Below are 56686 nucleotides of genomic sequence, written 5' to 3'. Positions count from 1 at the left end.
GTTGCCGGCCCCCAGCGCGTAACCGCCAACGCGGCGGCCGCATTGGCGCGGCGTGCCGCGTCAGCCGGTTCCAAGCCCTGGGCCAACCCCGCAAGAAACACCCCGGCATGGGCATCGCCCGCGCCGTTACTGTCCACGGCGGTCACCTTGAAGCCGGGCACATGCCTGGCCTCGCCTTGAAGACTGACCCAGCACCCGTTCGGCCCATCGCGCACCACCAGCAACGCGTCGGCAGGCAAGTGCCGTTCGAGTTCGAGCAGTGCCTTGGCCAGAGTGTCGGCGCCGGTAAACGCCAGGGCTTCCGGGCCGTTGCTGGTCCAGATGTCGATGCGCGGCAACAAGGCGACCATCAGCGCCGAGTCCGGCGCCTTGACCAGCGGCCCCGGGTCGAACACCACGGTGATGTCACGCGGCAGCGCCAGCAGCCATTCGAGCAATGCCTGGGCCTTGCCTTCGAGCAACAGGCTGTAGCCGCTGACGTACACGTAATCGTCCGCGCGCGGCACGACGTTCGCCAAGTTCTCGGCGCTCAAATCCCCTTCTGCGCCGATATGCGAAATGAAGGTGCGTTCGGTGGTGGCTTCGGTCAGCGACACGCATAAACCGGTGTCCTTGTCGTCGCTGGTCGACTGGGCCATCTCTACGCCCTCGGCTTGCATGGCCGCGCGCGCCAGGTCGCCGAAGCGGCCCTTGCCATGGCGGCCGAGGTAAACCACCGGCAGACCATTGCGCCGGGCGGCGGCCATCACGTTGAAACCGCCGCCGGCTTCAAAGCTGGCAGACCGCGCCAGCACGTCGCCGCCGGTTGCAGGCAAGGTGTCGAGGGCCATGACCAGGTCGACGATGACCTGGCCGGTGTGCAGCAATCTAGACATTGGGGCTCTCTACTAAAGCCGGACGACGGTCAGCCGCGCCGCCCAGTACTGCGTAAATTCCGCCGGCCACCAGGAAGGTGACGATCCAGCCCAGCCCGTTGTGACCCAGCCACGAGTCGGACAGCGGGCCGGCGAACCAGATGTTTTCGGCTGTGGTGCCGATGGTGGTGAAGCTGAAGCCCAGCACGATGGCCACGGCCCAGGCGCCGAATGCACGCCACTCCACGCCGCCGCGATACCAGTAGGCACTGCTTGGGCTTATGTCCAGCAAGTCTTTGGGGCTGTAGTAGTGGCGATGAAGCAAGTCGACCACGAAGATCCCGACCCACGCCGTAATCGGCACCGCCAGCAGCGAGATGAACGTGATGAACGGGCCGTAGAAACTGTCGGCAATCAGCATGAAGTAGATCGAACCGGCGAAGATCGCGACGATGTCGACGATCACCGCGTGCACGCGCTTGACCTTCAAGCCCAGGGTCAAGGTGGTCAGGCCCGCCGAGTACACCGACAGGTTGTTGGACAGCAGCAGCCCGCCAAACGCGGTGATCAGGTACGGCACGGCCATCCAGGTGGGCAGCATGTCGCGGATCGCGATGATCGGGTCAGTGGCCGAGGCCAGATCATTGTTGCCCACCGACAGCAAGCCACCGAGGGTGATCAGCAACACCAGCGGAATCCCCGCACCAAACGCGGCGGAGGCCACCAGGCGCACGGCCTTGACGCTGCGGTGCTGGTAGCGCGACATGTCGGCGCCGGCGTTGGCCCAGCCGATACCGGTGCCGGCGGCCATGGTGCCGACGCCGATGATCATCGCGCTCAGCGGCGCCGGCGTGGCGTTGAACACCGCACTCCAGTCGATGGTGGCGCAGAGGAAGCCGCCCACCAGGATGTTCAAGGCGCCAAATACATAGGTGGCCCACTTCTGGATCACCAGTAAGGTCGCGTGGCCGAGGCCGGAGACGGACAGGGTCAGCAGCACGAAAATGGCGATGAAGATCAGTGTCAGCACGGGCGCGCTTTTCGCTTCGACCGGCGAGTGAAACAGGATCGAACACAACGACAGCAACACGAATGCCGCGGTGGTGGTGTTGACGGTTTCCCAGCCCAGTCGCGACATCAGCGACACAAGGGTCGGGCCGATATTGCCGCGCACGCCAAAGATCGCCCGGGACAGCGTCAGGCTCGGCGCACGCCCGCGGCGGCCGGCAATCGAGATGATGCCCACCACGGCGAAAGAGCCGGCGGCGCCGAGGATTGCAACGATGATCGCCTGCCAGATCGCCAGGCCACGGAACGCCACGAGGGTCGCGCCCAGCGGCAAACCGAGAATGCTGATGTTGGCCGCGAACCACACCCAGAACAGTTGCAGCGGATGACCGTTGCACTCGCCTTCAGGGACCGGTTCGATACCGCGTGTTTCCAATTGCCCGGCACTTTGGCCGGTAGAAGGGGTGCTCATGAGGGGTGCTCCTGGTGCCTGTATTGTTGTGGTTGTGACAGATACTCAAGGTGAATCGACTCTCGGTCTTCCTGACTCTGCGAGTTCAATGGGGGAGCGGGCTTGCTCGCGAAAGCAGTGGGCCAGTCAACTGATGTGCCACCTGATACACCGCTTTCGCGAGCAAGCCCGCTGCCACCTGTTTGCCTGCGGCGCTTATCGAATTTGCAGCAGCCCCTGCACCAGCGGCTGCAAGTCCAGGCCATTGACCTGCTTGACCTGTTCAATCATCACCGGCGGCCAGCACTGCATGCCCAGACACGCGCCCAACATCGCGCCGAGCATCGCGGCGATGGTGTCGGTGTCGCCGCCAAGGCTGGCGGCCAGGCACACGGCTTCCAAAGCACTCATCGCGCCCACCGCCACTTGCTGCGCGAGGGCAAACGACACCACCACCGACTCCTGGGAGGCCACGGAGGTACCAATCAGTTCGTAAAGCAGGTCGGCAAACAGGGCTTTGTCGCCGCTGCCGACGCTCAAGGTGCGCGCCCAGCTGATGCGCGTGGAAATACGCCCACCGGCAACCCAGTGACCATGGTTTTCCGCCTGCTGGGCGATCTGCGTGCCGATGTTGAGCGCTTCGCCCAGGTCCACGCCGTTGATGCCGGCCGAGACCACCGCTGCAACAGCAGCCGCGCTGGAGATGCCCAACGTGGTGTTGTGGGTGACCTGGCAGGCCTGGATCACCGCCTGGATGAACGGCGCCGGGTCGCTGACATCGGCGGCGATCCCCACCGGCGTGATCCGCATGGCGGCGCCGTTGGTGGTGCCAAAGCGCCCGGACTCTTCCGGGGTGTGGCCGGCGAGGATCATGTCGATGGCGCGCTTGGTCGATGGCCCGAGCAAATCCTGGGAGCCCTTGGCGCGCATCGCCGCCTCCCAGTCGATCAAGCGCTGGGCGAGCACGGTCGGTTCGATCTTGCCGTTTCCTTCAACCAGCAACTCGCCGACCAGGATCGCCTGTTCAGTGTCATCGGTAATCGAACCGGCCGGCATGTTTGGCGCAATCGGTTGGTCGGCATCGGCGTCTTCCAAACCCGTGATGGCACCGAAGCGCTGTTGCACCTGTTCGCGGCTCAAGGACTGGGTGGGCATGCCCAATGCGTCGCCCAATGCCAGGCCGTAGAAGGCACCGAGGGCGCGGTTTTGCGGGGTCATTTTGACGCTCCAAACTGCAGGTGCAGGCGAAAGTGCAGAGGGTCGAGCAAACTTTCGACGTACTCCATGAAGCGCTCGCGGCGGTCGTAGGTGGTGCGCGAGGCCTTGAGAAACACCGTGCCGGCGGGGCGGCCAAGCAACTCGGCGTCTTCGTCGCTGAGGGGCTCGGCGCCGATCCATTGGTCACCTTCGGCGCCAACATAGCCGTAGGCAGCCAGGGTGATGGTCAGGGAATTGTCGATCAGGCCGACGCGGGGCAAGCCTTCCAGGCCACCGGAGGCGGGCATCAGCGAGCGCTCCAGCGACACCGCCGTACCATCGGTGGTACGCCGGCGACGGTCGAGGGCGATGAATTGGTCGCTGCCGAAACGGCTGAGCAGGTCGGGGCGGGTCACGGCTTCCAGGCGCAGGATGTCGGTGGTAACCAGCGCCCCCGTGTCCGCCAGGGCCTGGGCCCAGCCGCTGCGTTGGTCGAGCACCATGCCGTCAAAGGTGACGATGGAGCCGACGCCGCTCTGGGTGGCGATGTAGTTGCGGCGTTTGAGCTCAGCCAGGGCTTCGCGCAATGTGCCACGGCTGACCGCAAACTCTTCGGCCAACTGGTGCTCGCCTGGCAGCAGGAAACCGTCGGCCATGACGCCCGCCTCGATACGGCGGATAAGCTCGTCGACGACGCGTTTTTTCTTATCAAATCGGACATGTCTAATCATGTACAAATTGATAACCGATAGCGCCCGATTACAGCAAGCGAATTATTTCAGGCAGATGAAAAAGCTGGCCTCAGGGCTCCAGGCCAATGCGGAAAAACTCCCCGGCGCTCCACACGCCAAGCCAGTTCTGACCGTTGATCGGACGGCTCACCGCCAACTCGACCAGTTGGTAAAAAACATTGCGATGCACGAGGGCTTCGAGGTTGGTGCGCACACGCAAATAAGGCGCGGGCTCTTGGGTGACGGGGTCGATTTCGACGCGCAGCGGGTGTTCGAGGCTGGCCTCGATTTGCTCGTCGACGTTGGTGGTGAAGTGCAGCACCTGGCTTTCGCCCTGCCCTTGCACCTCAAGGGTTACCGCCACAAACGGTGCGTCATCGACAGTGATGCCGACCTTCTCCACCGGTGTCACCAGAAAATAATCATCACCGTCGCGGCGAATGATGTTGGAGAACAACTTGACCATCGGCTTGCGTCCGATCGGCGTGCCCTGGTAGAACCAGGTGCCATCGCGGGCGATGCGCATGTCGATGTTGCCGCACAAATCCGGATTCCACAGGTGCACCGGTGCCGGCCCCTTGCCTTTGGGCAGTTGAGCCAACAGGTCATTGGCCTTGGCGGAATCGGACATGCAGTTCTCCTTGAGTTTTTACTGATCCCCCATGCCCAGCAGGCCGCGGGCGTACTGCGCCAGGGGGCGGGCAATCAGATCTTCTGGCTTGTTGTCGTGGAACGTCAGTAAACCGCCACGACTGCGAATACGTGCAGTATCAATCAAATACTGGGTGCTGGTCTCGATCAACATGATCTGGATGACGCCGCTGTCCAGCCCGACGCGGTCCAGCGCCTGTTGATCCGTCCATTCATCGGCATTGCCGATGCGGTCATCGGCTGCAGCGAAGCGGCAATACAACAGGTAATGCGCACCCGCCCCACGGGCTTCGGCCATCGCCTGTTCCAGGCCTTCTGGCTTGCGCGCACGGCGCACCATCGGGAAGTATTCGACAAAGCCGTTGAAGGCCTCTTCGGCCACCACGTTAGGTCGCGGATAAGCGCTGCCCGGCGGCACGAACGCACCTTGGGCGATAAAGACAAAAGAGTCCGGCTGTATGCGAATCGACGCAGTGCGGCGGGTATCACTGTGGTCCAGCAAGCCGGCGTCGCTCATCTGATAGCGGGTGCCTTCGGCCATATCGCTGACGGTCATGCAACCACTCAGCGTCAACGACGCCAGCAACAAAACCAGACTACGCATCCTAATCCTCCAAAAGCCGGTGACGGAAAACCGGCGAATGGGCGTGAGATGCAGAATCCGCGCCATTCAGCAGCGGCGCAAATGAAATGTGGGAAGAGCGTGTGTGGGCTAGCCGCCGATGATCTTCATGATGGTGGCACCGCCGGAGAAGGCCACTTCCTGTTTGTCGCCCAGGGCTTTCATCAGCAGGCCTTGCAAGGCTGGCAGCGCCTGATGGCGCGGCAGGTCGAGCAGGTCGCCGACGTAATGACGGTTGCTCGACGACAGGCAGCCATGCAGCCACCCGGTAGACGACAAACGCAGACGCGAACACGTACGGCAAAACGGCACGCTTTCATTGGCGATAACACCAAAGAAGCCTTGGCCCGGCACCTCGTAGCGCACCGCGGTAGCGTCTACTGGCGCGTTGGCTTGCAGGTATTCGTGGTGTTCACCGATCAGGCTGAGCAGTTGCTGCAGGCTGACGAATTGCTGCAGGAACGCGTTGGAATCCTTGGCCAGATGGCCCATGCGCATCAGTTCGATAAAGCGCAGCTCGTAGCCACGCTCAAGGCAGTAGTCGAGCAGCGGCATGACCTGGTCCAGGTTCTGCCCGCGCAATGGCACCATGTTCACTTTGATCTTGATCCCCGCGGCGCGGGCCTGGTCCATGCCATCAAGCACCGTGGCCAAGTCGCCGCCACGGGCGATGCTGCGGAAGGCGTCGGCGTCCAGAGTGTCGAGGGAGACGTTGATCCGGCGAATGCCGGCCTCCACCAGCAGCGGCAGTTTGCGCGCCAGCAATTGGCCGTTAGTGGTCAGGCTGATATCACTGAGGCCCATTGCGCCGACCGCGCTCATGAAGGCTTCCAGCTTGGGGCTCACCAGCGGTTCGCCGCCCGTGATGCGCAGGCGGTCGATACCCGCCGCTTCAATCAGGTACGCCACCCCACGGGCCATCGCCTCGGCCGAGAGTTCGTCCTGGGCAGCCACCAGCCGCTTGCCATTAGGCACGCAGTAGGTACACGCGTAGTTGCAGGCTGAGGTCAGGCTGATTCGCAAGTTGCGAAATCGCCTGCCTTGACGATCAACGATCATGGATCACTCCGGCAGAGGATGATTCGGGCGCGCTAAAAGCTGACTTATAAATCAACTTTTAGCAAGATCCTTGCCTGAGTATATTCCTGGGGTACTGCAACTGGCAGTAAATCATTGCGCCATCACTGTCGGGAATAGCTCAAGCAGCGGGGGTTTCACCGCTCTTGGGCTCAGCGCCCGGCAGTTCAGCGCTGTGCTTGCGTTTGTTGCCCATGCGCACGCCGATGTCCATCAGGAACTGGAAGAAACCTTCCTGATCTTCCAGCACGTTGCTCCAGAACGGCGAGTGGTACAGCGCCACGGCGCCGTGCACCAACGCCCAGGCGGCGCAGTAGTGGAAATAAGGCGGCACATCTTCAAGCTTGCCTTCGCTGATACGACCTTTGATCAGCAGGGTCAGGCGCTCAAAGTTCGAGGCGCGAATCTTGTGCAGCTCCTCGACCATTTCCGGGACCTGATTGCCCTTGACCACTTTCTCTTCGAGCCGATCGAACAGACGGTAGCGCTGCGGATCACGCATGCGGAACTCGAAATAGGCGCGGGACAAGGCTTCCTTGTCTTTGTCGACATCGGCCGAGTGCAGCAACTCGTTCAAGTCGCGCTCGTAGTCGAGCATCAGGCGCAGGTAGATCTCGGCCTTTGACTTGAAGTGCTTGTAGATCGTGCCTTTGCCGATACCCACGGCATCCGCAATCATCTCGACGGTGACGCTGTCTTCACCTTGTTCGAGGAACAGCTTGAGTGCAGTGTCGAGAATTTCCTGCTCACGGCGGCGAAACTCACGGACCTTACGGGGTTCTTTTTGCATGAGGGAGAAGTCTGCAGAGGTCAAAGTGGGAGGGTTGCGCAGGGCCAGTGATACGTGGCGATACGATTTACCCAGTGCGAGGGATTATCCCGACTGAACAGTCGTTGGGCAACGCCTATGTGAACCCGTTATGCACTTAACTTTCAGCGCGCCAACGTTTTCGCCGTTATCAGTCAGAAACAATACGCAATATTGACACCCGTGCACCTGCGCAATGAGAACTCAAGCGAAGCGCGCGTATTCCAAATCTGTTTAAAAAACGATCAGATGCGACTGGACTGAATGGGATCCTGATCAATACTTGAACTGTCGGCGTGGCATCTCCCCCAAGTGACGCGTCGACCTGGGTACCGACGGACTGTGTACCCTTGTTTACTCCTAATGGTCTTAGCCCGGATTCACCCCCCAGAACCCGGGTTTTTTTTGCCTGCAATTTGGCCCCATCAGCCGGCGACGTGGGCCAGCGGGAACAGGCGCTTGAAGTTTTCGGTGGTCTGCTCGGCGAAGCGTTCGTACGACTCACCCCGCAGCATTGCCAGATAATCCGCCACATCGCGCACGTATTCCGGCAGGTTCGGCTTGCCACGATGGGGGATGGGCGCCAGGTATGGCGAATCGGTTTCCACCAGCAGGCGATCGGCCGGCACCTGGCGCGCCACATCGCGCAGGGCGTCGGCATTGCGGAAGGTGACGATGCCCGACAGGGAAATATAAAAACCCAGGTCCAGTGCGGCCTTGGCCATGTCCCAGTCTTCGGTGAAGCAATGCAGCACGCCGGCCTGGGGCAATGCAGCCTCGCGCAGCAGCGTTAGGGTGTCTGCGCGGGCGCCACGGGTGTGAACGATCACCGGCTTGCCGGTTTGCCGGGCGGCCTGCAGGTGCAGGTGGAACGACGCCTGCTGCAACTCAGCGGCCTCGGGCTCGTAGTGGTAATCCAGGCCGGTTTCGCCAATCGCCACCACGCGTGGGTGATTGAGTTCGCCCAGCAGCCAATCGAGGGCGGGGGCTTCGCCGGGCTTGAGGTCCAGCGGGTGGATGCCCACCGAACAATCGACATCGGCATAACGATCAGCCAGCGCTTTGACGTCGGCGGCGTTTTCAGCGCTGACACCAATGCACAGGAAGTGCCCTACTCCACGCTGGCGCGCAGCTTCAAGGGCAGCGTCGAGGGAGCCACCATGTTGGGCAAGGTCGAGGCGATCAAGGTGGCAATGGGAATCTACGAGCATAGGAATTTACAACTTGAGTCACGGAAAGTGTCTGGCCGACGATACACCCGTCGGCCGCGGAAATTAACGCCGGCCGAGCAAGCCGACCCACTGCACCAGCAGCGCTTCGAGCAACAGCACGCGGTTGAGGTTGGCTTTGCCGAGCACCTTCTGGCGCTGGGCCAGAATCCAGTCCTGGATATTCAGCACCTTGTCCTGCGCGCTTTTCTGCGCCAGGTACTGCACCACTTTGCGCATGTCCGGCAGGCCCAGGCCGGTTTCATCCTGGGTCAACTGGTAGCGCAGGATGAGGCTCGACCAGTCACAGAACCAGTCGAACAGCAGCAATAACGGAATATCCTTCCAGGCGCTTTCGGCCAGTTGCGTCGCGGACAGCTCTTGCTTGAGCAGCTTCTTCACGCCATCGACCACCAGCGCACGTTGCTCACGCACGCCCTGGGCGTGCAGCTTGACGGCCGCCAAGGGAGAACCCGCGGCCAGGGTCAGCAACTCGACGCGTTCGTCTTCACCGCACTCGGGCAGCGCCTGCGCCAGCCACTGCAGGCTCATCGCTTCACTCGGCAGTGGACAGGCCTGCTGCACACAACGACTGCGAATGGTCGGCAACAGGCGGCTGGACTGGTGACTCACCAGCAACAGCACCGTATCGCCCGACGGCTCTTCCAGGCTCTTGAGCAAGGCGTTGGCGGCGTTGATGTTCATCGCCTCCACCGGCTCGATCAGCACCACTTTGCGCCCGCCCATCTGCGCGGTCTGCACCACGAAGCTGACGAGGTCACGCACCTGGTCGACCTTGATCGCCTTGTCGGCTTCCTCAGGCTCCAGCAGGTAATTGTCGGGGTGGCTGCCAGCCTTGAGCAGCAGGCAGGATTTGCACTCACCGCAGGCCTCCAGATTAACCGGGCGCTGGCATAACAGACTGGCCATCAAGCGCTCGGCCAACGCACGCTTGCCGATGCCCGCTGGCCCATGCAGCAAATAGGCGTGCGCATGCTGGGCACGCCCGGCCAGTTGCTGCCAGAGGCTGTCCTGCCACGGATAGGCCTCAGCCACGGGCGCGCTCCAGCAGCGTCGGCATCAAGGCGTCGATGGCTTGCTGTACCTGCGTCAGCGGCTGAGCCGCGTCCAGCAGGTGGTAGCGCGCGGGCTCCGCCTTGGCGCGTAGCAGGAATGCACTGCGCACCGCATCGAAAAACACGTGGCCTTCGAGCTCGAAGCGGTCCAGACGACCCCGGGCACTGGCGCGGGCCATTCCCACCTCCACCGGCAGATCGAACAGCAGGGTCAGGTCCGGACGCAAATCGCCCTGAACGAAAGTTTCCAACGTAGCGATACGCGCCAGGCACAAGCCGCGCCCGCCGCCCTGGTAGGCGTAGGTCGAATCGGTAAAACGGTCGCAAATCACCACCGCGCCACGCGCGAGGGCTGGGCGAATCACCTCGGCCAGATGCTGAGCGCGTGCAGCAAACACCAGCAGCAGCTCGGTGTCCGCGTTCATCGGTTCTTCACCCGGGGCCAGCAATACTTCCCGGATGCGCTCGGCGAGTGGCGTGCCGCCGGGCTCGCGGGTCAATACCACCTCGATGCCCTCCGAGCGCAGGCGTTCGGCCAGGTAATCGCGGTTGGTGCTTTTGCCGGCGCCTTCCGGGCCTTCCAGGGTAATAAACAAGCCAGTCACAGGCAGTCCTTAGTCAGAGTCATTGCGGGCTTTGCGGCGCGGCGGTATCCGGCGCAGCCTCGACAGGCTTTTCAACCGGCGCTTCAATCGGCGTATCGGCAGGTGGCGCCGCGTCTTCCAGCGGTTTCACCGCTGGCGCAGGGCTGGAACGGTAATCGGCACGGCGCTTGAGCTGAAACTCGCGCACGGCGGCATTATGCGCATCCAGGTCATCGGAGAAAATATGGCTGCCATCGCCACGGGCGACGAAATACAGGCTGCTGCCCGGCACCGGGTTCAACGCAGCATGAATCGCCTCGCGGCCGACCATCGCAATCGGTGTCGGCGGCAGGCCGGCAATCAGGTAGGTGTTGTAAGGGTTGGCTTCCTTGAGATGCGCACGGGTCAACTTGCCGTTGTAGCGCTCGCCCAGGCCGTAAATCACTGTCGGGTCGGTTTGCAGCAGCATGCCGATCTTCATGCGCCGCACGAACACGCCGGCGATTTGCCCGCGCTCTTCCGGCACGCCGGTCTCCTTCTCGACCAGCGAAGCCATGATCAGCGCTTGGTAAGGGTCGGTGTAGGGCGCATCGGCAGCGCGTTTGCTCCACTCCTGGGCAAGTACATCATCCAGGCGGTTATAGGCTTTTTTGAGGAACTCGACGTCGGTCATGCCACGCACGAAGCGGTAAGTGTCAGGAAAGAACCGCCCTTCGGGGAACACGCCGGGGTGACCCAGCTTGTCCATCACTTCACTGTCACTCAGGCCCGACAGGGTCTGCACGATCTTTTCATGCTTGGCCAGGGCCGAACGCACCTGACGGAAGTTCCAGCCTTCGACCAGTGTCAGGCTGTATTGCACCACTTCGCCGCGCTGCCACAGGCCGATCAAACCTTCGGCGGTGAGGCCTGGAGTCATGCGGTATTCGCCGCTGTGCAATGGCTGGCCGTCGAGGTTGAAGCGCCAGTACAGGCGCAACCAGAAAGCATCATCCAGCACGCCCTCGGCTTCGAGGCGATTGAAGGTGCCCGTCGGGGTCGACCCGGCAGGCACATCGAGCAATTGTTCCTGGGTCAGATTCAGGGGCTGCTTCAAGGCAGAATCGAGCTTCCAGGCCGAGAAGCCCAGCAGCAAGCCTGCCGAGACCAGGCCGATCTGCAGCAGTAAAACCAGTTTTCGTATCAACTCAAATATCCAATAGCGCGCGAACAATGCCCTGCAGTTTACGGGTGAGCGGCCCAACCGACCAGCTCATCGCAGCGCAACTGCGCACCGGCCAAATGCCATAAACGCTGTTGCACACGAAGACTTCATCGGCCTGCTGTAACTGCTCAAGGCTGATGTCGGCCACGGCCAGCGGGATACCCAGTGCGTGCGCCTGGGCCAGAATCTCGGCGCGCATGACCCCGGCAACGCCACAACGATTCAGATCAGCGGTCAGTAACACGCCATTGCGCACCACGAACAGGTTGCTGAACACGCCCTCGATAACGCGGCCAGACATATCCAGCATTAAACCTTCGGCATGCTCGGCATCCTGCCACTCGGCGCGGGCGATCACTTGCTCCAGACGATTAAGGTGCTTGAGCCCGGCAAGCAACGGCTGCTCGGCCAAACGGGTAGCGCACGCAAACAGGCGGATGCCGTCGGTTGCGTGAGCGTGGGGATAGGTAGCGGGCGGATTGCCCTGCAAGATACGGCGCACCGGGGCGCCGGGGTTGATGCCATAACCGCGCTGGCTGTCGCCGCGGGTGAGGATCAACTTGAGGACTGCGTCGCCAAGAGCGGCGGCGTAAGCCAAGACTTCATTGCGGATCAGTGCGTGATCCGTGATCAACGCAAGGCGCCGGCAACCCTCCTCAAGGCGTTGCAGGTGGCGGTCGAGCAGCACGGGCTGCCCGGCCTTGACGGCGATGGTTTCAAACAGCCCATCACCGTACGCCAGGCCGCGATCTTTCAGGGGCACGCTGTCCGCTGGCTGACCGTCGACCCAGCTGTGCATCACTCGGCGAACCGGCGGAACACCAGGGAGCCGTTGGTGCCACCAAACCCGAAGGAGTTGGAGATCACCACGTCAATTGGCATCGGCTGGGCTTCGTGAGGCACGAAGTTCAGGTCGCAGCCTTCGTCCGGCTCATCAAGGTTGATGGTCGGCGGAGCGACCTGATCCTTGATGGCCATCACGCTGAAGATCGCCTCGACCGCGCCCGCCGCACCCAACAGGTGGCCGGTCATGGACTTGGTGGAGCTGACCGCCAGCTTGTAGGCGTGCTCGCCAAACACCGACTTGATGGCTTCGGCTTCCGCCAGGTCGCCGGCCGGGGTCGAGGTGCCGTGGGCATTGATGTACTGCACCTGGTCGGGATTCACCTTCGCGTCGCGCAACGCGTTGGTGATGCAACGCGCAGCGCCGGCACCGTCAGACGGTGGCGACGTCATGTGATACGCATCGCCGCTCATGCCAAAGCCGATCAGCTCGGCGTAGATGGTGGCGCCACGCGCTTTGGCGTGCTCCAACTCTTCCAGTACCAGGGCACCGGCGCCGTCAGACAGTACAAAACCGTCACGGCCCTTGTCCCACGGACGGCTGGCACGGGTCGGTTCGTCATTGCGCGTGGAGAGCGCACGGGACGCGCCGAAGCCGCCCATGCCCAGCCCGCAGGCGGCCATCTCGGCGCCACCGGCGATCATCACGTCCGCCTCGTCATAGGCGATGTTGCGCGCCGCCATGCCGATGCAGTGAGTGCCCGTGGTGCACGCCGTAGCAATGGCGTAATTAGGCCCCTGCGCACCCAAGTGGATGGACAGGAAACCGGAAATCATATTGATGATCGAGCCCGGTACGAAGAATGGTGAAATTCGACGGGGGCCGGAATCGTGCAGCGTGCGGCTGGTTTCTTCGATATTGGTCAAACCGCCAATACCCGAACCCATGGCCACGCCGATGCGGTCACGGTTGGCGTCGGTGACTTCCAGGCCGGCATTACGCACCGCCTGAAAACCGGCTGCCAGGCCGTACTGAATGAACAGGTCGAGTTTGCGGGACTCTTTGATCGAGAGATATTCCTCGACATTGAAGCCCTTTACCGAGCCGCCAAAACGGGTGGAATAGGCAGAAAGGTCCGTGTGCTCGATCAGACCGATACCACTGTGGCCAGCCAGAATGCCCTGCCAACTGCTTGGCACATCCGTACCCAGTGGCGACAACATACCCATACCGGTGACTACGACGCGTCTACGCGACACAGCACTCTCCTTTTTTCTTGATGGCGACACTTCGCTTCAGCAGCATTTTATCAGCGCTGAAGTTTCATCAGAGCTAAAGAAAAAACCGCACGCCGTTACAGCAGTGCGGTTTTTCCCTAACAGCAAGCGACGACTACAAACTATTACGCCTGGTGGGCAGTAACGTAGTCGATAGCAGCTTGAACAGTAGTGATTTTTTCAGCTTCTTCGTCCGGGATTTCGGTCTCGAATTCCTCTTCCAGAGCCATCACCAGCTCAACGGTGTCAAGGGAGTCGGCACCCAGGTCTTCAACGAAGGAAGCGGAGTTGGTCACTTCTTCTTCTTTAACGCCCAGTTGCTCGGCAACGATTTTCTTGACGCGCTCTTCGATGGTGCTCATACCTTGTTTTCACTCCTAATGGACAAATTCAGGCAGCTGGCCAGTGGGTAAGTGTATAGAAAGCCATTTCAGCTTTTCAACTGAAAGCTTCACCCTGTACCCGGTCGGCCACCAGCCTATAAATTAAGTTGCAGCTTTATAACGGATTTTAGACAGCTCGTATGACATTTTTTTGAAGCGATCCGTCACAATTTAACTCATGTACATCCCGCCGTTCACCGGGATTGTAGCCCCAGTCACGTATGCCGCACCGTCGGATGCCAGGAAAGTGACCACATTTGCGATCTCTTGAGCCTGGCCCAGACGGCCCAGCGGAATCTGCGTCAGCAACGCTTCACGCTGTGCTTCCGGCAGTTCGCGGGTCATATCGGTGTCGATGAACCCTGGGGCCACCGAGTTGACCGTAATCGACCGCGAACCGACTTCACGCGCCAATGCACGGCTGAAACCTTCCAGACCGGCTTTGGCCGCCGCGTAGTTTACTTGGCCTGCGTTGCCCATGGCACCCACTACGGAGCCAATATTGATAATTCGGCCCCAACGCGCCTTGGTCATACCACGCAAAACACCCTTGGACAGGCGAAACAGACTGTTCAAGTTGGTATCGACCACGTCGTACCACTCGTCGTCTTTCATGCGCATCATCAGGTTGTCGCGGGTGATACCGGCGTTGTTCACCAGAATAGCCGGTGCGCCAAATTGTGCAGTGATTTGAGCAAGCACAGCGGCAACCGACTCATCGTTGGTCACGTTCAGCTCAAGGCCAGTGCCCTGAACGCCGTTTTCCTTCAAGGTGGCGGCGATACGCTCGGCACCCGAGGCGGATGTCGCGGTGCCGATGACTACGGCGCCCTGACGGCCCAGTTCCAGGGCGATCGCCTGGCCAATGCCACGGCTCGCGCCGGTAACCAGTGCAACTTTACCTTGCAGACTCATGCAAGCTTCTCCTAAGTTCGGGGATCAGGGATTCAGGCCAGTGCCGCGCGGGCGGCAGCGAAGGCATCCGGGGTATTGAGGTTGGCAGTCGAGACGCCCTCGGCGCAGCGCTTGTTCAGGCCAGCCAGGACTTTGCCCGGGCCGCACTCGACAAGCTCGGTGGCACCTTTGGCCGCCAGGGTCTGAACCGACTCAACCCAGCGCACAGGCTTGTAGAGTTGCTCCAGCAGGTCGCGCTTGAGGGTCTCGAGGTCGGCGGCAACGGCCGCACTGACGTTCTGCACCAGCGGAATCTGCGGCGCCTGCCAATTGATGGCGGCGATGGACTCGGCAAACCGCTCGGCAGCCGGGCGCATCAGCTCACAGTGGGACGGCACGCTGACCGGCAATGGCAAGGCGCGCTTGGCGCCTCGGGCCTTGCAACCCTCGATGGCACGTTCAACGGCAGCCTTGGCACCGGCGATCACCACCTGGCCAGGGGAATTGAAGTTCACTGCGCTGACGACCTCGCCCTCGGCCGCTTCGGCACAGGCTTGGATCACCACGGCGTCGTCCAGACCCAGGATAGCGGCCATGCCGCCCTGTCCGGCCGGAACGGCTTCTTGCATCAGTTGACCACGACGCTCGACCAACTTGACCGCTTCGCCCAGGGTCAGGCTGCCCGCCGCCACCAGGGCGCTGTATTCGCCCAGGCTGTGACCGGCCACGTAAGCCGGGCGCGCGCCGCCTTCAGCCAGCCACAGGCGCCACAGCGCGATCGACGCGGTGAGGATGGCCGGCTGGGTTTTATCGGTTTGATTGAGTTGTTCTTCCGGCCCTTGCTGGGTCAGCGCCCACAGGTCGTAACCCAGGGCATCGGAAGCTTCCTTGAAGGTGTCCAGGATCAACGGATGTTGCGCGCCCAGCTCGGCCAACATGCCGAGGGACTGCGAACCCTGCCCTGGAAAGACGAATGCGAGGGATGTAGACATGTAACAAGCCCCTAATGATCTGGTCGTCAAAAATGAACGCTCCCGATTTTGAGATGAATCCCCAGGTGGGAGCGCACGAAACTGACAGATTGGATGGTCAATTGAACTGGCCGGTCACATTTAAGCATTCCCGGGCCGATTCGCCTAAGGCAACAAGTCCTCAAGACGGCCGTGCAAGCGTTGCGGCAGGTTTTCCTGGATCTCGATCAGCGCCCGCGCAATCGCACTTTGAAAACCTTGTACCCCCGCCGAGCCATGGCTTTTCACCACAATGCCCTGCAACCCCAGAAAGCTCGCACCGTTGTGCCGCGCCGGTGCCAGATCGGCCTGCAAGCGGCGCATCAACGGCAGCGCCAGGGCGCCGACCATGCGCGAGGCCAGGTTCTGCTTGAACAAGGCCTCGATACGCGTAGCGATCATGGTTGCCAGGCCTTCGCTGGACTTGAGCAGGATATTGCCGACAAACCCGTCGCATACCACCACGTCGGCTTCGCCACGGTACACACCGTCACCTTCGACGAAGCCGATGTAGTTCACCCCTCGCGCATTTTGCAGCAAGGTGGCGGCGAGCTTGACCTGCTGATTGCCTTTGATGTCTTCAGTGCCGATATTCAGCAACGCCACCCGCGGCCGGGTCACGCCCAACGCCTCAGCGGCCACCGAGCCCATCACCGCGAACTGGTACAGGTGCTCGGCACTGCAATCGACGTTCGCGCCCAGGTCCAGCAACTGGCAGTAGCCTTCTTGCGTAGGGATGGCCGCGACCATCGCCGGGCGATCGATCCCGGGCAGTGTCTTGAGCACATGCCGCGACAACGCCATCAAGGCTCCGGTATTGCCGGCACTGACACAGGCTTGCACCCTGGCATCACGCAACAGCTCAAGGGCCACCCGCATCGAAGAGTCGGGCTTGCCACGCAGGGCTGCCGCCGGCTTGTCATCCATGCCGATGGTTTCGCTGGCTGGCGTAATCGTCAGGCGCGCGCGATCCACTGCCGGATGGCTGGCAATCAATTCTTCAAGAAGGGAGGGTTGACCGACGAGGGTCAGGTGCAGCGAGGGCGTAGCAGACAGGCTGGCAATGCAAGCCTGAACAATGCTGCGGGGACCGAAGTCCCCGCCCATTGCGTCAATCGCGATGACTTGAGCAGACAAGTGATTACTCGTCAGCGCCCTTGTCGATCACTTTACGACCACGGTATACGCCTTCTGGCGATACGTGGTGACGCAGGTGAATTTCACCGGTGGTTTTTTCTACAGACAGAGTGCTTGCCGTCAGGGCATCGTGCGAACGACGCATGTCACGGGCAGAGCGGGATTTTTTGTTCTGCTGAACAGCCATAATTGATTAACTCCTAAACGTTTGGGTCACGCTTTAACTGCGCCAATACACTGAACGGGTTGGACCGCGTTACCTCGTCCTCGCTCGGCTCGGCCTCGTCATCGAGACCCTCCGGCTGCTGGCATTCTTCCGGATGATGAGCAGGCACAATGGGCAAGGCGAGCAAAAGCTCCTCCTCGATCAGTGCATGCAGATCCAAAGGATCTTCGCCCAGTTCCAGCACGTCATAACCTTTCGGCAACGACTGGGTATTCGCACCCTCCTTCACCACAGCGTAACTGCATTCGCTGTGAATCGGCAGGGTGACCAGCTCAAGACAACGCTGGCAAACCATTTTGACTTCGGTGTCGATAAAACTGTGGATTACCACAGACTTACGTTCATCTCGTTCAAAAACAAATTTGGCCTGCACCGTACCGACAGTGTCGGAAAGCGGGTCGCAGAGTCTCTCCAAATCGGCCAGCAGCAATTCACCTTGAAGGGAAGTGCCACGATCTGCCAATTTGCGCGGGTCAACGTGAGGTGGAATCGGGTCATTCAACATAGGCGCAGTATTATAGGGATGCACCCAGCCATGTCAAAGGAAATTCAGCCCTGTGCGTCAGCCGGTCACCCCGCTAGAATCCCCGGCTGCTCTGAGGAGACGCCTATGCTGCCTTTATTACTTGCATCCAGCTCGGTTTATCGCCGGGAATTGCTGAGCCGCCTGCACCTGCCGTTCATCTGCAGCTCGCCTGATATCGACGAAAGCCACCGTGAAAATGAATCCGCCATCGAGCTGGTCAAGCGCCTGGCCGAACAGAAAGCTCGCGCCCTCGCCGGCAGCCATCCGGGGCATTTGATCATTGGCTCCGATCAGGTCGCTGCTCTGGAAGGCCGCATCATCGGCAAGCCCCATACCTTCGAGAACGCGCGCGCACAACTGCTGGCAGCGAGCGGCAAGCGAGTCAGCTTCCTTACCGGGCTGGCGCTGCTGAACAGCCAGACCGGGCACTGCCAGGTCGACTGCGTACCGTTTACGGTGCACATGCGCGAACTGAGCGCTGAACGCATCGAGCGCTACCTTCGGATCGAGCAACCTTATGACTGCGCCGGCAGCTTCAAGGCCGAAGGGCTGGGCGTGAGCTTGTTCCAAAGCACCGAAGGGCCGGATGCGACCAGCCTGATCGGCCTGCCACTGATTCGCCTGGTGGATATGCTGCTGGCTGAAGGCGTGCACATCCCCTAAGCCCAGCACAAAACCAATGTGGGAGCGGGCTTGCCTGCGATGCAGACACCTCGGAACATCAGTCGCACCGAGGTGACGCTATCGCGGGCCAGCCAGCTCCCACATATTGAACCTGTCGCTTTCGAGGTATCAGCGCAGCGTCGGGCCCTGGAACCCCATGTACATCGCCAGCTTCTCGGCCACGCTGGCACCCAGTTTCTTGGAGAAGCGATCAAACGGCGATTCCTCAACGGTGAAATCCACCAATTCCTTCTCGCCAATCACATCCCGCGCCACCGAACTGGCACTGCCCAGCCCATCGATCAAGCCCAGCGGCAACGCCTGCTCACCCGACCACACCAGCCCGGAGAACAGCTCCGGATGGTCTTTGTCCTTCAGACGATCGCCACGCCCCTGCTTCACGCTGGCAATGAACTGACGGTGAGTGGTATCGAGCACACCCTGCCAGAACTGAGTCTCATCGGCTTTTTGCGGCTGGAACGGGTCGAGGAACGCTTTGTGCTCACCCGAAGTGTAAGTGCGACGCTCAACCCCCAGCTTCTCCATGGTGCCGACGAAGCCGTAACCGGCGGCCGTCACGCCAATGGAGCCGACCAGGCTGGCCTTGTCGGCGTAGATCTGGTCAGCGGCGCTGGCGATGTAATAGGCGCCCGAGGCGCCCAGGTCGGAAATCACCGCATACAACTTGATATCCGGGTGCAGGCCGCGCAGACGGCGAATTTCGTCATACACATAACCCGACTGCACCGGGCTGCCACCTGGGCTGTTGATGCGCAGGATCACGCCCTTGACCTTCGGGTCTTCAAACGCCGCGCGCAGGCTGCTGACAATGTTGTCGGCGCTGGCGGACTCTTTGTCGGCGATCACGCCACGCACTTCGATCAAGGCGGTGTAATTGCTGCCGCGGGTGGCGCTTTTTTCCATGTCCATCAGTGGACTGAACAGCACCAGCATCGCGAGCAGCCAGATAAAGGTCAGCAGCTTGAAGAAAATCCCCCAACGCCGCGCACGGCGCTGCTCCTGAACGCTGGCCAGGAGAGTCTTCTCCAGCAGCTTCCAGCTTTTATCATCACTGCTATCCGCCTTTTCCGGCGCCTTCCACTCGTCACTCATGCCATTAACCCCAGCAAAGACTTATTGGGCCCGGCTGAGCCAGGCCTGCAGTTCGGAAAAATGATCAATCGTCAGCCTCGGCTCGTACTGCTGCAAGGCCTCGGCAGCCTGAGCGCCGTAGCTGACCGCCACACTGTCCATGCCCGCATTGCGCGCCATCATCAGGTCGAAGGAGGCGTCGCCCACCATCAACGACTGGCGCGGCGACACGCCGCAATGGGCAAGGATCTGCTCAAGCATCAGAGGATGAGGCTTGCTGGCGGTTTCATCCGCCGCCCGGGTGATGTCGAAATAATTTTCGAAATTGTGCGCCTTAAGGACCCGATCCAACCCGCGACGGGCTTTGCCGGTGGCGACTGCCAAGTGATAACCCTGGGAACGAAAGGCCTCAAGCGATTGCACCACACCGTCGAACAGCGGCGAAGGCGTGGCCTCCAGCGCGATGTAGTGGTCGGCGTAGTGGTCGCGAAACGTCACCAGCTCAGCGTCACTGATCTGCGGGTACAAGGTACGGATGGCTTCAGGCAAGCCCAGGCCGATGATGCCTTTGACCGCGAGATCGGTGCACAACGCAAAGCCCGAGCGGGTTGAAGCTGCGTGCATTGATTCCACGATCCGCCCAATGGAATCGCACAGGGTGCCGTCCCAGTCAAAGATCAGCAGCTTGTAATCAAGGTGCGACACTCAAACGCTCCACGGTCTTGGCCCACATTTCGTCGACCGGCGCCTGCAGCTTCAGCTCACCGCCGTCAGGCAGCGGAACTGTCAGCATGTAGGCGTGAAGAAACAGGCGCTTGCCGCCCAGGTCGCGAATTTCCTTGGAGAAATCCTCGTCGCCGTACTTGGTGTCGCCGGCGATACAGTGGCCTGCGTGCAGGGTATGCACACGAATCTGGTGAGTACGCCCGGTCACCGGCTTGGCCTCGACCATGGTGGCGAAGTCACCGAAACGGCGCAGCACTTTGAACAGCGTCAGGGCTTCTTTGCCCTCCTCGTCCACTTCGACCATACGCTCGCCGGAGCGCAGGTTGCTCTTCTGCAGCGGCGCACGAACGCTTTTGATCGAGCTCGCCCAGTTGCCACGCACCAGCGCCATATAGCGCTTGTCGACACCATCGCCACGCAGAGCGGCGTGCAGGTGGCGCAACATGCTGCGTTTTTTGGCGATCATCAGCAGACCAGAGGTGTCGCGGTCCAGGCGGTGGACCAACTCCAGTTCCTTGGCATCCGGGCGCAACTGACGGAACGCTTCGATCACGCCGAAATTCAGGCCGCTGCCGCCGTGCACCGCAATGCCGCACGGTTTGTTGATCACGATCAGCTTGCTGTCTTCGAAGACAATTGAAGCCTCAAGGCGCTGCAGCAGGCCCTGGGCCAGCGGCACGGGCTCGTCACGCTCAGGCACGCGAACCGGCGGCACACGGACGATGTCGCCCGCCTGCAGCTTGTACTCGGGCTTGATGCGGCCCTTGTTCACGCGCACTTCGCCTTTACGCAAGATGCGGTAAATCAAGGTCTTGGGCACGCCTTTGAGCCTGGCCAGGAGAAAATTGTCGATGCGTTGGCCGGCATATTCCGGCGAGACCTCGAGCAGCTGGACGCTGGGGGTCTGGGGGGCGGTAGTCGTCATGGCGGCGATGATAACAATTTTTTATGGAATTGAAGCACTTAATCATTGCTGCTATAGTCGCGAACGCCGCCAAAAGCGGCCTGGACAGAGGACTTGCGGCAAACTGCCGGCCCTGACCATCGCAATTCATCAGGACGCGAGGCCGTCCTACGGGGCTTTTGCCACCTTGGAAGGCTCGAGATTGTAACAAGCGCAGGTGACATGAGGCCTGAAGCGAGTGCAGAAAGCAGAGTGAATACTCGCGTTCTGCGCCGATATTTACGGCCAGTTCACAAAGTGCAGTCAGTCTTGAGCCAGACCATGGCGAAAGCTTCGGAAACAACGCCTGTTAAGAGCTGAGTGAGAGCGCAGTCGCCCACACCTAGTCTTGTTTAGCCATGAGCGTGGACTCCCCATTGGAGAACACGGTAAATGCCAACCCGCTGCGGATTCTGCGCGCGGCAGCACCCGAATTATCAGGGATACGTGTAGGGTGGAGATGCACAACCGTCGGACCGTGTAGCACTAGGCTTATATTTAGACGCTTCATCTCGTCCACAGTCGCCGGTTGATTCCTCCTCCTGACCTTAGCTTTTGTTGAAGTGGTGCCTTTGTCACCACCGCTAACAAGCAGGACGCGTCCGTCGCGATACCGGCCCAATTGGCTCGTTATTGCTGGACACTGGAGTGGCCAACCACTCTTGACGCACCTGACACCGACCGTGAGAAGTCGTGTGTGCCGAACGCCGTTTCCGGCAGCCCGGAAACCGACGGTACAACATGAAAAGAATGCTGATTAACGCAACTCAACCCGAAGAGTTGCGTGTTGCACTGGTAGATGGCCAACGCCTCTACGACCTGGACATCGAATCCGGTGCACGCGAGCAAAAGAAGGCCAACATCTATAAAGGCCGTATTACTCGCATCGAACCAAGCCTTGAGGCTGCCTTTGTCGATTTCGGCTCCGAGCGCCACGGCTTCCTGCCCCTCAAAGAAATCTCCCGCGAATACTTCAAGAAAGCCCCAGAAGGCCGCGTGAACATCAAGGACGTCCTGAGCGAAGGCCAGGAAGTCATCGTTCAGGTCGAAAAAGAAGAACGTGGCAACAAGGGCGCCGCCCTGACCACTTTCATCAGCCTGGCCGGCCGTTACCTGGTGCTGATGCCAAACAACCCACGTGCCGGCGGTATTTCCCGTCGCATCGAAGGCGAAGAGCGCAACGAACTGCGTGAAGCGCTGAACGGCTTGATTGCACCAGCCGACATGGGCCTGATCGTGCGCACTGCCGGCCTTGGCCGCAGCAGCGAAGAAATGCAGTGGGACCTCGACTACCTGCTGCAACTGTGGACCGCTATTAAAGAAGCGTCTCTGGATCGTTCCGCGCCGTTCCTGATCTACCAGGAAAGCAACGTGATCATCCGCGCCATCCGCGATTACCTGCGCCAGGACATCGGCGAAGTGCTGATCGACAGCGTTGAAGCCCAGGACGAAGCCCTGACCTTCATCCGCCAGGTAATGCCGCAGTACGCCAGCAAGATCAAGCTGTACGAAGACAGCGTTCCGCTGTTCAACCGTTTCCAGATCGAAAGCCAGATCGAGACCGCCTTCCAGCGCGTAGTCGAACTGCCTTCCGGTGGCTCCATTGTGATCGACCCGACCGAAGCCCTGGTGTCCATCGACATCAACTCGGCGCGTGCGACCAAAGGCAGCGACATCGAAGAAACCGCCCTGCAGACCAACCTGGAAGCGGCTGAAGAAATCGCCCGCCAACTGCGCCTGCGTGACATCGGCGGCCTGATCGTGATCGACTTCATCGACATGACCCCGGCCAAGAACCAGCGCGCCGTGGAAGAAAAAGTCCGCGAATGCCTGGAAGCTGACCGCGCCCGCGTACAGGTCGGCCGCATCTCGCGCTTCGGCCTGCTGGAAATGTCCCGTCAACGCCTGCGCCCATCCCTGGGCGAAAGCAGCGGCATCGTCTGCCCGCGTTGCAACGGCACCGGCATCATCCGTGACGTTGAATCGCTGTCCCTGGCGATCCTGCGCCTGATCGAAGAAGAAGCCCTGAAAGACCGCACCGCCGAAGTCCGCGCGCAAGTGCCGATCCCGGTTGCAGCGTTCCTGCTCAACGAAAAACGCAACTCGATCACCAAGATCGAACTGCGCACCCGTGCCCGTATCGTCATCCTGCCGAACGATCACCTCGAAACGCCGCACTTCGAAGTGCAGCGCCTGCGTGATGACAGCCCGGAAGCACACAGCGGCCAGTCCAGCTACGAAATCGCTGCTGCCGCGGCTGAAGTGGAAGAAGTCCAGCCAGCTGCCGCAACCCGCACCCTGGTTCGCCAGGAAGCTGCCGTGAAGACCGCACCGGCCCGTGCCAATGCACCGGTACCTGCTGAAGTAGCCGCCCCGGTTGCCGCGCCGGCCGCCCTGCCTGAGCCAAGCCTGTTCAAAGGCCTGGTGAAGTCGCTGGTCAGCCTGTTCGCCACCAAGGAAGAGCCAGTGGCTCCGGTAGTGGTTGAAAAACCTGCCACCGAGCGCCCGGCCCGTAACGAAGAACGTCGCAACGGTCGTCAGCAAAGCCGTAACCGCAACGGTCGCCGTGATGAAGAGCGCAAGCCTCGCGAGGAACGTGCTCCGCGTGAAGAACGCGCGCCACGTGAAGAGCGTGCACCTCGCGAAGCCCGCGAAGAAACCCCAGCCGTAGCCCGTGAAGAACGTGCACCGCGTGAAGAGCGCGCACCACGTACCCCACGCGCCCCTCGTGAAGACCGCAAGCCACGTGGCGAGCGTGAAGAACGTGTGCGTGAACTGCGCGAGCCACTGGACGCAGCGCCAGCCGTGGCTGCCGAAGCGGCCAGCGAAGAACGCCCGGCTCGCCAGCCGCGTGAAGAACGCGCCCCACGTGAAGAGCGCCAGCCGCGCCCGCCGCGTGAAGAGCGTCAACCACGCGCCGAGCAAGCCGCTGCCGCCAGCGAAGAAGAAGTGCTGACGAGCGAAGAGCAACTGCAGGAAGACGGCCAGGACAACGCCGAAGGCGATCGTCCACGTCGCCGCTCCCGTGGCCAGCGTCGTCGCAGCAACCGTCGCGAGCGTCAACGTGACGCCAACGGCAATGTCATCGAAGGCTCGGAAGAGTCTGGCGAAAACGCAGAAGCCGCCACCGCCGAGCCGACTGGCGCCGAACTCGCTGCCGGCCTGGCTGTGACAGCCGCCGTGGCCACCTCGGTCATCAGCGCACCTGCTGAGGCCCAGGCTCACGAGCAATCTGAACGCGCTACTGCCGCCGTCGAAGACACCCCTGTTGTAGAAGCGCCAGTCGCTGAAACGCCAGCGGTTGAAGCGCCAGTGGTTGAGGCCCCGGCAGTTCAAACGCCGGTAGTTGAAGCTCCAGTCGTCGAAGCAACGACCCCGATCGAAGCCCCAGTGGTGCCGGAAGTGGAAGTTGCACCGGTTCGCGAAGCTCAACCAGCAGTGGATGTCACCGCGGTCGAGCCTGCACCGGTAGTTGAGCCTCAGCCTGCGGTTGAAGCCGTGGTTGAAGCGCCGGCTGTCGAAGAGGCCGCCCCGGCAGTGCGTGAAGTTCGCGAAGAACAGACCGCCTTCCAGTGGACTGCCGAGCCAGCCGCTCCGGTTGAAGCGCCAATCCCTGCCCCTGTGGCAGAAGAAGCGCCAGCACCGGTTGCCGAAGTGGTTGAAGCCGCTCCGGTTGTGGTTGCCGAGCCTGCGCCAGTGGTTGAAGCGCCAGTGGTTGCCGAAGTTGCCGCCCCGGTGATTGAAGCAGCCCCTGCTAGCGCACTGACCGAAAATGGCCGCGCGCCGAACGACCCACGTGAAGTGCGTCGCCGCCGCAAGGAAGCTGAGGCCGCCGCCGCTGCAGCCGCTGCCGCACCGGCTGCTGCCGAAGTAGTCGAGGCGCCAGCCCCGGCTGCCGCGGAGCACGCCCCAAAGGCCTTGGAAGCAGAACACGAGCCTAAACCTCTCGCCTGATTCCATCAGCCACTAAAAAGCCCCGCCTGAGTGATCAGGCGGGGCTTTTTTATGGGCGATTGATTTGAGACCTGCGCAGATTGACTGACATCCAGCATTCGCGAGCAAGCCCGCTCCCACATTCAGTCGGCGTTGAAATTCAGCCTCTGTGGCAGGTCCACATCCCAAAGCACACCCGGATCATTGACGTGAACCTGCGCTACCTTGGCCTGAGCGAACAGGGGCTTGGCGCCACGATCCCCAGTCAACGCCATCAGGCCTGGCCCGAACGCACGACCAAACGCCACAGGATGGCCGCACGTTCCCGCATGCACCGGCACGCTGATACCCTCCTCCTGCAGCGCGTCCAGCACCTGCTCAATGCTCGATGCTTGAATAAACGGCATGTCGCCCAATACCACCAACCAGCCGTCTGCCGCGCCACTGGCCGCAACCACCGCAGCAAGGCTGTCGCCCATGCCGGCGGAATGCAGCAACAGGACTTCACAGCCGTAAGCCTGTGCCAGGCGAATCACCTCCAACCGGTCCGGCGAAGTCACCACCCAGCGCTTTACAACACGCGCAGGCAAGTTCACAAGCACCTGCTCGATCACCGGCCGCGTCACACCATCGCGGCCCACGCAATCGGCCAGCAACTTGTCTTTATCTGGCCCCGCCTCAGCGCGGAAACGACTGCCCTGCCCTGCCGCCAGCACAATCGCGACAACAGTCATTGGGCCGCTACCGGCAACGGCTTTTTCTGCAGTGTTGCCACGCCGTTCTTGATCGCAACGATTTCGGCCATCAACGACAACGCAATTTCCGACGGTGTATGACTGCCGATGTGCAAACCGATCGGCCCATGCAAGCGGGCAATGGCTTGCGTCGAGAGGCCCAGCGCCGCCAGGTTCTCCCGGCGCTTCTGGCTGTTGACCCGCGAACCAAGGGCGCCAATGTAGAACGCTGTGGAATTGAGCGCCGTCAGCAGCGCCATGTCATCCAGGCGTGGATCGTGGGTCAGACAGACGATGGCAGTGCGTTCATCGGTCTGGATATTGAGCACCGCTTCATCCGGCATGCCAGGCACAAAGCGGCCGTGCTGCTCTTCCCAGCCATAGACGAATTCTTCACGCGGGTCGCAGATCAGCACTTCGAAATCCAGCAACCGCGCCATCTCAGCCACGTAGCGTGACAACTGGCCCGCACCGATCAGCAACAAACGCCAACGGGGGCCATAGATCGCACGCAGGCGTTCGCCATCGAAGGTCACGGCATCGGTCTTGCTCGCACCGCTCAAGCTCACCTCGCCAGTGGCCAGGTCCAACTCGCGCGCAACGATTTCATGCGCCTCACACCGCGCCAGCAATTCGGCGACCCAAGCCCAGCTGTCCACGCGCTCTTCGGTCAGGCGTAATGTCCCGCCGCAAGGCAAGCCAAAACGCGCAGCCTCATCCCGGGTGACGCCGTAGGTCACCAGTTGCACCGGTGGCCCATCGTCCGGCAAGCGCCCGTCCTGCAGGCGCGCGATCAAGTCATCTTCGATGCAGCCACCGGACACCGACCCAATCACGACACCGTCGCCTCGCAAGGCCAACATCGCCCCTGGCGGGCGCGGCGCACTGCCCCAGGTCTGGACCACGCTGTAAAGCACCACTCGGTGCCCAGCGCGGCGCCAATCGAGCACGCTGCGCAAGACATTCAGATCCACACTGTCCATCGAAACTCCTGCAAGCGATTGCAGCGCAAACATGCGGCTGGCTAATGGGTTTTAGAGCGGACACCCCGGCGCGAGTTTCATCAGCATAGTCCGGTCAGGGCCAACAAACGCCGGTAGATACCAGCCTCATCGCGGTTTGATGAAGTGATTGCTGACTGTAAATCAAAAGAACCGAAAAGTGACCCCGCAGAAACGCAAACGCCCCGATCAAGGCGGGGCGTTTGCAGAGCGTCTGACGCGATTCACGCCTTCGGCATATTACTTGACCGCAGGAGCAGGGCCTTCAGCCACGCCCAGGTCATCTTCCGGACGGGTGTCGGAGATGCCAGTGCCGCCGGACGCCAGCTCGCTGTGCAGCTTGTCGGTGTCCAGTTCCTTGACCCACTTGGCCACAACGATGGTGGCAACGGCGTTACCGACCAGGTTGGTCAGTGCGCGGGCTTCGGACATGAAGCGGTCGATACCCAGGATCAGCGCCAGGCCAGCAACCGGCAGGTGGCCAACAGCCGACAGGGTGGCTGCCAGCACGATGAAGCCCGAACCGGTCACGCCAGCAGCGCCTTTGGAGGACAGCAGCAGCACCAGCAGCAAGGTGATCTGGTGGGTGATGTCCATGTGGGTGTCGGTCGCCTGAGCGATGAACACGGCCGCCATGGTCAGGTAGATCGAGGTACCGTCGAGGTTGAAGGAGTAGCCGGTCGGAATCACCAGGCCTACTACGGATTTCTTCGCGCCCAGACGCTCCATCTTGATCAGCATGCGTGGCAGTGCCGATTCCGAGGAGGAAGTCCCCAGTACGATCAACAGCTCTTCACGGATGTAGCGAACCAGCTTCAACACGCTGAAACCGTGTGCGCGGCAGATGGCGCCCAGCACCACGACCACAAACAGGACGCAGGTGATGTAGAAGCAGATCATCAGCTGACCCAGCTGAACCAGCGAGCCTACACCATAGGCACCGATGGTGAACGCCATGGCGCCCAGGGCACCCAGTGGCGCGAGCTTCATGATCATGTTGATGATGTTGAACATCACGTGCGCGAAGCGGTCGATGAAGTCCAGCACCGGCTTGCCGTAGGCACCCAGGCGGTGCAGGGCGAAACCGAAGATCACCGAGAACATCAGCACTTGCAGGATATCGCCGTTGGCGAAAGCGCCGACGATGGTGTTCGGGATCACGTTAAGGATGAAGCCAACCACGCTCTGGTCTGCACCGGCAGTCACGTAGGCCGCGACTTTGGAGGCGTCCAGGGTAGCCACGTCGATGTGCATGCCGGCGCCCGGTTGCACGACGTTAACCACGACCAGACCGATCAACAGGGCGATGGTGGAAACAACTTCGAAGTACAGCAGCGCGTAGCCACCGGTTTTGCCAACCGATTTCATGCTTTGCATGCCAGCGATGCCGCTGACAACGGTGCAGAAGATGATCGGGGCGATGACCATTTTGATCAGCTTGATGAAGCCGTCACCCAGTGGCTTGAGCGCCACGCCGGTCTGCGGGTAGAAGTGACCGAGCAAAATACCGATAACGATTGCAACGATCACCTGGAAATACAGGGATTTGTACAGTGGCTGACGAGTCGTCATTGCAAAGTTCCTCAATCGCACCGTGTGGCAAATATCCGCCATTGCCCACGACACTTGAATTGCGAACCCTCCTGCACTGGAGGGATTTGTTGTTTGCGAGGTCCGTTGGAACCGGCCTGCGCTGTTCTCTGTATCGCAAACGCCGTGCCACATCGCTTAAAAACGCTGAAGGCCTTTAGACATCAGGGCTGGGGGCACGAAGACGCCCTTGCACACCTTGGGAGATGTGGCGGAATTCCGCCAGGCCACCCGGTCTCGTCCTACAATTTGGCGGATATCCGCCTTGTCGCCCCTCCCGGTGATGGCTAACATCCGCCACTCCATGGACGAGGCCCTCACATGCGTGAACGTACCATCGCCAGCCACTACGCCCGAGCCGCCCTCGGTGGTGCGCGCCGGGCGGGCTACGACTGCTCGGGCCTGCTGCTGCAGGTGGGCATCACCCCAGAGCTGTTGACCGAACCCCGCGCCCGCATCGCCCCCGAGCAATTTACCCGGCTGTTGCAGAGGTTGTGGCTGGCGCTGGACGACGAATACCTGGGGTTCGCCGAAGGTCCGAGCAAGCGCGGCACCTTCGCCATGATGTGCCACGCGCTGATTCACTGCCGCACCCTGGAGAAGGCTCTGGAACGCGGCTTATTATTTTATAGCCTATTCCCACAGGGTCCGCGCTGGCAGCTGACGAGAGAAGGCGACATGGCCCGGCTGAGCCTGGACGATTCGCAGTTGTGGGACCCGGATCACTTCCTCAGTGAATGCCTGCTGGTGATCTGGCATCGCCTGGGCAGTTGGTTGATCGGCCAGCGTATCCGCTTGCAACAGGCAACGTTCAGTTACCCGATGCCGGCCCATGCCGGCGAATACGACCTGCTCTTTCCCTGCCCTCAAGTATTCGGCGCGCCACACAGCAGCCTGGTGTTTCCCAGCCGCTACCTGAGCTTGCCGCTGCTGCAGGACGAACGCACCCTCAAGCATTTTCTTGAGCGCTCCCCCGCCGACCTGTTGTCGCGGCCGGATGAAGGCGACAGCCTGAGCAGCCAGCTGCGCCGCTTGTTGAGCCGTGACCGCACGCCCTGGCCGGACCTCGAAGCGGTCGCGCAGCACCTGCACATCAGCCCTCAAACCCTGCGCAGGCATTTACGTGAGGAAGGCACCAGCTTTCAGGCGCTCAAGGATGAATTGCGCCGGGACATTGCCATCTATCACTTGGGACGGGCCGACTTGTCTTTGCAGGAGATTGCCGAGCAGCTGGGGTTTTCTGAGCCGTCGGCGTTTCATCGGGCGTTCAAGAAGTGGACGGGCTTGACGCCTGGGGCGTATCGGGCGCAGGAGAGTTAGCGGTGTGGTGCCATTGCCGGCCCCTTCGCGAGCAAGCCCGCTCCCACATTCGACCGCATTCCTACAGGATAAACGCGGTTAAATGTGGAAGCGGGCCTGCTCGCGAAGAGGCCAGTGGAGTCAACAGAGATCACAAGGCCGGAAAGTGAATCTTGAACGCCGCGCCGCCCAAGGGTGAGTCGCCCAAGGTCAGCCGCGCGCTGTAGCTTTCGATAATGTCCTTGACCACCGCCAGACCGATGCCCTGTCCCGGATGCTGGCGGTCCAGCCGCTCGCCCCTTTGCAGGATCCGCGCACGCTGATCAGGTGGCACGCCCGGCCCGTCATCTTCAATGCACAACTCGGTGCCTTCGAGGCTTTCTGTCAGGCTGATGCGCACTTCGCTCAGGCACAGGCGATAGGCGTTTTCCAGCAAGTTGCCGAGCATTTCGAGCAGCGCGCCCTTCTCGATCGGCACATCGCATTCGGCCGGCAACTCAAAGGTCACCGTCACGCGTTTATCGCGATAGACCTTGTCCAGCGTGTCGCACAGGCTTTGCAATACCGGCTCAAGGCGCACCTGGTGGCGCACCAGGCCGCTTTTACGCAGGCTGGCACGCTGCAGCTGGTAGCCGATCTGCTGGCTCATCCGTTCGATCTGCGATTGCAATACCCAGGCCTGGCCGCGATCTTCCGGGCGCTGGGCCATGTCCTCACTCACACCCTGCAACACGGCCAGCGGCGTTTTCAGGCTATGGGCCAAGTCGTCGAGGGAATCGCGGTAGCGCGCCCGTTGTTCACGCTCGCTGTGCAGCAACCGGTTGAGAGAGCCCGTCAGACGCAGCAATTCACGGGGATGCTCTTCGGAAAGGCTTTCGCGGGTGCCGCCTTCGATCTGGTCAAGTTCCTGGCTCAGGCGCCGCAGCGCCTGCAGGCCCCACGTCAGGCCCAGCCACAGCAACGTCAGCAACACCAGCAAGGCCGCGCCGAACCCCAAATAGAGGTTTTCCCGCAGGCCTTCAAGGGTCAGCTGGTATTCGCGCACCGGCTGCAGGGCCACGATACTGAACGCCGCGCTCTTGCCGCCCAGCAGCTTGACCTCGACGTCATACACGAAAAATTCCTGACCATTGGCTTCGCGAATGCGCGCGAACTCGTTACCGCGCCCGTCGTAGCGCGGCTTGTAGTTGATGTTTTCTTCCTGGGTAGCGCGCGAGCGCCATACCAGATGGCCTTCACGGTCGTAGATATAGCCAAGCAGACGGCTATCGGTGAGGTTGAAACGCTCGTCCGGCAACTGCGCCGGCATCAGCAGGCGGTTGTTTTCGACGCGCGCAGCGGAAATCAGGGTGGTGACGTCCGACGCCAGGCGCTGCTCGATGGAATCCTGCAGCGCCAGGCTGAACGCCCCTTGCATGGCGGGCAATAAGCCCAGCATAAACAACACGGCCAGGGTGGTGGCCGCCAGCATCAAGCGCACACGTAACGAGCGTATCAACGGCAGCGCTCATTAAACAGGTAACCCAGGCCCCGCACGGTGTCGATCGGCTTGAACCCCGCCGGCCCTTCCAGCTTGCGGCGCAGGCGGCCGACCAGCACTTCGATCACGTTCGGATCACGCTCGTCGTCATCGGGATAAAGCTGCTCCATCAAGCGGTCCTTGGCGACGACTTGCTGATGGTGGCGCATCAAGTATTCGAGAATCCGATACTCATAGGCGGTCAGCGCCAGCGGCTGCTCATCCAGGGACGCTTGCTTGCGATTGAGGTCCAGCAGCAAGGGCCCGGCAACAATGGTCGACTGGGTGAACCCGCTGGAGCGGCGCAGCAAAGCGTTCATCCGCGCCTCCAGCTCTTCGAACTGGAACGGCTTGACCACATAGTCGTCAGCGCCGGCCGCCAAGCCTTCGACCTTGTCCTGCCAGTTGCCGCGGGCGGTGAGGATCAGGATCGGGAAGGTCTTGGCCTGGCTGCGCAGTTGGCGGATCAGGTCCAGGCCGCCCATGCCGGGCAGGCCCAGGTCGATGATGGCCAAGTCATGGTTGAATTGCCCGGTCTGGTACAGGGCTTCCTCGGCATTGGCCACGGCCTCGACCACGTGCCCGCTGTCGGTCAGGCGGGTGAACAGGTGATGACGCAACAGCGCCTCATCTTCCACGACCAGCAATTTCATAAGGCTCTCCAAGGCAATTCAACTGTCCGACAGGGGGATATCATAGCGGCCCTGCAAGTCTTGCGGGCGCAGTTTAATGCCATTGTATTGGCCCGTCAGGTGTTCGTAACCGGTGCGGTAGGCAGGTTGCGCAGCGCTCAGGCCCAGGGACTGGCCCCACGGCGCGGCCTGGGTGCCCGCGTCTTCGAAGCTGACACGATGGATCAGGTTGCTGGACTTTTTGGTTTTCTCGCCACCAAATGCCGCCAATGCACCGTCCGACGCCTGGACGCCGGCAGTGGCACTGAGCATGGTTAACGCCAACATCAGCTTTTTGATCGCAGTCATGGTGCTTACCTCTACGCGTTTTGGCTGTTGAGCCCAGACTACGCAGGCGCCCCTGAACTCCCCCTGAACGGGCTCTGAACCGGGCCTGAACCGTGACGGGCTATCCACTGGCGCGCCAACTGACGCAAAATACCGCGCATGACGCCCCTACCCGCTTGCTGCACCCCACTTGATGCCCATTGGCCGCTGCCCGCTCCGTTGCCGGGCACGGTGTTTCTGAGCACCCGTTTCGATCCGGCCTTATTAGCTGCCGGTGATTTCCAGCGTTGCGCGGTGCCGCCTCCGGCCAGCATCCAGCGCTCGGTGGCCAAGCGCCAGGCGGAGTTTCTCGCCGGCCGCCTGTGCGCCCGCGCGGCACTGCAACAACTCGATCACCTCGATTGCGTGCCGCCCATCGGCGAAGACCGTGCGCCGGTGTGGCCTGAACACATCAGCGGCTCAATCACCCACAGCACCGGGCACGCTGCGGCGATTGTCGGGCACAAGGCGCAATGGCGTGGGCTGGGGATGGATCTGGAGAATGTGCTGGCCCTGGACCGGGCCGAACGCCTGGCCGGGGAGATTCTGACGGCTGAAGAAATGCAGCGCATGGCAAGCGTGCCGCGCGAGCAGGTCGCCTTGTTGGTGACGCTGACGTTTTCGGCCAAGGAAAGCCTGTTCAAGGCGCTCTACCCGATCGTGCAGAAGCGCTTTTACTTCGAACATGCCGAGGTGGTGGAGTGGTCCGAGACCGGGCAGGTGCGACTAAAGCTGCTAACCGACCTTTCGACTGAGTGGTGCCATGGCACAGAGTTGGAGGGGCAGTTTGGGGTGGACGGGGAGCAGTTGTTGAGCCTGGTGGCCATCAAGGCCTGATCTACCGCCATCGCAGGCAAACCAGCTCCCACTTTTTTTGCATGCATTCGCCCTGTGGGAGCTGGCTTGCCTGCGATAGCGATCTCAAGCCTTCTCCTGATCCCGTGGCCAGCTCAAACTGAAACACGCCCCGCCCAGGTTGTTGCTCTTGCTGATCAACGCCCGCCCGCCGTGCCAATAGATGATCCGCCGCACAATCGACAACCCCAGGCCGTGCCCGCCCGAGGCGCGGGTGCGGCTGTCGTCCAGGCGCAGAAACGGCGTGAAAATGCGCTCCCAGGCGCTTTCCGGCACACCGGGGCCGTCGTCTTCCACATCGATGCGGCACCGCACCTGGCCGACCTGGTAGCTGATCAACACCTGGCCCTGGGCGTGGCGCATCGCATTGCTCACCAGGTTTTGCACGGCGCGGTGCAGGTAGCGCGGTTCGGCATCGACCCAGGCATCGTCCCAATGCGCCGACGACAAGCAAATACCGCGGGCCACGTTGACCTGAGGGCGCAGTGGCGACAATTCGCCGATCACCTGATCGAGCAACGCGCTGAGGTCGACCCGCTGGAAATTCAGCTCCGGCGCGCCCTGCTCCAGGCGCGCGTAGGTGAGCATTTCGTCAACCAGGCCATCCAGGTCTTGAATGTCGCTGTCCATGCCATCCATGTATTTGCGCCGCGCCTCGGGGCTGGCGGCGCCGCCGATCATCTCCAGGCCAAAGCGCAGGCGTGCCACCGGAGTGCGCAATTCGTGGGACACCGCCCGCACCAGCTCACGCTGAATCGCCAGTAACTGCTGCAAGTGCTCGGCCATGCCATTAAAGGCCGCCGCCAGCCGCCCCACCGAGTCGGCGCCGCGTGCCGGCACGCGGACCTCCAGATTGCCTTTAGCGATACGTGTAGCCGCCGCTTCCAGCCCCTTGAGCCGCCGCTCGAGCTGGCGCACCAACAAATACACGATCAAGCCGATCAGGGTCAGGCTGATCAAGGCGATCAGGATCAGCCACTGCGGCGGGTAAGGGTTCATTTGGTACAGCGGGCCGATTTCCAGTACCCATGGCGTCCCGACCATGCCGGCAAACACGCGGATCGAATCGCCGCCCTTGCCCAAGGCCATCACCGTGTCGCCTTCCGACACCCGGCGACGCTGATCGTCGTCCATGTCCGCTTGATCCAGGGTCATCAGGTGCATGTCAAAACCAAAACCTTTGGCTTGCTTGATGTCGGCCAGCTTTTGCGGTTGCTCGGCGACCGGGAAGCGCACCAGTTCGTCCGCCAACAGGTAAATCGTCGCGCGAGCCAGTTGCTCGCTGATCTGTTGCACTTCGCCGGTGAGTACCAGCTGTTCCTGCTCGCTGACCAGGCGCAGCACCCGCGCGGCATGCGGCCCGGTCTGCTCGACCAGCACCTGGCCGCGTTGCAGGCGGTTGCGCTGGCTCAGGTCCAGTTGCGCGTCGGTGAGTGTGCGCAACTCCAGGGGAATGCCCAGCAACCGCTCCCACACCGCCAGGGCGCGCTGGCGTTCGATGGCGCTCATGGGCTGCAGGTTGTCGCCCATCAACGCGAAGGTGCCGTGGGCCAGGCGTTCACGGTATTGACCGCTGCGCACTTCATTGAGCAGGTGCAGGGCCAGTACGCCCAGCAGCGCGACCAGGATCAGCGCCGCGCACATGCCGCCATAGATGCGCAGGAAGATCGAGTTCACAGCGGCATATCGGCAGCGGCTTCGGGGACGAACAGGTAGCCTTTGCTGCGGATGGTCTTGATCAGGCGCGGATGGATTGGGTCGTCGCCGATTTTGGGGCGAATGCGTGAGATGCGCACATCGATGGAGCGGTCCTGGCCGTCATAGCCGATGCCGCGCAGGGCGATGAAGATTTCTTCGCGCGACAGGATGCGCCCGGCATTCGCCACCAGTAGCCATAACAGGTCGAATTCGGCACTGGTCAATTCGATACCGCCTTCGTGCAGCCAGGCTTCGCGCAGGGCATTGTCCACCACCAAAGGGCCAAATTGCAGGCGACGCTGGTTTTCCACGGCAATCGGCAAAGCCGGCTCACTGCGCCGCAGCAGGGCCTGGATACGCGCCAGCAACAGTCGCGGGCGCACGGGTTTGCACACATAATCATCGGCGCCCATGTCCAGGCCCTGCACCTGGTCCATGTCATCGGTGCGTGCAGTGAGCATCAGGATCACACCGTCATAGCGCTCGCGCACGCTGCGGCAGATGCTCAGGCCATCTTCGCCGGGCAGCATCAGGTCGAGGATCACCAGGTCGGGCTGTTCGGCAATGATGCGTGCCGCCGCCAGGGCGCCGTCGCTTTCCACCGCCACCCGCAGGCCGTTGCTCTCCAAATAATCACGGGTCAACTCGGCCAATCGCTCGTCGTCCTCGACGATCAATATCTGCCAGGCTTCTTGCTCCATGCGCTACCTCGGTTCTAATTATTGTCATCTACGGGGCACACACTACTGCCTCTATTGAAGGCCGATTGTAGCCATGCGCCAGCCCTCTGGCACAAGCCGGGAAATCCATTCGGTGATCACGTTTTTTTGTGGTAGGGTTCGCGCCCTCAAAATTCCAATCGGCTGTTTTTACCTTGGAATATTCGGTGACAAACGGCGCGATCCAGTAGTACTGCGGCCTACACGGGCGTTCTACGTTTCATACACATTTTACCCACAGCGTTATCCACAGGTAGTGCGTTGCTAAGCCCCCCAAAACGCATTATCTTGTACCTCGGCGCTAAAAAAACCCTACATGTAGGGTTTTAAGCGAAAAAACCAAACACAGATCAGACAAGAAACTCAAGCGCTTTCTTGCTCCCGTTTGGTTGGAACCAACGCATTTTTTAAAAGCCCAAACCGCGCACGCGGATGGCAGCCGTTTTCCAGCCTCCAGGGCAGAAAGCGGTACGGGTGTTGCAGTGCTTGAAGCGAGCAACTGTCACCCACCAGGAATACGGCGAAGGGCGCCTCAAGGCCCGAACCGAAGACTTCGGCATGGAAGCGGCGCGATGAGCTCCCTTCCTCCTGTCCCGAAGTTGTTATGCCAGGCCCAAGCCTGCTGTAAGTGCTTCAGGACGGAACGGTGGGCACCGTGATGGTGCCCAAATAAATATAGAATGTGGAGACAACCCCCCATGCAAACCGACACAACTCGCGAGAACCCGCAGGGCTCCGTGCCGCAGGCCGCTGATTCGAATATGGATCTGTCCGCCACTGCACCTGGCCAACTGCGAGTGATCAAGCGTAACGGCACTGTCGTTCCTTACACCGATGACAAAATCACCGTCGCCATCACCAAAGCGTTTCTTGCAGTTGAAGGCGGCACCGCTGCTGCCTCGTCGCGCATCCATGACACCGTTGCCCGCCTGACCGAACAAGTCACCGCAACCTTCAAGCGTCGCATGCCCTCGGGCGGCACCATCCACATCGAAGAAATTCAGGACCAGGTCGAACTGGCCCTGATGCGTGCCGGCGAGCAGAAAGTTGCCCGCGACTACGTGATCTACCGTGACTCGCGCGCCAAGGAACGCGCTGTGCGCACCCCGGCTGAAGAAGCTGCCGTGCAAGCTCACCCGTCGATCCGCATCACCCTGGCTGACGGCACATTTGCACCGCTGGACCTGGGCCGCCTGAACACCATCATCACCGAGGCCTGCGAAGGCCTGGAAGAAGTCGATGGCGACCTGATCCAGCGCGAGACCCTGAAGAACCTGTACGACGGCGTGGCCCTGACCGACGTCAACACCGCCCTGGTGATGACCGCCCGTACCCTGGTTGAACGTGAGCCGAACTACTCGTTCGTGACCGCGCGCCTGCTGATGGACACCCTGCGTGCCGAAGGCCTGGGCTTCCTGAAAGTCGCCGACAGCGCCACCCACCACGAGATGGCTGACCTGTACGCCAAGGCCCTGCCTGCCTACATCGCCAAGGGTATCGAATTCGAATTGCTGAACCCGATCCTGGCCACCTTCGACCTGGAAAAACTCGGCAAGGCGATCAACCACGAGCGCGATCAGCAGTTCACCTACCTGGGCCTGCAGACCCTGTACGACCGTTACTTCATCCACAAGGACGGTATCCGTTTCGAACTGCCGCAAGTGTTCTTCATGCGCGTGGCCATGGGCCTGGCGATCGAAGAGAAGCACAAAGAAGACCGCGCCATCGAGTTCTACAACCTGTTGTCGTCCTTCGACTACATGTCGTCGACCCCAACCCTGTTCAACGCCGGCACCCTGCGTCCACAGCTGTCGAGCTGCTACCTGACCACCGTGCCGGATGACCTGTCGGGCATCTACCACGCGATCCACGACAACGCCATGTTGTCCAAATTCGCCGGCGGCCTGGGCAACGACTGGACCCCTGTGCGTGCACTGGGTTCGTACATCAAGGGCACCAACGGCAAGTCCCAGGGCGTTGTACCGTTCCTGAAAGTGGTGAACGACACCGCTGTAGCCGTGAACCAGGGTGGCAAGCGCAAAGGCGCTGTGTGTGCCTACCTGGAAACCTGGCACATGGACATTGAAGAGTTCATCGAGCTGCGCAAGAACACCGGTGATGACCGTCGTCGTACCCACGACATGAACACCGCCAACTGGATCCCTGACCTGTTCATGAAGCGTGTCTTCGATGACGGCCCGTGGACCCTGTTCTCGCCATCCGAAGTACCGGACCTGCACGACCTGACCGGCAAGGCCTTCGAGGAGCGTTACGAGTACTACGAAGCCCTGTCCCAGTACCCAGGCAAGATCAAGCTGTTCAAGACCATCCAGGCCAAAGACCTGTGGCGCAAAATGCTGTCCATGCTGTTTGAAACCGGCCACCCATGGCTGACCTTCAAAGACCCGTGCAACCTGCGCAGCCCGCAGCAGCACGTGGGCGTGGTCCACAGCTCGAACCTGTGCACCGAGATCACCTTGAACACCAACAAGGACGAGATCGCCGTTTGCAACCTGGGCTCGATCAACCTGCCGAACCACATCGTCAACGGCAAGCTGGACACCGCCAAGCTGGAACGCACCGTGAACACCGCCGTTCGCATGCTCGATAACGTTATCGACATCAACTACTACTCGGTACCCCAGGCGCAGAACTCCAACTTCAAGCACCGCCCGGTCGGCCTGGGCATCATGGGCTTCCAGGACGCGCTGTACCTGCAGCACATTCCTTACGGTTCGGACGCTGCGGTCGAGTTCGCCGACAAGTCGATGGAAGCGGTCAGCTACTACGCGATCCAGGCTTCCTGCGACCTGGCCGACGAGCGCGGTGCCTACGAGACGTTCCAGGGTTCGCTGTGGTCCAAAGGCATCCTGCCGCTGGATTCGCAACAGATCCTGATCGAGCAGCGTGGCCAGAAGTACATCGACGTTGACCTGAACGAATCCCTGGATTGGGCGCCGGTACGTGCCCGTGTGCAGAAAGGCATTCGTAACTCCAACATCATGGCCATCGCACCGACCGCCACCATCGCCAACATCACCGGCGTGTCGCAGTCGATCGAACCGACCTACCAGAACCTGTATGTGAAATCGAACCTGTCGGGCGAATTCACCGTGATCAACCCGTACCTGGTTCGCGACCTGAAAGCTCGCGGCCTGTGGGACTCGGTCATGATCAACGACCTGAAGTACTACGACGGTTCCGTGCAGCAGATCGAGCGCATCCCGCAAGAACTCAAAGAGCTCTACGCAACTGCGTTCGAAGTGGACACCAAGTGGATCGTTGACGCGGCCAGCCGTCGTCAGAAGTGGATCGACCAGGCGCAGTCGCTGAACCTGTACATCGCTGGCGCTTCGGGCAAGAAGCTGGACGTGACCTACCGCATGGCCTGGTACCGTGGTCTGAAAACCACTTACTACCTCCGTGCCCTGGCCGCGACCAGCACCGAGAAGTCGACCATCAACACCGGTAAACTGAACGCTGTTTCCAGCGGCGGCAACCACGGTGATGATTCGGTTCTCGCAGCACCAGCCGGTCCAGCGCCAGTGCCAAAGGCCTGCGCGATTGATGAGCCGGATTGCGAAGCTTGCCAATAAGCTGAGCTGATCCCGGGCTTGATTGCCCGGGATTGAAAAAAACCGATAGACCCTGCTGCAATGGGTTTATCGGTTTTTTTGTTTTTACGCTAAACGAATTCGTAGGCGTTGCCTTCCTGGGGAGCGCCGCCTCGCCCTCCCCACAACTCTACGCGACCGCCAATCACCGCCATTGAATGGCCGCCGTAATCCACCACGCCCAGTGCGCCGCGTGCCAGCGCCGAACTCGAAGAGTCTTTATAGAGGCCATTCAATCCAAGCCGGTCCAGCGCCTCTCGCCCCATCTCGCCATTGTTCAAGCTTTGCATCGCATGCGCGAAACTCTGCCTCGCGACCTCGGGATCGTCATCAAAACCATTCCCTTCCATCTGTGCACGCTTGGCACTTACGGCGTACATGAAGTTGGCGTCGGTCATCATCGAGGGGTTATCCCCCTTGAACTGTGCGTAGCTGGCGGCGTGCCTCAGTTCAGCTTTGGATAAATCCAGTTCGAAGCCATCGCGCATCTTGACGTGATAGCCACCAGCGGTCTCATGCACCTCAGCGAAAACATCAGTGGGCTTCTGCCCAAACTTCATCATCGCCCCCTTTATCGCGGCAACCGTGACGCAATTACCATCGGGCCCCTGGCTGAATCCACTCCAGATATTGTCCGGTTTCTTGCCCGGGTTACTTGCGTCCGGCTTGTAGTTGAAATGCTTGGAGCCTTCGGTAATCGGCAGATTACTCATGGGCTCACTGCCGCCAAAATCGCTTGGACTAACCCGACCGCCATCAACGCCACCGCCGCCGCCACCACCGCGGTCTGGCGAGGGTGCTGGAGACGGAGTTGGCTCATCTGCAAACAGCTCTGGAAACAGCCTCTTCAACAGCGCAAGAAAATCTGTAACCGCCTCCCGCTTCAACTGCTCAAGGATCGCTTTGAATTTTTCCTCTCCCAGCGCGTTTCGCTTTTCATTGAGCTTGTCGCGCAGGTCCTGGACAGTCTGGTTTTTGGCGGTTTTTTCGGCGTCATCCAACTGCCTGAGAAGCTGCGTGACCGCGTCTTTATCGGCATCGACCGCATCCCGGCTGCCCTCTGACCGGCTGACTCCACTCAGGTACTGCCCCGCCCACCCCGCGCCATAACGCACACCTCCAGCCCCTTGGCCGGACATCGACGAACTTCCCATACCGAGCCACCTTGTGATCGAACACGTTGAGGCTTGATGAGTGGAAAGAACCGTGTGGCCGGTTCCAACACGGGCCTGTCGGCTGTGATCAGGCCAGAGGTGGGAATATTCCCCGATGCCAAATGGCAGGCAAAAAAAAGCCCCTCGATCGAGGGGCTTTCGTTGCGCGTGCGCGTCAGGCCAACAGCATCAGGTCATCTGAATGATGGTCTGCATGATGGTGCTCTGAGTGGAGATGGTCTTGGCGTTCGCCTGATAGTTGCTCTGGGCCTTGATCAGGTCCACCAGCTCGTTGGTCAGGTTGACGTTGGAGTTCTCCAGGGATTTGGACACGATCGAACCCAGGGTGCCGGCTTGCGGGGTGTCGTAACCCGGCTGACCCGACGCATAGGTTTCTTTCCAAGTGGTGCCGCCCGCCGGCTGCAGGCCTTGTTCGTTGTTGAAGCTGGCCAGGGAAAGCTGGCCGATGGCCTTGCTCTGCTGGTTGCTGAAGGTCGCGAACAACACGCCGTTACCGTCAATGTTCAGGCCGGTGATCTGGCCGGTAGCGTAGCCATCGGTGACCGGTGGATTACGGTAGGTGGCCGAGTTGTACTGGGTGATGTTGCTCATGTTGATGGCAATCCCACCAGGGTTGGCGTTCGCACCGTTTTTGGTCCACACGCCGTTGGTCACTGTGCCCGGCACCCAGCCGGTCAGCTGCAAGGTGGTGCTGGAAGTGGTGCCCGTAACAATCCCGGTGAGCTTGCCGGAACCGTCGAAGCTCAACGTCGAGGCGACCGGCGGCGTCGAGCCTGTGCCGGTAGGCGCCGAACCGTCAGGGTTACGGCCATCGATCAGGGTGTAGGATTTCCAGGTGTTGGAATCCGTTTTCACCAGGTATTGCACCATTGGGTGGGCGTTGCCCTGGGTGTCATACAAGGTGGTGTTGTATTGAGTGCTGAACGTGGTGGAGTCAGTTGGATCAAACGGCTTGGTCGTCTGATCAATCACCGGCGACGACGAGTTCAGGTTGCTGGTGGAGTCGACTTTGGTGGAAGCCTTGGGCGGCAGGTTCGACAGGTTCAATTGCAGGTCGGTCAGCGCACCCTTGATGATATTGCCGTCGGCGTCCGCCGCGTAGCCTTGCAGGCGCGAGGTGCCGGTGTTGTTGGTGACGTAGCCGTCTTTATCCGAACGGAAGGCACCGCTGCGGGTGTATTCCAGCGAGCCGTCACTGCCCTTCTGAACGAAGAAGCCGCCGCCCTGGATCGCCATGTCCAGCAGACCGCCGGTATTGTTGACGTCGCCCTGGGTGAACTGCTGGGAAACGGCCGCCAGGTTCACACCACTGCCGACACTGTTCTGGCCGGTGCCCAGCTTGGACGCGGCGTAGATGTCCGAGAACTCGGCACGGGACGATTTGAAGCCCGTGGTCGCGACGTTGGCGATGTTGTTGCCGGTCACGTCCAGCTGTTTGTTGGCCGCATAGAGGCCGCTAAGGCCGATGTTAAAAGACATGTTTCTCTCCTTCTGCCGTATTTAGCCGGCTCTATGTACCGATAGTCTGAATTTGCGACAGCTTGACGCTGCCCATGCCGCCGGCAAGGTTGAGCAGCATTTCGCCGCCGGTCTTGCTCAACGTCACGCTGGTCACTGTTGCCGGCAGCGAGGTCAACAAGGCAACCGAGTCGCCCGTATCATTTTTGGTGCTGGCCGCGAAGGTATAAGTCCCGGCGGGGGCGACCTCGCCTTTGTCGTCCTTGCCATCCCAGATAAAGCTGGAATCACCGGCGCTTTGGGCGCCCATGTCGAGGGTGCGGACCACGTTGCCGTCTTTGTCGGTGATCTTCACGGAGACGTTGCCCGTCGCCGCGGTCACCGCCACCGAGCCGGTCATGCTCTTGCTGGTATCAACCATGGCCTTGTCGGTCTGGGTGATGATCGAACGCCCGACCAGCGACGATGCCTGCAGCGCTTGCGAGGAACTGAAGTTGCTGGAGATCGCATTTACCGAGTCGTTCAGGGTGTTGATGCCTTCCAGGCTGCTGAACTGAGCCAGCTGGGCCACAAACGCACCGTTGTCCTGTGGCGACAGCGGGTTCTGGTTTTTCAGCTGGGTGACCAGCAGCTGCAGGAATGCATCTTTACCCAGCGCCTGGTTACCGGTGGCCGCGCTGGCCGCCGAAGCGAGGCCGCTGTTGTCTGTCGCGGTCTTGACCTTGGAGTTGAAAAGGTCCTGAACCGGCGTGTTGGGTGTCGTAGAAGTGGTATCAACAATGGCCATTATTTGGCGCCCCTTATCACTGACCCAGGGTCAGGACCTTCTGCATCATGGTTTTGGCGGTGTTCATCATTTCCGCGTTGGTTTGGAACGAGCGGCTGGCGGAAATCATGTCGGCCATTTCCTCGACCACGTTGACGTTGGGGTAGTACACGTAACCCTTTTCGTTCGCGGCGGGATGGTTGGGTTCGTAGCGGGCTTCCAGATTGCTTTGGTCTTCGACCACGCCAAGCACCTGCACGCCCTGGCCTGCGGCATCCTGGTTCTGGAACAGCGAGTCGCCGCTACCGCTTTGGCCACTCTGGCCGTCCTGAAACATGGTGGCGAACACCGGGTGACGGGCACGGTAGGTCTGGTCAATGCTCGAAGACACAGTCTCGGCGTTGGCGATGTTACTGGCGACGGTGTTCAGGCGCGTGGTCTGCGCGCTCATGCCACTGCCGGCAATATTGAAAACACTGGCTAAGGACATGGCTTACTCTCCACGCAGGGCTGACATCAGCCCTTTGAATTTGCTGTTGAGCAGGGTGAAGCTGGCCTGGAAGTTCACCGAGTTTTCGGCGTAGGCCGATTGCTCCAACTGGGCGTCGACGGTGTTCTGGTCGATCGATGGCTGCATCGGCGTGCGATACAGCAACGACTCGTCACCATTGCTCAAGCCTTGCGCTTCGATATGACGGCTGTTGGTCATGTTCAAGGCGAAGGTGCCGTTCTTGGTCTTGTCCTGCTGTGCGGCGAGCACGGCAGAGAAGTCCAGGTCCCGAGCCTTGTAGTTCGGGGTGTCGGCGTTGGCAATGTTGTTGGCCAGGACTTCGGCACGCTGGGCGCGGAAGCCCAGGGCTTGTTCGTGGATACCGAGCGCTTTATCGAAGCTGATGCTCATGGCGGAAACCTTTAGGCTGACCTGCTTTTCGTAACAGGGTTATAGCAAGGCGCATGCCAATTCCATCGGGGCCCGTAATTCAAGGGTTTGCGGGGAGTTTGCCGGTGGCAATGCCAGAAAAGCGGCAACGGCCTTCCGCGTGGCGCCAGTAAAGCGGCAATGCCGGTTGCCGCTTTTATGCAGACTGCCGGTAGTGACACGGCTGATTGAACGCCAGGCTCAGCAGGCAGCCCTTCAATACAGCGGCCTGAACACTGATCATTGCGTCGCCTGGGTTCGAACAGGATTCGGCGAAGCGCTTTGCGGCTGAACACCTGGTTACGCTCGGCGACGCCAACGCTCAGGCAGTCATCGAGATGAAGCCTGCCGAATCGCGCGCATGAAAAACGGGAGGCTTTTGGGGCCTCCCGTTTTTTAATGCTCATGGGCCGATCACTTGGCCTGGTAAATGATACCGGGACTGCACTGCACCATCTGGTAATGGTCCGGCAACCCATTGAGCGCCTCGGACGCACCGAGGAACAGGTACCCACCACGCTTGAGCGTGCCGTGGATGCGCAACAGGATGTCTTTCTTCACTTCGGCCGAGAAATAGATCAGCACGTTGCGGCAGAACACCATGTCGAACTTGCCCAGGCTGGCGTAGCTGTCGAGCAGGTTGAACGAACGAAACTCTACCCGGCTCTTGATCGGTGCCTTGACCGCCCAGCGTCCCGCCCCTTTGGGGTCGAAGTAACGTTGCAGGCGCTCCTGAGACAAACCTCGGCCCAAGGCCAGACTGTCGTACTCACCGGTCTTGCAATTGGTGAGCATGGTGCCGGACAAGTCAGTGGCGACAATCTGCGCCCCGGCCTTCAACTGGCCCATGTTGGTGCGCTCGAACTCGTCGATGGACATCGAGATCGAGTACGGTTCCTGCCCCGAGGAGCAAGCGGCCGACCAGATACGCAAGCGCTGGCCCGGACTGGCCTTGATGGCCTCCGGCAGCACTTTGTTCTTGAGCACTTCGAAGGGGTAGGTATCCCGAAACCACAGGGTTTCGTTGGTGGTCATGGCATCCACCACCATTTCCTTGAGCCCACTGCGCGGCTGGCCCTGAATACGCTGGACCAACTCGCCCAGGGACCTGATGCCCTGCTGCTCCATCAGTTTGTTGAGACGGCTGGATACCAGGTACTGCTTGTTTTCACCGAGCAATATGCCACAGGCTTTTTCCAGGAAGACCCGGAACTGTTCGAAATCCAAATTACCCGTAGACAATGATACCGCCTCTTAAATCGTGTGACCGCCAGGGGAACTCCCCTTAGCCGTGATCTGCTGCCTTGATCCGGTCGACTACCCGGGATGCCAGGTCATCAGGGCGGAATTTGGCCAGAAAGTCATCGGCACCGACCTTCTTGACCATCGCCTGATTGAATACGCCCGACAACGAAGTATGCAGGATGATGTGCAGTTTTTGCATGCGTGGATCGTTGCGTATCTCGGCCGTGAGCGTGTAGCCATCCATTTCCGGCATCTCGATGTCGGAGATCATCATCAAAAATTCTTCTTCCGGCTTCTTGCCTTCGTCCACCAGCTTGCGCAGGTAATCCAGGGCCTGGCGACCGTCGTTGAGGGCCACCACTTCCACGCCGACGGTTTGCAGGCAACGGCTCACCTGTTTGCGCGCAACCGAGGAGTCGTCCACGGTCAGCACGCGCAGCGAGATCGCCTTGTGCGCCGTTTCGGCGTCGACGACGCCCACCGAAATCGATTCGGAGGTCGGTGCCACTTCCGCGAGGATCTTCTCCACGTCGATGATTTCCACCAACTGGTTATCGACCCGAGTCACCGCCGTCAGGTAGTGATCGCGCCCCGTGCCCTTGGGCGGCGGGTGGATTTCCTCCCAGTTCATGTTGACGATGCGTTCCACCGAGCGCACCAGGAAACCCTGGGTCTTGGTGTTGTATTCGGTAATGATCACGAACGGGTTCTGGCGGTCCTGCAGCCCCGCAGAGCCGGTGGCCAAGGCCAGGTCAAGAATGGGGATGGTCGCACCACGAATGTTGGCCACGCCACACACCACCGGACTGGACTTGGGCATGATCGTCAGCTTGGGACACTGCAGCACTTCCCGCACTTTAAACACGTTGATGCCGTACAGCTGCTTGCCGTCCAGGCGAAAAAGCAACAACTCCAGGCGATTCTGCCCTACCAGCTGTGTGCGCTGGTTTACTGAATCCATTACTCCTGCCATGCCCAGACTCCTACGCAAAAACCTTAGGGGTACGACGCGTACCCAACACTAAACGGCACGAGCTTTGCTATTTATTGATTTATGAACCTTAAAACGACAGTTTCCCGACGCATCCCACGCTACCGCAGAGTTGTCTGCGTCTGGCTGGCATTGCTTGCCTTGGGCGCAGGCACCACGGCCCGTGCAGATAATGTCACCTTGCCTGATCTCCTTATCGGCGTCACTCAAGGCTTTCTTGAATTCACTGTAGAAGATTATCTGGCGACCACGCAGGCACCGGGGCGTTATGAAATTCAGGTGAACCCGCTGGACCCGCGCCTGCGCATGCCCATGTGCGACAAAGAATTGACAGCCACGCTGGAAAGCCCCGCCCAGCCCATCGGCCGCGTGACGGTCAAAGTGCGCTGCGACGGCGCCTCGCCCTGGACCGTGTTCGTCCCGGCGCAGGTCAAACTGTTTCGTGATGTAGTGGTTGTCACACGTCCGCTCAAACGGACGGGCATCATCGGGTTTGAAGACGTTGCGCTGCGTGAACGGGATATCAGCTCGATCAATCAGGGTTATCTCACCTCGGTGGACCAGGCCGTCGGGCAAAAACTTACCCGACCAATGGTCACCGACCAAGTGATTACGCTGGTGCATCTGGAACAGGCCGAGGTGATTCGCAAGGGCGACCAGGTGGTGATTTCCGCCAGCAGCGGCGGGCTGACGGTAAAGATGCCGGGCGAGGCGCTGTCCAATGGCGGCATGAGCGAACAGATTCGGGTCAAGAACCTCAATTCCAATCGCGTGATCAAGGCACAGGTGATGGCGCCAGGCCAAGTCGAGGTCGCTTTATAGATCACTGGTATCAAGCGCCAGCTTTTCCTACACTGTGCGTTGGATATCGACCTGTACAGGTTTATTGTCAATCGAGCCTAAAGTTTGTCCGGGTATGGCCGAAAACATGGCAAGCGTCCAAATACCCAGAGGTTTTTTTATCATGGTCATCGATTTCAGTCGTTTGAATAACACCCCGGCATTGCCCGGCAATACGCGCACCAGCGGTGCCAAGGACAGCGTAGAAGCCAAGGCCCAGCCAGCGCCCGCCAAGACCGAACAGGCCGGCGCCAGCCAGAGCGGGGAATCGGTTCACCTGAGCAATGAGGCTCAACAGTTGCAAAAGGTCACTGACTCGCTGCGCGACCAGCCGGTTGTCAATAAAGCCCGTGTGGCCGAGTTGAAACAGGCCATCGCCGATGGCAGCTATAAAGTCGACAGCAACCGTGTAGCCAGCAAGCTGCTCAACTTCGAAGCCGAGCGCTAGGCGAAGGCCTGCGCAGGGCTTTTGGACGCTTAAAACCCAAGGCCAGCCATGCACCACGACGAACATTTGCTTCAACTGATCATTGATGATCTGGCGCCGACGCAACATCTGCTCGAGCTGCTAAAGGAAGAATCCCTGGCCCTGTACGGCCGGGACATGCGCTTGCTGGAAGAAATCCTGGCGCGCAAGCAGTCGCTGATTGTGCTGCTTGAACAGCATGGCAAAAAGCGTAGCGAAATTCTTGTCAGCCTGGGCCTCCCGGCTGATCACGACGGTCTCGCACAACTGGCCAGCCACTCTTCGGTGGGCGATCAGTTGCTGGCGCAGAGCACCGCACTTAATCAATTGCTTGCCCAGTGCCAGGAAGCCAACCTGCTCAACGGTCAGTCGATCCAGCTGCAGCAAGCGACGACTGCCAATCAGTTGCGCATACTTCACGGCGGAGAACCCCCGGCGCTGTACAACGCCCAGGGTTCCACCTCGCGCCTGGTCAAGCCAAGCACCCGCAGCCAAGCCTGACAGTGGTTTACAGCGCGCCCTATCCAAGGCGCGCTACATGCTGGCAAAATGCCGGTTCTTGCGTGTAGTCGTATTTTGTCTGGAGATGGAAGAACCGTGTTCAACGCCCTTAATGCGGAAGATGCTCCGCAGCCACCCAAGGTGCTCGCCACGCCTCTGGAAATCGCCAGCACATTGCGGATGCTGCAAGAAAGCCATGATCCACTGATCATTACATTCCATGAACGCAGCCAGCGCTTTCAGAGCTACCTGGTGGACGTTGACCGGGACAGCAAGACGCTGATCCTGGACGAAATGATTCCGCGTGACGGTGAACGCTACCTCGAGAATGGCGAACCTTTCCGCATCGAAGGCTTCCACGATGGCGTACGCGTCGCCTGGGAAAGCAACGGCACACTGACCATCAGTGAAAAAGACGGCCACCGCATCTACACCGGCAGCATGCCCGACGAGGTGGTCTACCACCAACGCCGCAATGCCTTTCGCGCGGCGTTGAAGCTGGCACAACTGGTCAGCATCGAATTGGGCGGCGAGAAGCTCAAGGCGCCGATCAGCGGCAAGCTCCTGGATATTTCCGCCACCGGCTGCAAATTGCGCTTTGAAGGCGACATTTCCGAGCGCCTGCAACTGGGCCAGGTCTATGACCGTTTTATTGCCGCCCTGCCCTTTGGCAGCATGACCACCTCTGTCGAGCTGCGTTACCTGCACTTCGAAGACAAGATCAACACCACCTTCGCCGGCGTGCGCTTTCACAACATGAGCGGGCTGGTGCAGCGCCAGGTGGAGCGGTTTGTGTACCAGCTGCAGCGCGAGGCGCGACGCTTTGACAAGGACGACGATCTCTAAGCGTTAACGATCGGGGCAAAAAAAACGGGCAGATCCTGATGGGATCTGCCCGTTTTTGCATTCAGGGGCGCGCCCTGCTCAAATCGTGAGGATGCTCCTCCGGCCCCAGAGGTTCCGGCGGGCCTTCGAAGGCTGGCTCGTCTGCGGGCGGCTGTGGATCAGCGTCAGGTTCAGGATCGGGCACGGTAGTCTGCATCTGCTCCTGCACCACCGCCTCATCTACCCGGGGATCCAGGCATGCCACCAGGGGCGAGCTGGACATGCTGTCAGGCATCGCCACGTGGTGCAGCGGCGCATCGTCCACTTGGTGCAGGTTGGTCACTGCCTTCGGCCGGATACGCCACACCAGAATCAACGCACACAGGCTGAAAAACGCATACAACATATGGCTGCCGAAGAGCTTCATGACCACGCCCGCCAGCAACGGTCCGACACTGGCGCCGATGCCGTAGGTGACCAGCAACATCGCGGTCAACGACACTCGCCGATCTCCCTCGACGTGGTCATTGGAAAACGCCACCGCCAACGGATAAAGGCAGAACTGCACCAGGGAACACAAGAACCCGGCCACGAACAGCACTTCCAGAGGCACCTTGGTCAGCAGCGCCAGCGGCAACGCCGCCACTGCCAGGCACAAGGCAAAACACCGAATCAGCAAGGCGCGGTCATAACGGTCCGACAGCCAGCCCAAAGGCCATTGCACCACCAGGCCGGCGAAAATGCAGCTACCCATGAACAGACCCACTTGCTCGGTAGTCAGGCCTTGCTGCGAAGCATAGAGCGGCGCCAGACCATAGAACGAACCGACGATCAGCCCCGCGCCCAGCACGGTACTAAGTGACTGAGGCACGCGCTTTATAAAGAAGCGCGGCTCCATTGGCGCAGGATGCAAAGGCGCCGGGTGAATGCGCCGGGTCATGGCGACCGGCACCAGGCACAGGGCGAAGCACAGCGCGACCAACATCAGCAGCTCGAGGCCGAGTTCCGGGTGCATCACCAGGATCAGTTGACCCAGCACCAGCCCAAGGTAGGAGGCAATCATATAACCGCTGAACACCACGCCACGCTGCTTGGCGTCCGCCTGCTCATTGAGCCAGCTCTCGATGACCATGTACTGGCACATCATCCCCAGGCCCACGATCATCCGCAGTACGATCCAGGCGGGCAGCCAGTTGATCAGGCCATGGCCCAAAACGGCCGCCCCGACAATCCCGGCGCAGGTGGCATAGGCGCGAATGTGCCCGACGCGAGCGATCAGGCGGTGCCCGATCTTGCCGCCCAGCACCAGGCCAAAGTAGTTAGCCGCCATCAGCGCACCCACCCACAGGCTGTCGACGTGGTCGGCTGCCAGGCGCAAGGCAAGGTAGGTACTGAGCAGGCCGGACCCGATCAACATCATCAAGGAGGCGAAATAAAGGGCTCGAAAAGATTTCCAGATCTGGCGCATCGGCGTTCCGAGCGGCTCCTTGCAGTGAGAGTCAGGGCTATCGGCATGATAGTCCGGGGTTGCCGGGTCCGGACAGGCGATATCGGCTGTATCCGGGGAATATTTTGCATATGGCTCAGACGCTGCCTGGCCGTGTGCAAGGTACACAGTTTGCGATAAATACACCGCGCACCAGCTGTGAACCCTCAACGGTGGCAAGGTTCGACCGGTGTTCACCAAGCGCGCACAAAAAAGCCCCGCCAGAGCGCTCTGGGCGGGGCTTTTTCACAGGTGCTGAATCTGGTGTCCCAGGGCCGGTTCGAACGGCCAACCTTCCCCTTAGGAGGGGGATGCTCTATCCAATTGAGCTACTGGGACAAATGACAGCCACCGGACCAGGGGCGCGGCGACGGACGGCGTGCATGTTAACGGCCGAGGTAGGTTTTGTCATGTCGTCCGTTGGCTTTTTGCGCGTAGGCCTGTCCTTGTTCTGCAGAGCGCCGTCTGAGCCCGTAAAACCGGGGGATCAGCCTCCGTCGTGCAAAATGCACTCCCCCAAAATGCCAGCATTGCAAATTGCAACCTTACGGGCCATTAAAGTAGACTTAAGGCACTGATTTTATTGAAATAATAGTTTGGCACGAGACCTGCAATACTTCTCCTACAAAACCTAATCGGCCACGGCGTTAAGCGGAGAACATGACCATGAACAGTGCCCTTCTGTTAGCCCTCAACACCGTAGCCCTCGCTGCACTGGTGACCTTCCATTTTCAATCGACTGGCAGCAATGATCCTGCACAGATCAGCCAGGCGGTGCCGCACCACTTGCAACAACGCCCACAATTGGCGGTGATGACGCCCAACGCACAATCGCCGGTACACCTGACCCAGGGCAGTCAGGCCGCGCCAGCATCTGAACACTGGGTTTTCTGAGGGATCGTGAATGACTAAATCTGCCTGGCTGTTTTTGTGCCTGACCGTTGCAACCGGCATCGCAGGCCTTGGCGCCGATGCTCAAGATGCGCAGACCACTGCTTTTGTTGCTGCCGGTGTATGTGCAAGCCTGCTGCTGCTGACGCTCATCGTGGGCCGCAGAATCAAATTCGACCCCGTCTTGCGCTGATCCTTCCTCCTGCTTATCCCCCTACCTTATGTCGCCTCGTGCTAGTAAATCGGCAAATTGCCACTAGTCTTAAACATGAGGGCAAAAGGCCATATTGCTATAGGATGTGCGGCCTCAAACCCCGTCGCGGCCTGGACTTGCGAGAAGTTCCTTTGCGGAATTACTCATTGAAAAGTTTTCAAACCAGTCCGCAAAAATGCAAATGAGTGCTGGCATAAAGCCTTTAGGCAGTTCAATATTTGTCACAGAATTGACGCCAAGGAACTGTCAAATCTGAGGCATGATGCGGCCTCTTTGTAATTCGGGTTGAACTTTGGTCGTGAGCCTTGTCTTAACACTCATCTTGCGGCCAATTCCAAAAACCGCTCCCCTGAACTAACCGGTTAAATATATGCGCCCATTGAAACAGGCAATTTATTCCAGCCGTACGGCTGACAAGTTCGTCGTACGTCTGCCAGACGGAATGCGGGAACGCATTGCCGAGGTGGCTCGCAATCATCACCGCAGCATGAACTCCGAAATCATCGCGCGCCTGGAACAGAGCCTTATTCAGGAAGGTGCGCTGGGCGAAGAGTTGAGCATGCGCCTGGACAGCCCCGAGCTGTCACTGCACGAACGCGAACTGCTGCAGCGTTTTCGTCAGCTCTCCCACCGCCAGCAAAATGCTCTCGTCTCGCTTATTGCGCACGACGTCGAGGCGGCCGCAGAAGCCAATTGATCTGCAGTTGAAAGCCGAAGCCAGCCATGTGCTGGCTTTTTTTTGCCTGCGATTTGATAAAGGAGTGTCGAGAACAGACAGCAAAGCGGGAGCAGAGGTGCTCCCGCCGAGGGGGATCAGAGTAGAAAGATCGTCGCCAGGCCCAAGAAGATGAAGAAGCCGCCGCTGTCGGTCATGGCAGTGATCATCACACTGGCACCCATCGCCGGATCACGCCCAAGGCGCGCCAGGGTCATGGGGATCAACACCCCCATCAACGCCGCCAGTAGCAGGTTGAGGGTCATCGCGGCGGTCATCACGACGCCAAGCGACCAACTGCCATACAGCAAGTAAGCCACCACGCCGATCACGCCACCCCACACCAGGCCATTAATCAGGCCCACGGCCAACTCTTTGCGCAACAGTCGCGAGGAATTCGCCGTACTCACTTGGTCCAATGCCATCGCGCGCACAATCATCGTGATCGTCTGGTTACCGGAGTTGCCGCCGATACCCGCCACAATCGGCATCAGCGCCGCCAAGGCCACCAGCTTCTCGATCGAACCTTCGAACAGCCCGATCACGCGCGAGGCGATGAAGGCTGTGATCAGGTTGATCGCCAGCCAGGCCCAACGGTTATGCAGAGAGCGCCAGACCGACGCAAAAATGTCTTCCTCTTCACGCAAACCGGCCATGTTGAGGACTTCGGTTTCACTCTCTTCACGAATCAGGTCGACCATTTCGTCGATGGTCAAACGGCCAATCAGCTTGCCGTTCTTGTCGACCACCGGCGCCGAGATCAAGTCGTAACGCTCAAACGCCTGCGCCGCTTCGTAGGCATCCTCATCCGGGTGAAAGCTCACGGTGTCGCTGGCCATCAAATCCGCAACTTTCTTGTCCGGATCATTTACCAGCAGACGCTTGATTGGCAGCACGCCCTTGAGGATGCCTTCGTAGTCAACCACAAACAATTTGTCGGTGTGACCGGGCAACTCTTTCAGGCGACGCAGATAACGCAGTACTACTTCCAGGCTGACGTCTTCGCGGATGGTGACCATCTCGAAGTCCATCAACGCGCCGACCTGGTCCTCGTCGTAGGACAGCGCGGAGCGCACACGCTCACGCTGCTGGCTGTCGAGCGCTTCCATCAGCTCATGGACAACATCACGGGGCAGCTCAGGGGCCAGGTCGGCCAGTTCGTCGGCGTCCATCTCCTTGGCTGCAGCCAGGAGCTCATGATCGTCCATGTCGGCGATCAGGGTTTCACGGACCGAGTCGGATACCTCGAGGAGAATATCGCCGTCGCGGTCGGCCTTGACCAACTGCCAGAGGGTCAGTCGATCATCCAGCGGCAAGGCTTCGAGGATATAAGCAACGTCGGCGGAGTGCAGGTCATCGAGCTTGCGTTGCAGCTCGACGAGGTTCTGCCGGTGCACCAGGTTTTCGACGCGGTCGTGATGCGGACCTTCCTGGCGGTGCGTGAGGTCTTCGACCACGCGCTGGCGCTGCAGCAGCTCAATAACTTGAGCCAGGCGATCCTGCAGGCTGTCTTGTGTTTTCTTTACTTCTACTTCGGTCATAGGCGAACTCCACTCCCAGCAGCGGGGCACGCCGGAAGGATCAATCAGTCAATTCATGATTGGTAAAACGGGGCACTAAGTAACTACTGGGTAAGTCCATGGAGGTATTCCACAAGCCCCGGCGGGGCTGACGGGCGCAATGATACACCGTGCGTCCGGTTTAAACGTTAAAAAACTGGAAAGAACAAGCGCTTGCGAGCCAAAGCTGAGCATTGGCTGCATCTATGAACTGCGACGACACGGCGGATAAGGAAAACACATGGCGCAGGAGAAAAAGATAAAATCCCACACAAACCCCAGACGGCAAAAAGCCCGCACTAGGCGGGCTTTTTGTTTGTATGGTGCACTCGACAGGATTCGAACCTGTGACCGCTCGGTTCGTAGCCGAGTACTCTATCCAGCTGAGCTACGAGTGCAGATTGTGTTTTTAGACCAGATCACAACTGGTTGAAGCCGAGTCACCTGCATTGCTGCAACTGACTCTTAAATGGTGCACTCGACAGGATTCGAACCTGTGACCGCTCGGTTCGTAGCCGAGTACTCTATCCAGCTGAGCTACGAGTGCATTTGTTGCCGCGCATTATAGGCCGTTCAATCTCTATGTAAAGCTATTTTTTCGAGTAATTTCAACAACTTACCGAAAAAACCAGATTGCAACGTACTAAGCAAATAATGGCGGAGAACGGGGGATTCGAACCCCCGACACCCTTTTGAGGTGTACTCCCTTAGCAGGGGAGCGCCTTCGGCCACTCGGCCAGCTCTCCGCAACACGGGGCGTATATTAACCACGTTCATCCCCGTTTGCAAACATAAAAAACGATAAAAATTAAAGGCTTGGTTCTTCGTCCTTCTCTTTCTTGATCCGCAGGTAAATTTCCTCGCGGTGGACCGCTACCTCTTTCGGAGCGTTAACCCCGATACGTACTTGATTGCCTTTGACGCCGAGCACGGTCACGGTGATTTCGCCATCACCGATAATCAGGCTTTCTGCGCACCGACGAGTCAGAATCAGCATACCTTTCTCCTCACGCATTTCAGTTCAGGAACAACAGTCTGCAAAAAAAGGCGTTCGACCTACGACGTGAAAGCCGTAGCCCTAACGGCCTAAGTATTGTCGAGCACACGCAAAAGACCATGCGCCCCACAAAAAAATGAAAGGCGCGGTAAACCGCGCCTTCCTGGCATCGCATCACTCGCCCTGTCGGGCCGGAGCGTCCAGCTCAAAAGCGGTATGCAGCGCGCGTACAGCCAGTTCCAGGTACTTCTCTTCGATCACCACCGAGACTTTGATTTCCGAGGTGGAGATCATCTGGATGTTGATGCTTTCCTTGGCCAGCGCCTCAAACATGCGGCTGGCAACGCCGGCATGAGAACGCATGCCTACGCCCACGATCGACACTTTGGCAATCTTGGTATCGCCGACGACTTCACGGGCGCCAATCTCGCTCGCCGTGTTCTGCAGGATCCGCTCCGCCGCATCGTACTCGTTACGGTGCACGGTGAAGGTGAAATCGGTGGTGTTATCGTGCGAAACGTTTTGCACGATCATGTCGACTTCAATGTTCGCGCCACTGATAGGCCCGAGGATCTTGAAGGCCACGCCCGGAGTATCCGGCACGCCACGGATCGTCAGCTTGGCTTCATCGCGGTTGAAAGCGATGCCGGAAATGATCGGCTGTTCCATGGATTCCTCTTCATCAATAGTAATGAGGGTGCCCGGACCCTCTTTGAAGCTGTGCAATACGCGCAGCGGAACGTTGTACTTGCCGGCGAACTCCACTGCGCGGATCTGCAGCACCTTGGAACCGAGACTGGCCATTTCCAGCATCTCTTCAAAGGTGATCTTGTCCAGACGCTGGGCCACGGACACCACACGCGGGTCGGTGGTGTAGACGCCGTCCACATCGGTATAGATCTGGCATTCGTCAGCCTTGAGGGCCGCCGCCAGCGCCACGCCGGTGGTGTCTGAACCGCCACGCCCCAGGGTCGTGATATTGCCCTGCTCGTCCACACCCTGGAAACCGGCTACAACTACCACGCGCCCGGCTTTCAGATCTGTGCGGATTTTCTGATCATCAATCTGCAGGATGCGCGCCTTGGTATGTGCACTGTCGGTCAGGATGCGCACCTGGCTGCCAGTGTAGGACACCGCCGGTACACCACGCTTGTTCAGCGCCATGGCCAACAGGGCAATAGTGACCTGTTCACCGGTGGACACGATCACATCCAGCTCACGCGGCAGCGGCTGTTGATCACCGCTGATCGCCTTGGCCAGATCGATCAGGCGATTGGTCTCGCCGCTCATGGCCGACAGCACCACCACCAGGTCGTCGCCGGCGTCGCGGAATTTCTTAACCTTGTCGGCGACCTGCTCGATTCTTTCGACAGAACCGACCGAGGTGCCTCCGAATTTCTGTACGATCAAAGCCATTTCTAAGCCGCCTCAGCCCGTAAAGGGGCGCCCAATAAACAAATCTTCCAGCAACTGAACAAGCCCATGACTAGACCATGGGCTCATTAACAGCGCCTTAAATACCGGCCTCGACAAACGGCACAGTCAGGGCCAGGGCCGCGTCCAGGGCACCGGCGTCTACACCACCGCCTTGCGCCATGTCCGGACGACCGCCGCCCTTCCCGCCCACTGCCGCAGCGGCTTGCTTCATCAAATCACCAGCCTTGAGTTGGCCAGTCAGGTCTTTGGTTACACCGGCAACCAGAACGACCTTATCCTCATGGACACTGCCGAGCAGGATCACTGCGCGGCCGAGCTTGTTCTTCAACTGATCGACCAAGGCCAACAGCGCCTTGCCGTCCTGACCATCCAGGCGCACGGCCAGGACCTTCACGCCCTTGACGTCCAGGGCAGAGGCCGACAGATCGTCGCCCGCTGCGCTGGCAGCCTTGGCCTGCAACTGCTCCAGCTGTTTTTCCAGCTGGCGGTTGCGCTCCAGTACCCCAGAGAGCTTGTCGATCAGGTTGTCGCGGCTGCCCTTGACCAGGCTGGCCGCTTCCTTGAGTTGTTCTTCGGCCGCATTGAGGTAGGCCAGGGCCGCAGCACCGGTGACCGCTTCGATACGACGTACACCCGAGGCCACACCGCCCTCGCTGATGATTTTCAGCAGACCGATGTCGCCGGTACGGTTGGCGTGGATACCGCCACACAACTCCACCGAGAAGCTGCCGCCCATGCTCAGTACGCGTACTTCGTCGCCGTACTTCTCGCCAAACAGCGCCATGGCGCCTTTGTTTTTGGCGGTTTCGATGTCGGTTTCTTCGGTTTCCACCGGAGTATTCTTGCGAATTTCGGCGTTGACGATGTCTTCCAGCGCCTTGATCTGCTCAGGCTTGATCGCTTCAAAGTGGCTGAAGTCGAAACGCAGGCGCTGGCTATCAACCAACGAACCCTTCTGCTGCACGTGCTCCCCCAGCACCTGACGCAAGGCGGCGTGCAGCAAGTGAGTGGCGGAGTGGTTCAAAGCAGTTGCATGCCGCACGTCGGCATCCACTTGAGTGTCTACCGGCGCGCCGACGGTCAAGTTGCCCAACACCAACACGCCGTGG

55 protein-coding genes and 4 tRNA genes (2 of these 59 only partly in view) are annotated in these 56686 nt (G+C 60.2%); 12 read left to right on the top strand and 47 right to left on the bottom strand.

Annotated elements, in window-relative coordinates:
- The 20 genes from AACU78_RS12695 to AACU78_RS12600 all read right to left on the bottom strand — a co-directional run.
- Positions 1–875, bottom strand: partial view of a PfkB family carbohydrate kinase gene (locus tag AACU78_RS12695; protein WP_106576170.1) — the 5' portion only. It extends 43 nt beyond the left edge of the window; only the first 875 of its 918 coding nucleotides appear in the window; its start codon is at positions 873–875; the stop codon falls past the left edge of the window.
- Positions 868–2334, bottom strand: a complete 1467-nt coding sequence (locus AACU78_RS12690; protein WP_106576169.1) for a purine-cytosine permease family protein — start codon at positions 2332–2334, stop codon at positions 868–870. The genes AACU78_RS12695 and AACU78_RS12690 overlap by 8 nt, the downstream gene beginning before the upstream one ends.
- A gap of 195 nt (positions 2335–2529) precedes the next feature.
- Positions 2530–3531: an ADP-ribosylglycohydrolase family protein gene (locus AACU78_RS12685; protein WP_106576168.1), complete on the bottom strand. Its 1002-nt coding sequence runs from the start codon at positions 3529–3531 to the stop codon at positions 2530–2532.
- The gene (locus AACU78_RS12680; RefSeq protein ID WP_106576167.1) at positions 3528–4241 is read right to left on the bottom strand and encodes a GntR family transcriptional regulator; all 714 of its coding nucleotides are present in this window, start codon (positions 4239–4241) and stop codon (positions 3528–3530) included. The genes AACU78_RS12685 and AACU78_RS12680 overlap by 4 nt, the downstream gene beginning before the upstream one ends.
- 70 nt (positions 4242–4311) lie before the next feature.
- Positions 4312–4872 (bottom strand): DUF1285 domain-containing protein, encoded by a 561-nt coding sequence (locus AACU78_RS12675; RefSeq protein WP_106576166.1) that lies wholly within the window; start codon positions 4870–4872, stop codon positions 4312–4314.
- A gap of 18 nt (positions 4873–4890) precedes the next feature.
- A complete protein-coding gene (locus AACU78_RS12670; protein WP_106576165.1) occupies positions 4891–5496 on the bottom strand; it encodes a DUF4823 domain-containing protein in 606 nt (201 codons plus the stop codon).
- A gap of 108 nt (positions 5497–5604) precedes the next feature.
- Entirely contained in the window at positions 5605–6573 is a 969-nt protein-coding gene (locus AACU78_RS12665; RefSeq protein ID WP_106576164.1) for a GTP 3',8-cyclase MoaA, read from the bottom strand.
- A 139-nt stretch (positions 6574–6712) separates the two neighbouring features.
- On the bottom strand, positions 6713–7381 hold the full coding sequence (locus AACU78_RS12660; RefSeq protein WP_106576163.1) for a TetR/AcrR family transcriptional regulator: 669 nt from the start codon (positions 7379–7381) through the stop codon (positions 6713–6715).
- A gap of 443 nt (positions 7382–7824) precedes the next feature.
- Positions 7825–8610 carry a TatD family hydrolase gene (locus tag AACU78_RS12655; RefSeq protein WP_106576162.1) on the bottom strand — a complete coding sequence of 262 codons (786 nt, stop codon included), beginning with the start codon at positions 8608–8610 and terminating at the stop codon, positions 7825–7827.
- A gap of 63 nt (positions 8611–8673) precedes the next feature.
- A complete protein-coding gene (locus tag AACU78_RS12650) occupies positions 8674–9663 on the bottom strand; it encodes a DNA polymerase III subunit delta' (protein ID WP_106576160.1) in 990 nt (329 codons plus the stop codon).
- Positions 9656–10288: a dTMP kinase gene (gene tmk, locus AACU78_RS12645; protein WP_106576159.1), complete on the bottom strand. Its 633-nt coding sequence runs from the start codon at positions 10286–10288 to the stop codon at positions 9656–9658. The genes AACU78_RS12650 and tmk overlap by 8 nt, the downstream gene beginning before the upstream one ends.
- 19 nt (positions 10289–10307) lie before the next feature.
- Complete coding sequence (mltG, locus tag AACU78_RS12640) at positions 10308–11453, bottom strand: endolytic transglycosylase MltG (protein WP_106576158.1); 1146 nt, start codon at positions 11451–11453, stop codon at positions 10308–10310.
- A gap of 1 nt (position 11454) precedes the next feature.
- Positions 11455–12270: an aminodeoxychorismate lyase gene (gene pabC, locus AACU78_RS12635; protein ID WP_106576157.1), complete on the bottom strand. Its 816-nt coding sequence runs from the start codon at positions 12268–12270 to the stop codon at positions 11455–11457.
- Positions 12270–13514, bottom strand: a complete 1245-nt coding sequence (gene fabF, locus AACU78_RS12630; RefSeq protein ID WP_106576156.1) for a beta-ketoacyl-ACP synthase II — start codon at positions 13512–13514, stop codon at positions 12270–12272. Before fabF ends, pabC begins: the two co-directional genes overlap by 1 nt.
- Before the next feature lie 143 nt (positions 13515–13657).
- The gene (acpP, locus tag AACU78_RS12625) at positions 13658–13894 is read right to left on the bottom strand and encodes an acyl carrier protein (RefSeq protein WP_016973676.1); all 237 of its coding nucleotides are present in this window, start codon (positions 13892–13894) and stop codon (positions 13658–13660) included.
- 192 nt (positions 13895–14086) lie between these two features.
- Positions 14087–14830, bottom strand: a complete 744-nt coding sequence (gene fabG / locus AACU78_RS12620; RefSeq protein WP_106576155.1) for a 3-oxoacyl-ACP reductase FabG — start codon at positions 14828–14830, stop codon at positions 14087–14089.
- Positions 14831–14862: 32 nt separating this feature from the next.
- Positions 14863–15801 carry an ACP S-malonyltransferase gene (gene fabD / locus AACU78_RS12615; RefSeq protein ID WP_106576154.1) on the bottom strand — a complete coding sequence of 313 codons (939 nt, stop codon included), beginning with the start codon at positions 15799–15801 and terminating at the stop codon, positions 14863–14865.
- Positions 15802–15945: 144 nt separating this feature from the next.
- A complete protein-coding gene (gene plsX, locus AACU78_RS12610; protein WP_106576153.1) occupies positions 15946–16956 on the bottom strand; it encodes a phosphate acyltransferase PlsX in 1011 nt (336 codons plus the stop codon).
- A gap of 4 nt (positions 16957–16960) precedes the next feature.
- On the bottom strand, positions 16961–17143 hold the full coding sequence (rpmF, locus tag AACU78_RS12605) for a 50S ribosomal protein L32 (RefSeq protein ID WP_008152339.1): 183 nt from the start codon (positions 17141–17143) through the stop codon (positions 16961–16963).
- A gap of 13 nt (positions 17144–17156) precedes the next feature.
- Positions 17157–17687 carry a YceD family protein gene (locus AACU78_RS12600; RefSeq protein ID WP_032886799.1) on the bottom strand — a complete coding sequence of 177 codons (531 nt, stop codon included), beginning with the start codon at positions 17685–17687 and terminating at the stop codon, positions 17157–17159.
- 105 nt (positions 17688–17792) lie between these two features.
- On the opposite strand from AACU78_RS12600, the gene AACU78_RS12595 reads away from it, so the two are divergent.
- A complete protein-coding gene (locus AACU78_RS12595; RefSeq protein ID WP_106576152.1) occupies positions 17793–18371 on the top strand; it encodes a Maf family protein in 579 nt (192 codons plus the stop codon).
- A gap of 129 nt (positions 18372–18500) precedes the next feature.
- Here AACU78_RS12595 and AACU78_RS12590 read toward each other — a convergent pair whose 3' ends face one another.
- Genes AACU78_RS12590 through rluC form a run of 3 tightly spaced genes read right to left on the bottom strand, consistent with a single transcriptional unit; the run spans position 18501 to position 21114 of the window.
- On the bottom strand, positions 18501–19484 hold the full coding sequence (locus AACU78_RS12590) for a S49 family peptidase (RefSeq protein WP_106576151.1): 984 nt from the start codon (positions 19482–19484) through the stop codon (positions 18501–18503).
- A gap of 21 nt (positions 19485–19505) precedes the next feature.
- Positions 19506–20168: an HAD-IA family hydrolase gene (locus AACU78_RS12585; protein WP_106576150.1), complete on the bottom strand. Its 663-nt coding sequence runs from the start codon at positions 20166–20168 to the stop codon at positions 19506–19508.
- Positions 20155–21114 carry a 23S rRNA pseudouridine(955/2504/2580) synthase RluC gene (gene rluC / locus AACU78_RS12580; protein ID WP_106576149.1) on the bottom strand — a complete coding sequence of 320 codons (960 nt, stop codon included), beginning with the start codon at positions 21112–21114 and terminating at the stop codon, positions 20155–20157. Before rluC ends, AACU78_RS12585 begins: the two co-directional genes overlap by 14 nt.
- Before the next feature lie 759 nt (positions 21115–21873).
- Between rluC and rne the strand changes: the two genes are divergently transcribed.
- A complete protein-coding gene (gene rne / locus AACU78_RS12575) occupies positions 21874–25086 on the top strand; it encodes a ribonuclease E (RefSeq protein WP_106576147.1) in 3213 nt (1070 codons plus the stop codon).
- Between the two features lie 122 nt (positions 25087–25208).
- Here the strand turns inward: rne and AACU78_RS12570 are convergent, their stop codons facing one another.
- The 3 genes from AACU78_RS12570 to AACU78_RS12560 form a co-directional block, all read right to left on the bottom strand.
- The gene (locus AACU78_RS12570; protein ID WP_106576146.1) at positions 25209–25799 is read right to left on the bottom strand and encodes a nucleotidyltransferase family protein; all 591 of its coding nucleotides are present in this window, start codon (positions 25797–25799) and stop codon (positions 25209–25211) included.
- Positions 25796–26782, bottom strand: coding sequence for an XdhC family protein (locus AACU78_RS12565; RefSeq protein WP_106576145.1), 987 nt, complete (start codon positions 26780–26782; stop codon positions 25796–25798). The genes AACU78_RS12570 and AACU78_RS12565 overlap by 4 nt, the downstream gene beginning before the upstream one ends.
- 258 nt (positions 26783–27040) lie before the next feature.
- Positions 27041–28372 carry a dicarboxylate/amino acid:cation symporter gene (locus tag AACU78_RS12560; RefSeq protein WP_106576144.1) on the bottom strand — a complete coding sequence of 444 codons (1332 nt, stop codon included), beginning with the start codon at positions 28370–28372 and terminating at the stop codon, positions 27041–27043.
- Positions 28373–28711: 339 nt separating this feature from the next.
- Here AACU78_RS12560 and AACU78_RS12555 point away from each other — a divergent pair, with 339 nt between their 5' ends.
- Positions 28712–29710: an AraC family transcriptional regulator gene (locus AACU78_RS12555; RefSeq protein WP_106576143.1), complete on the top strand. Its 999-nt coding sequence runs from the start codon at positions 28712–28714 to the stop codon at positions 29708–29710.
- 130 nt (positions 29711–29840) lie between these two features.
- Here the strand turns inward: AACU78_RS12555 and AACU78_RS12550 are convergent, their stop codons facing one another.
- Genes AACU78_RS12550 through AACU78_RS12540 form a run of 3 tightly spaced genes read right to left on the bottom strand, consistent with a single transcriptional unit; the run spans position 29841 to position 32188 of the window.
- The gene (locus tag AACU78_RS12550) at positions 29841–31187 is read right to left on the bottom strand and encodes an ATP-binding protein (protein ID WP_106576142.1); all 1347 of its coding nucleotides are present in this window, start codon (positions 31185–31187) and stop codon (positions 29841–29843) included.
- Positions 31184–31861: a response regulator gene (locus AACU78_RS12545; protein ID WP_017138377.1), complete on the bottom strand. Its 678-nt coding sequence runs from the start codon at positions 31859–31861 to the stop codon at positions 31184–31186. The genes AACU78_RS12550 and AACU78_RS12545 overlap by 4 nt, the downstream gene beginning before the upstream one ends.
- An 18-nt stretch (positions 31862–31879) precedes the next feature.
- Positions 31880–32188, bottom strand: a complete 309-nt coding sequence (locus tag AACU78_RS12540) for a hypothetical protein (protein ID WP_106576141.1) — start codon at positions 32186–32188, stop codon at positions 31880–31882.
- A 138-nt stretch (positions 32189–32326) separates the two neighbouring features.
- Here AACU78_RS12540 and AACU78_RS12535 point away from each other — a divergent pair, with 138 nt between their 5' ends.
- Positions 32327–33043, top strand: a complete 717-nt coding sequence (locus AACU78_RS12535) for a 4'-phosphopantetheinyl transferase family protein (protein WP_106576140.1) — start codon at positions 32327–32329, stop codon at positions 33041–33043.
- A gap of 84 nt (positions 33044–33127) precedes the next feature.
- Here the strand turns inward: AACU78_RS12535 and AACU78_RS12530 are convergent, their stop codons facing one another.
- Together AACU78_RS12530 and AACU78_RS12525 are read right to left on the bottom strand one after the other, a co-directional pair.
- Entirely contained in the window at positions 33128–34738 is a 1611-nt protein-coding gene (locus tag AACU78_RS12530) for an ATP-binding protein (protein ID WP_106576139.1), read from the bottom strand.
- Complete coding sequence (locus AACU78_RS12525) at positions 34735–35460, bottom strand: response regulator (protein WP_106576138.1); 726 nt, start codon at positions 35458–35460, stop codon at positions 34735–34737. Before AACU78_RS12525 ends, AACU78_RS12530 begins: the two co-directional genes overlap by 4 nt.
- A 716-nt stretch (positions 35461–36176) precedes the next feature.
- Between AACU78_RS12525 and AACU78_RS12520 the strand changes: the two genes are divergently transcribed.
- On the top strand, positions 36177–39074 hold the full coding sequence (locus AACU78_RS12520) for a ribonucleoside-diphosphate reductase subunit alpha (protein ID WP_106576137.1): 2898 nt from the start codon (positions 36177–36179) through the stop codon (positions 39072–39074).
- Positions 39075–39163: 89 nt separating this feature from the next.
- On the opposite strand, the gene AACU78_RS12515 is transcribed toward AACU78_RS12520, so the two are convergent.
- The 7 genes from AACU78_RS12515 to AACU78_RS12485 form a co-directional block, all read right to left on the bottom strand.
- The gene (locus AACU78_RS12515) at positions 39164–40246 is read right to left on the bottom strand and encodes a hypothetical protein (RefSeq protein WP_177410064.1); all 1083 of its coding nucleotides are present in this window, start codon (positions 40244–40246) and stop codon (positions 39164–39166) included.
- A 189-nt stretch (positions 40247–40435) separates the two neighbouring features.
- Positions 40436–41746, bottom strand: a complete 1311-nt coding sequence (gene flgE, locus AACU78_RS12510; protein ID WP_106576136.1) for a flagellar hook protein FlgE — start codon at positions 41744–41746, stop codon at positions 40436–40438.
- A 31-nt stretch (positions 41747–41777) separates the two neighbouring features.
- The gene (gene flgD / locus AACU78_RS12505) at positions 41778–42512 is read right to left on the bottom strand and encodes a flagellar hook assembly protein FlgD (RefSeq protein ID WP_106576135.1); all 735 of its coding nucleotides are present in this window, start codon (positions 42510–42512) and stop codon (positions 41778–41780) included.
- A 16-nt stretch (positions 42513–42528) separates the two neighbouring features.
- On the bottom strand, positions 42529–42981 hold the full coding sequence (flgC, locus tag AACU78_RS12500; protein ID WP_106576134.1) for a flagellar basal body rod protein FlgC: 453 nt from the start codon (positions 42979–42981) through the stop codon (positions 42529–42531).
- A 3-nt stretch (positions 42982–42984) separates the two neighbouring features.
- A complete protein-coding gene (gene flgB / locus AACU78_RS12495; RefSeq protein WP_010208346.1) occupies positions 42985–43392 on the bottom strand; it encodes a flagellar basal body rod protein FlgB in 408 nt (135 codons plus the stop codon).
- Between the two features lie 432 nt (positions 43393–43824).
- Positions 43825–44652 carry a protein-glutamate O-methyltransferase CheR gene (gene cheR / locus AACU78_RS12490; RefSeq protein WP_106576133.1) on the bottom strand — a complete coding sequence of 276 codons (828 nt, stop codon included), beginning with the start codon at positions 44650–44652 and terminating at the stop codon, positions 43825–43827.
- A 43-nt stretch (positions 44653–44695) separates the two neighbouring features.
- Entirely contained in the window at positions 44696–45628 is a 933-nt protein-coding gene (locus tag AACU78_RS12485; protein WP_106576132.1) for a chemotaxis protein CheV, read from the bottom strand.
- 81 nt (positions 45629–45709) lie between these two features.
- On the opposite strand from AACU78_RS12485, the gene flgA reads away from it, so the two are divergent.
- The 4 genes from flgA to AACU78_RS12465 all read left to right on the top strand — a co-directional run bounded on the left by flgA (position 45710) and on the right by AACU78_RS12465 (position 48299).
- Entirely contained in the window at positions 45710–46468 is a 759-nt protein-coding gene (flgA, locus tag AACU78_RS12480) for a flagellar basal body P-ring formation chaperone FlgA (protein WP_106576131.1), read from the top strand.
- A 142-nt stretch (positions 46469–46610) separates the two neighbouring features.
- Positions 46611–46934: a flagellar biosynthesis anti-sigma factor FlgM gene (flgM, locus tag AACU78_RS12475; RefSeq protein WP_106576130.1), complete on the top strand. Its 324-nt coding sequence runs from the start codon at positions 46611–46613 to the stop codon at positions 46932–46934.
- Between the two features lie 48 nt (positions 46935–46982).
- Entirely contained in the window at positions 46983–47453 is a 471-nt protein-coding gene (locus AACU78_RS12470) for a flagella synthesis protein FlgN (protein ID WP_106576129.1), read from the top strand.
- A 96-nt stretch (positions 47454–47549) separates the two neighbouring features.
- Positions 47550–48299 carry a flagellar brake protein gene (locus AACU78_RS12465; protein WP_106576128.1) on the top strand — a complete coding sequence of 250 codons (750 nt, stop codon included), beginning with the start codon at positions 47550–47552 and terminating at the stop codon, positions 48297–48299.
- Between the two features lie 61 nt (positions 48300–48360).
- On the opposite strand, the gene AACU78_RS12460 is transcribed toward AACU78_RS12465, so the two are convergent.
- Positions 48361–49746: an MFS transporter gene (locus AACU78_RS12460; RefSeq protein ID WP_106576127.1), complete on the bottom strand. Its 1386-nt coding sequence runs from the start codon at positions 49744–49746 to the stop codon at positions 48361–48363.
- A 280-nt stretch (positions 49747–50026) separates the two neighbouring features.
- Positions 50027–50103: transfer RNA gene (locus AACU78_RS12455), tRNA-Arg, on the bottom strand.
- Between the two features lie 327 nt (positions 50104–50430).
- On the opposite strand from AACU78_RS12455, the gene AACU78_RS12450 reads away from it, so the two are divergent.
- From AACU78_RS12450 to AACU78_RS12440, 3 genes are all read left to right on the top strand, one after another.
- Entirely contained in the window at positions 50431–50658 is a 228-nt protein-coding gene (locus tag AACU78_RS12450; protein ID WP_106576126.1) for a hypothetical protein, read from the top strand.
- 10 nt (positions 50659–50668) lie between these two features.
- Complete coding sequence (locus AACU78_RS12445) at positions 50669–50848, top strand: PA3371 family protein (RefSeq protein WP_106576125.1); 180 nt, start codon at positions 50669–50671, stop codon at positions 50846–50848.
- A gap of 391 nt (positions 50849–51239) precedes the next feature.
- Positions 51240–51566, top strand: coding sequence for an Arc family DNA-binding protein (locus AACU78_RS12440; protein ID WP_003193592.1), 327 nt, complete (start codon positions 51240–51242; stop codon positions 51564–51566).
- A gap of 116 nt (positions 51567–51682) precedes the next feature.
- On the opposite strand, the gene mgtE is transcribed toward AACU78_RS12440, so the two are convergent.
- The 7 genes from mgtE to alaS all read right to left on the bottom strand — a co-directional run.
- Entirely contained in the window at positions 51683–53125 is a 1443-nt protein-coding gene (gene mgtE, locus AACU78_RS12435) for a magnesium transporter (RefSeq protein ID WP_053257609.1), read from the bottom strand.
- 339 nt (positions 53126–53464) lie between these two features.
- Positions 53465–53541 (bottom strand) — tRNA-Arg (locus tag AACU78_RS12430).
- Between the two features lie 72 nt (positions 53542–53613).
- Positions 53614–53690: transfer RNA gene (locus AACU78_RS12425), tRNA-Arg, on the bottom strand.
- A gap of 108 nt (positions 53691–53798) precedes the next feature.
- Positions 53799–53889 (bottom strand) — tRNA-Ser (locus AACU78_RS12420).
- Between the two features lie 62 nt (positions 53890–53951).
- Positions 53952–54140 (bottom strand): carbon storage regulator CsrA, encoded by a 189-nt coding sequence (csrA, locus tag AACU78_RS12415; protein WP_003175645.1) that lies wholly within the window; start codon positions 54138–54140, stop codon positions 53952–53954.
- Positions 54141–54314: 174 nt separating this feature from the next.
- On the bottom strand, positions 54315–55556 hold the full coding sequence (locus AACU78_RS12410) for an aspartate kinase (protein WP_056861669.1): 1242 nt from the start codon (positions 55554–55556) through the stop codon (positions 54315–54317).
- A gap of 97 nt (positions 55557–55653) precedes the next feature.
- Positions 55654–56686, bottom strand: partial view of an alanine--tRNA ligase gene (gene alaS / locus AACU78_RS12405; RefSeq protein ID WP_106576124.1) — the end only. It continues 1586 nt past the right edge of the window; only the last 1033 of its 2619 coding nucleotides appear in the window; its start codon lies off the right edge, out of view — the gene reads right to left on this strand; its stop codon occupies positions 55654–55656.

This window comes from Pseudomonas sp. R9.37, assembly GCF_963878885.1.
Classification (GTDB): domain Bacteria; phylum Pseudomonadota; class Gammaproteobacteria; order Pseudomonadales; family Pseudomonadaceae; genus Aquipseudomonas.
Note: the sequence above shows the minus strand (reverse complement) of the source record. Positions and strands in the feature narration are given on the sequence as shown.

Bases quoted from the DNA above. Each gene is read 5' to 3' on its own strand.
- rluC (WP_106576149.1), bottom strand. From the start codon at position 21,114: ATGACGACTACCGCCCCCCAGACCCCCAGCGTCCAGCTGCTCGAGGTC.
- AACU78_RS12460 (WP_106576127.1), bottom strand. From the start codon at position 49,746: ATGCGCCAGATCTGGAAATCTTTTCGAGCCCTTTATTTCGCCTCCTTG.
- AACU78_RS12560 (WP_106576144.1), bottom strand. From the start codon at position 28,372: ATGACGACTCGTCAGCCACTGTACAAATCCCTGTATTTCCAGGTGATC.
- AACU78_RS12655 (WP_106576162.1), bottom strand. From the start codon at position 8,610: ATGCTCGTAGATTCCCATTGCCACCTTGATCGCCTCGACCTTGCCCAA.
- AACU78_RS12450 (WP_106576126.1), top strand. From the start codon at position 50,431: ATGAACAGTGCCCTTCTGTTAGCCCTCAACACCGTAGCCCTCGCTGCA.
- AACU78_RS12570 (WP_106576146.1), bottom strand. From the start codon at position 25,799: ATGACTGTTGTCGCGATTGTGCTGGCGGCAGGGCAGGGCAGTCGTTTC.
- AACU78_RS12470 (WP_106576129.1), top strand. From the start codon at position 46,983: ATGCACCACGACGAACATTTGCTTCAACTGATCATTGATGATCTGGCG.
- flgM (WP_106576130.1), top strand. From the start codon at position 46,611: ATGGTCATCGATTTCAGTCGTTTGAATAACACCCCGGCATTGCCCGGC.
- AACU78_RS12675 (WP_106576166.1), bottom strand. From the start codon at position 4,872: ATGTCCGATTCCGCCAAGGCCAATGACCTGTTGGCTCAACTGCCCAAA.
- AACU78_RS12595 (WP_106576152.1), top strand. From the start codon at position 17,793: ATGCTGCCTTTATTACTTGCATCCAGCTCGGTTTATCGCCGGGAATTG.
- AACU78_RS12600 (WP_032886799.1), bottom strand. From the start codon at position 17,687: ATGTTGAATGACCCGATTCCACCTCACGTTGACCCGCGCAAATTGGCA.
- AACU78_RS12445 (WP_106576125.1), top strand. From the start codon at position 50,669: ATGACTAAATCTGCCTGGCTGTTTTTGTGCCTGACCGTTGCAACCGGC.
- rne (WP_106576147.1), top strand. From the start codon at position 21,874: ATGAAAAGAATGCTGATTAACGCAACTCAACCCGAAGAGTTGCGTGTT.
- flgC (WP_106576134.1), bottom strand. From the start codon at position 42,981: ATGTCCTTAGCCAGTGTTTTCAATATTGCCGGCAGTGGCATGAGCGCG.
- mgtE (WP_053257609.1), bottom strand. From the start codon at position 53,125: ATGACCGAAGTAGAAGTAAAGAAAACACAAGACAGCCTGCAGGATCGC.
- flgA (WP_106576131.1), top strand. From the start codon at position 45,710: ATGAACCTTAAAACGACAGTTTCCCGACGCATCCCACGCTACCGCAGA.
- AACU78_RS12515 (WP_177410064.1), bottom strand. From the start codon at position 40,246: ATGGGAAGTTCGTCGATGTCCGGCCAAGGGGCTGGAGGTGTGCGTTAT.
- AACU78_RS12535 (WP_106576140.1), top strand. From the start codon at position 32,327: ATGACGCCCCTACCCGCTTGCTGCACCCCACTTGATGCCCATTGGCCG.
- AACU78_RS12685 (WP_106576168.1), bottom strand. From the start codon at position 3,531: ATGACCCCGCAAAACCGCGCCCTCGGTGCCTTCTACGGCCTGGCATTG.
- flgD (WP_106576135.1), bottom strand. From the start codon at position 42,512: ATGGCCATTGTTGATACCACTTCTACGACACCCAACACGCCGGTTCAG.
- AACU78_RS12660 (WP_106576163.1), bottom strand. From the start codon at position 7,381: ATGCAAAAAGAACCCCGTAAGGTCCGTGAGTTTCGCCGCCGTGAGCAG.
- flgE (WP_106576136.1), bottom strand. From the start codon at position 41,746: ATGTCTTTTAACATCGGCCTTAGCGGCCTCTATGCGGCCAACAAACAG.
- AACU78_RS12670 (WP_106576165.1), bottom strand. From the start codon at position 5,496: ATGCGTAGTCTGGTTTTGTTGCTGGCGTCGTTGACGCTGAGTGGTTGC.
- acpP (WP_016973676.1), bottom strand. From the start codon at position 13,894: ATGAGCACCATCGAAGAGCGCGTCAAGAAAATCGTTGCCGAGCAACTG.
- pabC (WP_106576157.1), bottom strand. From the start codon at position 12,270: ATGCACAGCTGGGTCGACGGTCAGCCAGCGGACAGCGTGCCCCTGAAA.
- AACU78_RS12545 (WP_017138377.1), bottom strand. From the start codon at position 31,861: ATGAAATTGCTGGTCGTGGAAGATGAGGCGCTGTTGCGTCATCACCTG.
- fabG (WP_106576155.1), bottom strand. From the start codon at position 14,830: ATGAGTCTGCAAGGTAAAGTTGCACTGGTTACCGGCGCGAGCCGTGGC.
- AACU78_RS12485 (WP_106576132.1), bottom strand. From the start codon at position 45,628: ATGGCAGGAGTAATGGATTCAGTAAACCAGCGCACACAGCTGGTAGGG.
- AACU78_RS12590 (WP_106576151.1), bottom strand. From the start codon at position 19,484: ATGAGTGACGAGTGGAAGGCGCCGGAAAAGGCGGATAGCAGTGATGAT.
- AACU78_RS12680 (WP_106576167.1), bottom strand. From the start codon at position 4,241: ATGATTAGACATGTCCGATTTGATAAGAAAAAACGCGTCGTCGACGAG.
- AACU78_RS12440 (WP_003193592.1), top strand. From the start codon at position 51,240: ATGCGCCCATTGAAACAGGCAATTTATTCCAGCCGTACGGCTGACAAG.
- flgB (WP_010208346.1), bottom strand. From the start codon at position 43,392: ATGAGCATCAGCTTCGATAAAGCGCTCGGTATCCACGAACAAGCCCTG.
- AACU78_RS12665 (WP_106576164.1), bottom strand. From the start codon at position 6,573: ATGATCGTTGATCGTCAAGGCAGGCGATTTCGCAACTTGCGAATCAGC.
- rpmF (WP_008152339.1), bottom strand. From the start codon at position 17,143: ATGGCTGTTCAGCAGAACAAAAAATCCCGCTCTGCCCGTGACATGCGT.
- AACU78_RS12520 (WP_106576137.1), top strand. From the start codon at position 36,177: ATGCAAACCGACACAACTCGCGAGAACCCGCAGGGCTCCGTGCCGCAG.
- csrA (WP_003175645.1), bottom strand. From the start codon at position 54,140: ATGCTGATTCTGACTCGTCGGTGCGCAGAAAGCCTGATTATCGGTGAT.
- AACU78_RS12410 (WP_056861669.1), bottom strand. From the start codon at position 55,556: ATGGCTTTGATCGTACAGAAATTCGGAGGCACCTCGGTCGGTTCTGTC.
- AACU78_RS12540 (WP_106576141.1), bottom strand. From the start codon at position 32,188: ATGACTGCGATCAAAAAGCTGATGTTGGCGTTAACCATGCTCAGTGCC.
- AACU78_RS12565 (WP_106576145.1), bottom strand. From the start codon at position 26,782: ATGGACAGTGTGGATCTGAATGTCTTGCGCAGCGTGCTCGATTGGCGC.
- AACU78_RS12690 (WP_106576169.1), bottom strand. From the start codon at position 2,334: ATGAGCACCCCTTCTACCGGCCAAAGTGCCGGGCAATTGGAAACACGC.
- AACU78_RS12555 (WP_106576143.1), top strand. From the start codon at position 28,712: ATGCGTGAACGTACCATCGCCAGCCACTACGCCCGAGCCGCCCTCGGT.
- AACU78_RS12525 (WP_106576138.1), bottom strand. From the start codon at position 35,460: ATGGAGCAAGAAGCCTGGCAGATATTGATCGTCGAGGACGACGAGCGA.
- fabD (WP_106576154.1), bottom strand. From the start codon at position 15,801: ATGTCTACATCCCTCGCATTCGTCTTTCCAGGGCAGGGTTCGCAGTCC.